The sequence below is a fragment of the Sunxiuqinia indica genome (assembly GCF_009847015.1).
Lineage (GTDB): Bacteria > Bacteroidota > Bacteroidia > Bacteroidales > Prolixibacteraceae > Sunxiuqinia > Sunxiuqinia indica.
In genome coordinates this window covers 230,687-288,357 of the sequence record NZ_WVEM01000006.1, presented here as the reverse complement: position 1 = coordinate 288,357, position 57,671 = coordinate 230,687, and the positions used below count along the sequence as shown (strand labels likewise).

Sequence of the window (57,671 nt, the reverse complement as noted above, 5' to 3'; positions counted from 1 at the left end):
AAAACAGAAACAATCAAGTTGAAAAAGTATTGTTAAGAAGTGCAGCAGTAATTATTAGTTTTGTATTAATTAGTTTTACAGTCAGTGCACAAGGATTTTGGAAACAGTTGTTGACCAATAACAGTTTTGGACAAGTCGCCTTGTTGATGGTTGAAGAATCGGCAGCCGATGTAAACGCGGGTGAAAGTACTTTGCCAACAGAAGCATCAAGCTCAACTTTTTATTTCGAGCAAGCAGTTGATCCGGAGTTGAACGTAGAAACATGGATGACCGATGACGTTTACTTTGGTTCTTTTATCAACATGGCAACACCGGAAGCTGAGAAAAATCTTGAGATTGAAGATTGGATGGAAGATGATAGTCACTTCAATAGTCCACTGGCAACAGATCAAGACAAAGAGTTGAAATTGGAAGCATGGATGACTAATGATAAATACTGGAGAATGTAGTTTATCGGGCGGCGGACAGATCCAATTTTAAACAGACATGAAAGGGAAGAATTATGAAGATCGAGAATACAAAAGCACAAATGCGAAAAGGGGTTTTGGAGTACTGTATCTTATTAGTACTCGATGGGAAACCTCTTTACGCCAGCGATATTATTGACGAGTTGAAAAATTCGAAAATGATCGTTGTTGAAGGAACCCTTTACCCCTTGCTCACCCGTTTGAAAAACGCCGGATTGCTGGCTTACAAATGGGAAGAATCGACCCAGGGACCACCACGGAAGTACTATGAATTGACAGAAGTAGGAAATGAGTTCGTTGTAGAACTGGGAAAATCGTGGAGCGAATTGGTTGAAGCTGTTGGTACCATTAAGAAAAGCAAATCGTAACAATCAATACGGAAAACAAAAGCACAAACGCACAAAAACACACAGAGATGAAAAAGACATTTACAATTAATATTAGCGGCAGCGTTTTTCACATTGACGAAGATGCTTACCAAAAACTGCAGAACTATTTGCAAATGCTCAATCAGCATTTTGGTCCAAACGAAGAAGGTCGTGAGATATTACAGGACATTGAAACCCGAATCGCTGAACTTTTCAACGAAAAGATGGAAAAGGGTGACAAAAATGTGATCCAGGAGTCATGGGTTGATGAAGTGATGGCAAGAATGGGCAAGCCAGAAGACTTCATGGAAGGTGAAATTGACGAAGATGAAACAGAAGAGACAGGTACGAAGGCTGAAAGTAAAACCCATACCACAACCGGAAAAACCAAACGACGTATGTATCGTGACCCGGACAGCCGTGTTTTTGGAGGTGTTTGTGGTGGAATGGGTGCATACTTTGGGATTGATCCAGTCATACTTCGAATTATCACTTTTATATTAATATTTGTGACAAGTGGGGTCATTATTCCAGTATACTTATTGCTGTGGATTGCAGTACCAAAGGCTCGCACAACGGCTCAAAAGTTAGAAATGAGGGGACAGGAAGCTACTGTTTCAAACATTGAAAAATCGATCAAAGAAGAAGTAGATGAAGTAAAAGCCAGCTACAAAAAATTTAAAAGCTCTGATTCTTATAATAAAGGAAGAGAGAATGCCGGCCGTTTTGGCGATGTTCTTTACAGCATTCTTCGGGTAAGCTTGAAAGTACTCATCATCATTTTTGGAGTATTGATGATTTTATTCGGTTTTATCTCTTTAATCACTTTTCTGACTTCTATGATTGTCGGTCATTCCTTTATGGAGGCTGCTCCATGGATTGCCGGAATAGGACCAGAATTTTATGTTCCCGGAATCGCTAATTACTTTATTAGCCCCGGTTCGTTAACCATTTTGCTGATTGCCATTGGCTTTTTAGTTGGTATTCCATTACTCGGGATATTATTTATTGGAACTAAAATGGTGTTTCGCTATAACACAAATAATAAGGTAATCTTTTTAGGAACACTGGGTGTTTGGTTGGTTGCGCTGGTTACCGTGATTGTTGTTTCGCTTGCTCAGGTCGATAACTACAGTAAGCAAACAACCGTAACCGAAAGCAATAAGGTAGAGTGTGATAGTTGCCAAACTTTGTATTTGAACTTGGCTGATGATAACTACAGTGGACGTCATAATTACTATATGGATCTTGATCGGATGAAAGTGATTACTGAAAATGGAGAAACGACATTACTTGGCAGACCTCGCTTGGATGTGGAACGAAGCAATACCGATGATTTCGTGATTCTGGTGCGTAAAAAGTCGCGTGGAGCGAGTTCTGAAGAGGCAAAAGATAATGTTCAGGAAATCGTTTATCAGTATCAGTTAAACGATTCAACCATCTATTTTGACCCTTATTACCGGTTGGCTGACGGTAGCCGATGGTTACAGCAAGAAGTAGATATTACGGTGAAAGTTCCTGAAAATAAGAGAGTATATCTGGGAGATGAACTGGTTAAAATAATCTACGATATTGAAAATACTTCGAATACCTGGGATGGCGACATGGCGGGTAAATACTGGAAAATGACTGAGCTCGGGTTACAGGAAGATTCAGGCGAACTGCAAGAATATTCAACAAACAATTAGCACATGGTGTGTCCTTGTGTTTTTATTTTCGGAGATTGACTTTCGGGGCGATCTCCGGAAGGGACACCAGCAAAATATAAAATGATGAAACAAGCATGTTTAGTCAAAACACAACTGGTAATGATTAAAGTGCGAGTTCCATATGATACTTTATAAATAAACAATTTCAATCATATGAAACAATTTAAAATCATATTAGGACTACTTTTTCTTGTATCGACAGCTGCGGTATTCGGACAAAGTAAGTCAGACAAGATATTCGACTCATTCAGAAATAAACCGGGTGTTACCTACTTTGCTTTTACCAAAAGCATGACCGACGCTTTCAATATCGATTTGGACGACGAAGGAAAGACCATCAAAGGTGATTTGAATGAGATTCGCTTTTTGTCGTACAATCCGGAAAAAGGAAGTTTGACAGGAACCGATTTTATGAAAAAGGCCTCGAAACTACTGTCCTCAGCTTACAATCGGATTGTTGAGGTTGACGACGATAATAATGCTGAAATCTGGATGCTGGGCAATAAAAGAAAAGCAAAAGAGTTTCACGTATTTATTAAGAACGAAGCCGATGATGATATGCAATTTCTGATTTCGTTTTTTGGCAAATTTGATATTGATGATGTTGAAGGAATTCAGGAAATTGGTTTGAATATGACGATTGGAGATTAAAAAAAGAATACCATGAAACGATTAACAAAATCATACGACAAAAGAATAGCCGGAGTTTGTGGCGGATTTTCAGAGTATATTAATCCGGAGTTAGATCCGGTTATTGTTCGAATAATATTTGCCGTATTGGCATTTATGAATCCACTTTTGATTGTGGCTTACCTGGTGTTGGCTATTGCCTTACCGGACCCGGACGTAGCTCGATAAACACATCCATATAGGACAAATAAAATCCGACCTTTTCTGAAAAGACCGGATTTTTTATGTTTTCATTTTATTGAACCGATGACTAAGGTCACGGACCTATTTGATATTTTCGGTTTCGCTTCTATCACAAATTGTTAAAGACTCGAAACATGACACAAAATTATTTGCACTATTTACTATATCAAGCCACGTTTCTTTAATAGTGGTTTGATGTCAGGGTCACTTCCACGAAAGTCGCGGAACATTTTTCCAAGGTCTTCAGTATTTCCTCTGGAAAGGATCATATCACGAAAACGTTGGCCATTTTCACGAGTCAGACCGCCGTTCTCCTGAAACCAGGCAAAAGCATCATTGTCCAGCACTTCGGCCCAGCAGTATGCGTAGTAGCCTGCAGAATAGCCGCCGCCCCAAATGTGGTTAAAATAGCTCGAACGGTAACGTGGAGGAACTTGCTTGAGGTACATACCGGTTTTTTTCAAAGCAGCCAGTTCAAAAGCATCGGCGTCTTCCACCTTGTCGCCTGCATTAAGAGTGTGCCATTGTAAATCGAGCACGGCAGCTGCTAAAAACTCGGAAAAAGCATAACCTTGGTTGAAGGTAGCCGACTTTTTAATTTTTTCAACCAGTTCTTTTGGCATTGGTTCGCCGGTTTCGTAGTGCTTAGCGTAATTGGCAAATACGGTTGGGTACAAAGCCCAATGTTCGTTAAATTGCGAAGGTAGCTCAACAAAGTCGCGCGATACGTTTGTTCCCGACAAGCTTGGGTATTGTTGGTCGGCAAACAGGCCATGCAAACCATGACCAAACTCGTGGAACAGGGTTGTTACATCATCGTAGCTGATTAAGGCTGGTTCGCCCGGAGCTGGTTTTGCAAAGTTGCACACATTATAAATAACCGGTTTGTTGCCCAGCAATTTTGACTGTTCAATCAGGTTGCCCATCCAGGCTCCACCCGATTTGTTGTCGCGTTTATAGTAGTCGGTGTAAAACAAAGCGATTGATGAACCATCTTCGTTGAAGACTTCAAATACACGCACATCATCCTGATAAACCGGAATGTCGTTGCGTTCTTTAAACGTAATACCGTACAATTGAGTTGCTGCGTAAAACGCACCGTTTTCCACCACGTTATTCAGCTCAAAATAAGGTTTAATCTGACTTTGATTCAGATCGTATTTTTCTTTTCGAACTTGTTCCGAATAGAAGTTCCAATCCCACGCTTCTAGCTTGAAACCACCGTTTTGTTTGTCAATCAGCTTTTGAATATCTGCAGCTTCCTTTCTGGCTTTGGCGATTGCATCACTTGTTAGTTTGCCTAGAAGTTCTTCAGCAGCTTCAGGGGTTTTAGCCATTTGGTTTTGCAATTTCCATTCGGCGTAATTTTTGAATCCCATCAGTTGCGCTTTTTCTATACGGAGTTCGGCCAGTCGCTCAATCAGTTCGCGGGTGTCGTTTTCGTCACCTTTTTCAGCACGTTTCCACGATGCTTCGAACAATTTTTGGCGAGTGTCGCGGTTTTTTAGCGATTGCAATGCCGGTTGTTGCGTGGTATTCAGAATCGGAATCATGTATTTCCCAGCCAGGCCTGCGGCTTCAGCTTTTTGGGCAGCTGCCGTAATTTCGCCTTCCGAAAGTCCGTCTAGCTCCTCTTTGGAGTCAACCACCAGTGCACTGGCTTTGGCTGCCGCAACCATGATGTTGCTGAATTTTGTGCTCAAGGTTGCTTCCTCGGCGTTTAGCGCTTTCATCTTTTCTTTCGCTTCGTCTGAAAGATTGGCTCCGGCTATTTCAAATCGTTGATAATAGTATTCAATCAATTTAACTGACTCAGCATCTAAATCAAGACTTTCACGCTGTTCGTAAATTGTTTTTACCCGTTGAAATAGTTTGTCGTTCATGAAAATTGCGTCCGAGTGAGCAGCTAATTTTGGAGCTTCTTCTTCCTCGATGCGCTGAATTTCAGGACTGGTATTAGCACCTGCGAGTAGTCCAAAAACGCTATAGGCGCGGCTCAATGTTTGGCCGCTTTTTTCCATGGCAACCAAGGTGTTTTCAAAAGTAGGTGCTTCCGGATTGTTGGCGATTCCTTCGATTTCTTCTAACTGTTCCTCCATTCCGGCCTCGATGGCTGGTTGAAAATGTTCGGTCTTAATTGCTGCAAAATCTGGAGCTCCGTATGGCAAGCTGCTTTCAGATAGTAATGGATTATTTCCCATTGATTCGTTGTTTTGTTTTTGTTGTCCGGTTCCGCATGCCGTTGTTATTAAAACAAGCAGCACAGCCGGTAAATAAATTCTCTTTTTCATTGTCATGTATTAAAGTTGTAAAGTTTCAGTAAATCGACATAAGTAGGTTGACTTCAATGCTCTCTGAAAAGTAACCCCCATTACTTTTCGGAGAGGTGGATGTTGAGCCGGATATTAGGTTAATAGTCAGGCGAAAACAAAGATAGTGTTTATTCTAAAATTACAACAATGAGTATAATCAGCTAAACTGCAAAATAAAGCAAGTTTCTTTTTGGGGTATGGAGTTTACTTTTAAGCTTCCGCCGTGCATGCGCATGATTTGGCGTGATAGGCTGAGTCCAATGCCCGAACCACTTTCACGCGTGGTAAAGAACGGCACGAAAATTTCGTCGATTAACTCCGGTGAAATTCCCGGGCCATTATCACGAACCCAAATTTCAACCTCTCCGTTTTGATTTTCTCTGCCCGACAGTTCGATGACACCCTTTTCTTGTCCTTCAAGAGCTTCAACCGCATTCTTCACCAAATTGATCAGTACTTGTGAAATCAGCTTTTCGTCAGCTAATAGTAAAAGTCTGTCGTTCGGGATGGTAACGTTGATGCGGATCTTGTTGCCGGTCAAATTTGAGCGGCGCAGCAAAGCCGTTTTTTCCAGCAAATCGCCAATTGAAATGAGCTTCTTCTCCGGTTTGGGCAAACGCGTTAGTTTTCGGTACGATTCAACAAACGTAATCAAGCCGTTGCCTTGCTCTTTGATCACTTCCAGTCCACGAATCGTTGTGTTAATCATTTTCTGATTGATTTCGGCAGGCGAAATTGGCTGACCCTCTTTGGTGAAAAAATTGCTCAAGCTTTCAGAGAGGGAAGTAACCGGGGCGATAGAGTTCATAATTTCGTGAGTGAGCACCCGAATCAGTCGCATCCAGGAATCCAGCTCTTTTTCATCCAGCTCTTTGTTAATGTCCTGCACCGAAAGCAAGGTCATGGTCTTATTTTTATTCTGAAAAGTGCTGGCTTTAATCGATACATTGACCTTTCCCTGCTTGTTGTTGAACGAGATCAGTCGTTGTCCGTTTTGCAGAATCTGCGGTAATAATTGTGCGAGCTTGTTGTCCACTTTTTCCAGCTGTTTGAGATGGGTGAACTGTTCTAACCCCAGCAATTTTTTCAAGGCACTGTTGGCGTGGACTACGAAGCCGTTTTCGTCATACGATAAAATGCCGATTCCTACATGTTCAATCAAGGCCCGGAAATATTGCTCCTGTTGGTGATTCTTCATTTGAATCAGCTGGATTTGCTTATTTACATCGGCCAGGTGCGTATTCAGCTCCCGAATGATTTTGTCGTTTTTGTGGGCAGGAAATGCCAGACTGAAATCTTCATTTTTAACGGCCTCAAAGAAATAATTGATTCGCTCGTTTACCCGATTCTGATAGTGAAGAACGTTGAAGAGAAGTATAACCAAAAATAGCGACAGCACACTTCCGACTATTAGCTGATTGGCGCCAAAAAAGGCCCAGCCAATTCCTATGGCTACGGCAATAATTAGTAGCAGTCGACTCAGAATATTAATTAAAAATGAGTGTTTCATCCGATACGGAATTTTTTCATTTTATTGTAGAGCGTTTGTCGGGTAATGCCAAGTTGTTCAGCGGCGGCAGTCACATTGCCGGGGGTTTTCTCCAGTGCAAGGATAATCATGCGCTTCTCCATTTCTTCGAGCCTCAGCGTGTCGGTTTCGCTTTTTACTCCGGTTACCGGACGAAGGAAAAAGTCGTCGGCTTTCAGGATGTTGTTTTCACTCAGAATGACGGCTTTTTCAATGCTGTGCTCCAGCTCCCGAATGTTTCCGGGCCAGTGGTATTTCAGTAATTTATCCTGCGCTTGGTTGTTCAGTTTTAATGATGCCTTGTCGTATTTATAAGCGTATTTTTTCAGAAAGAAATCGGCTAAAATCAGAATGTCGTTTCCGCGATCTCGCAAGGGAGGAACTTCAATCTGAATGGTGTTAATGCGGTAAAGCAGGTCTTCGCGAAAGAGCCCTTTTTCAACCAGTTCCGGGAGGTTTTTATTGGTGGCACAAATCAGCCTGATATCAATCGCGATCGTTTGGTTGGATCCAATTCGGGTGATCTCGCGATTTTGGATGGCTGCCAGCAGTTTGGCCTGCAAATGAAAGGAGAGGTTCCCAATTTCATCCAGAAAAAGTGACCCTTTGTTGGCGACCTCAAATTTCCCTGATCGGTTCTCGCGAGCATCGGTAAAGGCTCCTTTTACGTGGCCAAACAGTTCGCTTTCAAACAGCGATTCGCTTACAGCCCCCATGTCCACATCAACCAGCATCTCATTTTTTCGGTTCGACAGGCGATGAATCTCCCGGGCAATTAATTCTTTTCCGGTTCCATTTTCACCGGTAATCAGCACGTTGGTGTCAGTTTTGGCTACTTTTCGTACAATCTTCAAAACATGCATCAATTCGGGGGACGAACCAATAATGAACTTTTCTTCGCGGTTGATGACTTTCTTTAGTTCTTTTTCTTTTAATTTCAGGTGTTTGACTTCCTCGCGCGACATGCTCAACTGAATGGCCGAGCGGATGGTTGCCAACAGTTTGGTATTGTCCCAGGGTTTCAGGATGAAATCAGTAGCTCCCGATTTCAACGCTTTAACGGCCAGTTCTACATCACCATAAGCGGTAATCAGAACAACTGAAATTTCCGGGTGATTTCCCTTGATTTGGTTCAGCCAGAAAATACCTTCGTTTCCAGTGTTAACGCCAGCTTTGAAATTCATATCGAGCAAGACCAAGTGATACTGATTTTTTCGTAATTCTGTGGTAATCAGATTAGGATTTGATAGACAATTAACCAGATCAAATTCATTCGAAAGTAAAATTTCGAGTGCGCTCAATACACTTTTGTTATCGTCAACAATGAGGATGTTTCCCGTGGACATTTTTATTTCAAAATTAGATGACCTGTAAATGAATCGCAATAGCCTGTCAAATAATTTTACAATCTCTTGTCAATATATTTTACAATTTTAAAGTCCTTGTTGTTTCAGCATGTTGATTGTTAGCTATTTAGTACTTTGGCATTGTAATCGCTATGATGACTGTGTTGAAAACAGAAAATATGAGATTGATTAGAATATATTTACTGATGTTCGGACTTGTTTCCCTGTTTGGTAATTTAAAAGCCCAGGACAAATGGAGTTTGAATGAGTGCATCAATTATGCGCTGGAGCATAATTTAACGCATCAGGGGCTTGAATTAGTTGAACAATCGGCCCGAATTGATGCCCAGCAGTCTAAGTTTAATTTATTGCCTTCAATTTCGGCATCCTCTTCAGCCGGAGTTAACTTTGGGCGTACCGTGGATGATTATTCGAGCACAGTAACCAATACCCAAAATTTCAGTAATTCAAACAGTCTGAGTGCTTCCTTTACCCTGTTTAGAGGTTTTATCCTAAAAAACCAGATCGCCTATGCAAAATACAGGCGCGAGGTTGCAGAATGGAAGAAAGTTAATCATGAAGATGATCTTGCCTTCAATATATTGATGGCTTATTTCAACATGATTTATTATCAGGGGGTGGTTGAAATTTCGAGGGAGCAACTGAATTTGTCCGAATACAATCTGGAGAAAACACAAATGTTGGTAAAAACAGGTCTGAAAGCCAAATCGGATTTGGCTGAGATGCAAGCCAATTACGAGAAAGAAAAGCTTAACCTGATACAATCAGAAAACAAACAGGAAGAAACAAGGTTGGTACTCGGGCAGGCGATGAATTTGCCGGCCAACAGATTAGATCGGTTTGAAGTCGATACGGGAGAGTCTGTTATTGCCGGTGATTTATCGGTTGATTCTGACTCTCTTTTTTCTTTTTATGTTGAGAATTCTCCTTATGTAAAAATTGCGGAGGCCGAACTACAGGCTGCGGCTAAAGAGGTGGCTATTGCCAGAGGACAATTCTTGCCATCAATCTATTTGAATGGCTCCGTAAGTACCGGTTACTATGAAACGTACAAGAATGATCAGGGAGTGGTTATTCCGTTTGCTGATCAGATTGAGAACAACATGGGACAATATCTCGGGGCCTCACTTTCCATTCCTGTTTTTCAGAAAAACCAACGACGCAATCAGTTTCGGCAGGCTAAGCTGGCCAAGGAACAAGCACAGGTAGAATTGGATAGCTACATACAAAAAGTTTATTACGAACTGCATAACAACGTGCGCGAACTGAGAGCGTTGTTTCGTGAGTATATTCAAACCGAAAAGCAAGTGGATGCCGAGCGTTTGGCTTTTAAAGTAGCGCAACGAAAATATGATGAAGGACTGATTAATGTGATCGAACTGTTGACCGTAAAAAACCGGATGGCTGAAGCAAAGGGGCAATTGTTATTTGCGAAACTTCAATGGGAGATCAAAAATAAAACACTTGATTTCTACAAAGGTATTCGGTTTTGGGAGTAGTGGGGCAGAGAGCAAAGAGGATGGAGCAAAGAACAATCTCAAATGAAGAAGCCATCCTGAATTTATTTCAGGGTCGGTCTGCGCTTCAGCCTTCCGAAACAAGTTCGGGATGATGGTTAACAGATTTAAAACAGGAATTTAAAATTACTAGTTATGTCGATGGACAAGGTTATAGAAAAGAAAAAAGGGCTCAAAATGAAGCACTTTTACATAGCAGCAGGAGTTCTGTTGTTGGTATTTCTAATCTATCAGATTGGATTTGGTGATCATCAGTCGGTATTTCGGGCAGAAAAGGATAAGCTTACGGTTAGCACTGTTGAGGATGGTCAGTTTAACGATTACATTACCATTATAGGCCAGGTAGAACCGATTACAACCATTTATCTTGATGTTGAAGAAGGAGGAAAAGTAGAGGAAATTTTGATTGAAGAAGGGGAGATGGTGAAAAAAGGAGATGTTATTCTTCGGTTGAAAAATAGCGATTTGAATACAACAATAATGAACAGCGAATCGCAACTGGCTTACCAGGCAAACGAATTACGTAATACGCAGATTAGCATTGAGCAGCAGCAAATTGAAAATCAGCGTTCGAAAATGCAGGTCGATCTTAAGATTATTCAGGCTGAACGGAAATATAAGCAGTACGATGCTTTGTACAAAGAGGATTTAATTGCGAAAGAAGAATACTTGCAGGTAAAGGAAGATTTCGAACTCTCTTTAAAAGAGAAGGCATTGACCTATCAGAAATTTACGCAGGATTCAATTTTTCGTACCAATCAAAAGAAGAACATGGATGAGAGCTTGGAGAATATGCGACTAAATCTGTCAATGGCTCGCCATCGACTAGAAAATCTAAATGTAAAAGCACCTGCTGATGGTCAGTTAGGGCTGTTAGATGCCGAAATTGGAGAGTCCATTTCGAGGGGGCAACGGCTGGGAATGCTCCATATTCTAACTAATTTCAAAATCAATGCACTGATAGACGAACATTACATCGACCGGGTGCGTCGTGGACTGAGTTCTTCTTTCGATCGGGGAGGTGTAGAGTATCAGCTAGTGGTAAAAAAAGTATACCCTGAAGTTCGCGAAGGACAGTTTGAAATTGATCTGATTTTTGAAGGCGAGAAGCCGGACAACATTCGCACCGGACAAACTTATCATACCAAGTTAGAACTGGGGCAGCCCGAGAAAGCAGTGCTGTTACCACGTGGCGGATTTTTCCAAAGCACCGGGGGGCAATGGGTATTTGTGTTAAATGACGATGGCACCGAAGCTGTAAAACGTTCCATTCGTATTGGTAAGCAAAATCCGCAATATTACGAGGTAATAGAAGGACTTCAGCCGGGTGAACAGGTCATCACCTCCAGCTACGATTTATTTGGAGATAATGATAAGATTGCATTTAAGTAGGGTGACAGGGTAGAATGGTAAAAGGTAAAACGGTGAAAACTTTGTATCTTTTATTTCTTCATCCTAATACTATGTAATAATGGAAAATAGAATAGAGAAATTCGAAGATTTAAAGATTTGGAAAGAAGGAGTGAACATGGCAGTTGAGGTTTATTCTTTGCTTAAGTCATGTAATGATTTTGGACTTAGAGATCAAATTCAAAGATCTGCGGTCTCTATTCCTTCAAATATCTCTGAGGGGTCTGATTGTCAGTCGAATAACGAGTTCATTCGATTTTTGAAAATGGCAAAAGGATCATGTGTTGAGCTAAGAACTCAATTAATTATTGCCAACAAGATTTATTTGATAGAGAATAATGAATCGCTTATTGATAGGACTATAATTCTTTCAGCGATGATTCAAAAAATGATAACATATAGAGAGCGTATCAGGGAAAAAGGTGGTAAGGTGAAAGGGTAGATTTTAAGACAAGGAAATGCCCGGCAAACCTCATACCATTTAACCTGTGACCTTGTAACCATTCAACCAGTAAAGAGAAAATATGATACGAACAGTAAACTTAACCAAAGTATTTCGCACGGAAGATATTGAAACCAGTGCGTTGAATCAAGTCAGTCTGCATGTGCAGAAAGGCGAGTTTGTTGCCATTATGGGACCATCGGGTTGTGGTAAGTCAACGTTGCTCAATATCATTGGTCTGCTCGATAATCCCTCTGGGGGCGAGTATTTCTTCGATCAGAAAGAAGTGGGCCAGTTGAAAGAGCGAAACCGCACCCAGCTCCGAAAAGGGAACATTGGGTTTGTGTTCCAAAGCTTCAACCTGATTGATGAACTAAATGTGTATGAAAATGTGGAGCTGCCACTCATCTATCTGAAACTAAAAGCCAGCGAGCGAAAAGCCATGGTCGAAAAAGTGCTGGAACGGATGAAAATTAGTCATCGCCGGAAACACTTTCCGCAGCAACTTTCAGGTGGTCAGCAGCAACGTGTAGCCATTGCTCGTGCTGTAGTTGCCAATCCGAAGTTAATTCTTGCCGATGAGCCAACTGGTAACCTCGACTCGAAAAACGGACTGGAAGTCATGAACCTGCTTACCGAGCTAAACCAGGAAGGCACCACCATTGTAATGGTAACGCACTCTTTGCACGATTCTGAATTTGCACACCGGGTTGTGAATTTATTTGATGGACAGATTTTAACCGAAGAAGTGAAAAAGGAAATTGGGGAGATGCTGCTGTAACAATGAGCGGTGCGCAAAGTGCAATGGGCAGAGAGAAGTTAACGCCATGCTCTCTGTTCCGTACCCTTCATTAAATCGAAAGCCATGAAAAATTTACGATTTATATTCAGAATGTTTAGGCGAAATCCCTTGCTGGTTTTTGTAAACCTGCCCGGATTGGCCATTGGATTAAGTGCCGTATTGTTATTGTCGGTTTACCTGAAACACGAGTTAAGTTACGACCAGCATTTTCAAACAAAAAACAATGTTCTTCGTCTTTACAATGCAGTTACCGAAAATGGAAACACCACCAATTACGCCATTTGTTTGCGCAAAGCTTATACCGAAATCACATCGCGGGTTCCGGGAATAAGATCGGCCACTCAGATTTATAACGGCTGGAATACTACAGCAGAATTTGAGAAGCAAAAATTCTCCAATTTGCAGCTGTTGTATGCCGATAAAGAGTTTTTTGATGTTTTCGGACTGGAGCTCATTCAGGGAAACAGCAACGATGCTTTGCAGGGTGAAAACAATGCGGTAATTACCCGGTCAACGGCATTAAAAGTATTCAACACCGTAGATTGTGTTGGTAAGGTGCTGAATGTTTCGGAGCAGCAGGCTACCGTAACCGGTGTAATAAATGATTTACCCAATAACACACACTTTAATTTCGATTTGCTGGTGTCGATGCAAACGGTTCATCCCGAGAACTGGGGAGGACTGGAGCTTTACACTTATTTCAGAATTGATGAAAATGCCGATTTAGCTTCGGTAGGCGAAAAAATAGCCGCTGCAAACAACGAGCTGATGAAACCGTGGGGAGAACCATTCAATCTTACGGTGGAAACTGGGACTGAGCTGCTGGCAGATCTACATTTACATACCGTTGTTGATTTCGATCTTTCGCCAAAAGCCAATTTGACACACGTGTTTATTATTGCAGGCATTGCCTTTTTGATGCTGCTTATTGCCATGGTAAATTACATCAACTTGTATGTTTTGCATGGCGAAAAACGGATTGCAGAAATTGCTTCACGAAAATCGTTGGGAGCAACGCAAAGCACGTTGTCGCGGTTGTTCTTCACCGAAACATCGGTAATCAGTCTTTTGTCGTTTGTGTTAGCATTGGGACTAACAGCGCTTGTTCAACCCGCGTTTGCGAGGCTAATGAAAAGCCAGATCGAACTTTCAGACATGTTTTCCTTCTCCGGTATTTTACTGGTTATGGCAATCCTTACCGTTTTAATACTGGTTTCGGGGGCTTATCCAAGTTATTATCTGTCGAAATTAAACCTGGTAAATGCGCTTAAAGGAAAGTCGTCTAAAGTAAAGCGCAAAAGCACTTTGTCGCGCATTGCCGTTATTTCGCAGTTTTCCATTTCTGTTTTTCTCATTAGTGCGCTGGTAATTGTTTTTGCCCAGGTGAACTATTTAAAGGAAGTGCCACTTGGTTTTAATCCCGAGAATGTAATCGGAATTACCAACCTGAATAACGAGGTGCGAAGAAGTGCGTCGTCTATTGCTGATGAATTGTCGCAACTGGCATTTGTTGAAGATGTGGCTGTTTCCGATCATGCGATGGGACAAGGCTCAAGCGGACAGGGAATAAAAAAATACGGCGATCCCGGTAATTTAAAAGGTATCGACGAATATCGTGTACATCCCGGATTTGCAAAAACCATGCAACTTGAATTGGTTGACGGCCGGTATTTTAATAAGTCTGAATCAGATAAAAAGGCAGTAATTCTTAACCAGGCAGCGGCAAAAATGCTGGGGCCTGATGTGAAAGTTGGCAGCCTTGTTGATATGTTTGATGAACCTTTAACAGTGATTGCGATTGCAAAGGATTTTTACTACATCGATCATCCCGGAGCACCAATTGCGCCACTTGTTATTACAAATTACCGCAACAATGTAAATAACCTTTATGTGCGTACAAAAGCAGGAACTACGTCTGCGCAGCTGGCCCAAATTGATGAAGTAATTAAAAGTTATTCGCCGGAACTCATTATCAGCAAGTTTCAGTTGACCGATGTTTACGCCAATAAGTACACCAACGAAGAGCGTATGATAAAACTGGTGACTACCGGTGCCGGACTGGCGATCATAATCAGTTTTATTGGATTAATGGCACTTTCGGTGATGAATGTAAACCGACGCAGAAAAGAGATCGGAATACGGAGGGTAATTGGCAGTACTGAAACACAGGTTGTGCGAGAGCTGTTAAAAGAAACGTTTATCCTGGTTCTTATTGCCATTGTTATCGCTTTTGTTGGCAGTTATTTTACCATGCATCAATGGTTACAACATTTTGTAAACCGGGTATCTATTACTCCTTTATATTTTCTGATCAGTGCGGCTTTTGCATTGTTTATAGCCTTTATGGCAGTGAGCTGGCAAAGCTGGAAAGCGGCAACGCGGAATCCGGTGGAAGCATTGCGGTATGAATAGTCTGCTTTTGCACCCTCTAGCTCCCTGAAGGGAGAACCAGCAAAAGCTAATGACAATTACTAAAACGAACAGAATGAAATTGAAATACAGACTAAAGAATAAATCAATCTATAACTAACGTTTAAATATTATGATACAACTATCCAACATTGACAAGTATTACGATTCAAAGTTTCAGCGGACTTTTGTTCTTAAGTCTGTTAGCATGGAAGTACAGGAAGGCGAATTTCTAAGTATAATGGGGCCTAGCGGTTCGGGCAAGTCAACTTTGCTGAATATTATAGGATTGCTCGATGCTCCATCAGCCGGAGGTTATTTGCTATACGATAAATCAGTACTCGACCTGAAGGAAAAGGCCAAAGTGGAATACCACCGTAATTTTATGGGATTTATTTTTCAGGCCTATCATCTCATTGAAGAAATGACAGTGTATGAAAATATTGAAACACCGCTTATTTACAAAGGTGTAAAAAGCAAAGAGCGTAAAGCGATGGTTGCCGATCTGCTCGACCGGTTTAATATGGTGGCCAAAAAAGACCTTTTCCCGCCACAACTTTCGGGCGGTCAACAGCAGCTGGTTGGAATAGCCCGTGCCATTGTGGGCAAACCAAAACTTCTGCTGGCCGACGAACCTACGGGAAATCTTCATTCAACACAGGGCGAAATGATTATGGAGGTGCTTCGTGAATTGAACAACGAGGGAATGACCATCATTCAGGTTACCCACAACGAAAAATTTGCAGGATACGGAAAACGCATCATTCGATTGGAAGATGGACTTATTAGGGCAGACAAAATAAACAAGGCCGAATTGTTAACAGAATAGAACTATAAGGCGCAAAATTGGCGGAGATCTGAGACGAGGAACCCGGTAGAGGCGCTGCGGTAGAATTAAACTAAAAATCAAAACCTAATAAACGATGCTAAAACTATTTTTGAAATTTGCGAGCAGGGGCTTTTTGAAGAACAAATTCATTTCGGGTATCAATCTACTCGGATTGACCATTGCTTTTGTTTGTTCTCTGTTGGTTTATGCCTACGTGGTCAACGAAACAAGCTACGATCGTTGGTATCCGTCGCATGAGCGTTTGTACCGGGTGGCAGCAAAAATTGAAATGAGTGGCATTGATTTTAGTTCGGCAATGGCTGCTCCGCCATTAGCAAAAACACTCGTTCGCGAAATCCCCGAAGTGGAAAAGGCCACCCGACTTTGGAAGTGGCCCAATATTTCAGTTAAAAATGATTCGGATCCAGATCATATTCTGGCCTTTAATGAAAGACAGGTCGTGGAGGCTGACTCTAATTTTTTTGAAGTCTTTCAGTTGGAGTTAATTCAGGGGGATGCCGAAACAGTTTTAAAGAACCCAAAGACGATTGTGTTGACCAAAGAAACAGCCATCAAGTACTTTGGGAAGGAAGCTTATGATCAGGGCATAATTCCCGGTAAATCGCTCAGTCTAAAAATTTGGGGGCGATATCGTCCCTATCAGGTTACAGGAATCTGTCAAAAACCGAAGCAACAGACCCATTTTGACTTTGATATTCTGTTTGCCAGTAGTGGCGATCCTGATAGCAACACCGATCATTGGCTTAACAGCACTTACTATACTTATGCGATGCTCTCATCAGGAGCCAACCCGAAACAGGTTGAAAAGAAACTGGGGCAATTGGTTGAAACGTATATCAACGGCGGATTCAATAAGGAGTTTTCCACGACCGAGACCCCGGGACATGATTACTGGCATTTTCTGCTCCAACCCGTGACTGATATCCATTTGCATTCCGATTTTGAAAGCGAGCTGAAACCAAACAGTCGGGTTAACAATGTTTATATTGCTATTGGAACAGCTCTACTTGTATTGGTTGTTGCGTTTTTGAATTACGTGAATTTGCTCACCGTCAATAATATGGGACGGGCTAAAGAAATCGCCTTGAGAAAAATATCCGGTGCCGGACGAAAAGACATCTTTTCAGGTTTCATGCTGGAATCGCTCGGAATTGCATCGGTTGCTATGGTATTGGCGGTTATTCTTAGCTGGATAAGTTATAAGAATCTTGAACCGCTTTCTCCCGGAATTGGTAATCTTGCTCTTTTTTCTACACCACTTACATACCTCTTGATTGTAGGATTGATTGTCCTGATAGGTAGTGGAGGTGGAATGTTTTCGGCCATTAGGTTGGCAGCAGATAACAGTGTTTTTCTTATTAAAAACCAAACAGCTTATAGCAGTAAGAGTACAGCTCGCCAGTTGATGGTAACCGGCCAATTTGTTATAGCCATCATCCTGATTTCTGTTTCAATATTGGTAAGCCGCCAATTGAGTTTTTTTATGCATAAAAATCCTGGTTACGATCAGGAACATGTGGTGGTTTTAGATGCTCCGGTTTGGGGATTGCGCCAGAACTTTGACAATTTTAAATCGGAATTGCTGGATGATCCTTCCATTGTTTCAATTACTACTTCAAGCACTGTTCCCGGTGATGGCGATTATAACACACCACTTTACATGAAAAAGCAAGGTGATCCGGCCAATCACATGGTGATCCCATATCGGGGAAATTACGATTTTATCCAGACGATAGGACTACATTTAATTGAAGGCCGTGACTTTGCAAAAAATTACGATGATAGCCACAGTATTATTCTAAGTGAATCGGCCGTCAAAAGTCTTGGCTTGAAAGACCCAGTGGGTTCATTTATTTACGACAGCGAGATTCGTGCGAATCAGGAACAACTAACGAGACTGAATATCATAGGTGTTGTACAGGATATTCATTTCGAGAGCTACTATAAAAACATTCGTCCGTTTGCCATTTTATTTGATCGTTTTCATAATTATGTGTCGGTCCGCGTAAAACCTGGAAACATGGGCACAACCATCGATTTTATTAAAAATAAATGGAATAGTGCATATCCTGATGCACCATTTAGCTATTCCTTTTTAGATAAGAAATTTGAGGTTCAATACAATCGGGAAGCCAGTTTAAAAACGTTCATTTTGCTGTTCACCGGAATTGCTATCTTCATTGCTATGATGGGGCTGTTTGCCATTACTCTGCACATTTCCCGGCGGCGGGCAAAAGAAATCGGCATCCGTAAGGTAAATGGCGCCAAAATATCTGAAGTTATGGCTATGCTCAATAAAGACTTTGTAAAGTGGGTGGCGATTGCTTTTGTGATCGCGACCCCCATTGCTTGGTATGCGATGAATAAATGGCTCGAAAACTTTGCTTATAAAACCAGTTTGAGCTGGTGGATTTTTGCACTTGCAGGTTTGCTGGCTTTGGGAATTGCTTTATTAACGGTTAGTTGGCAAAGCTGGAGAGCCGCTACGCGGAACCCGGTTGAGGCGTTGAGGTATGAGTAATTAAACGCCTAAATCTATTAATGATAAAGAACTACTATATGAACACCAATTTTAAAATCACTATCCGTGGAATCTTGAAAAACAAAATTCAATCTGCTATCAGCATTTTGGGGCTCGGGATTGGGCTTGGCTGTATTATGTTACTGGCGCTGCTATATATTCATGAAAATTCGTTCGACCTTTTTATTCCCAATCATCAAAACTTATATCGAGTGGTTCAGGGTGATGATTGCCGGACTTCCTATCCGCTGGGGGAAGCTATAAAATCGGACTTGTCATTTGTCGATGACTTTTTTAGATATTACCAAACATCTGATGTCGAGGTAAAAAACCAAAACAATGAAATTCTCCAGGACGAGCTATTTGCTTTTGCAGACGCTTCTATCTTTCAATGTTTAGGAATTAATTTGAAACTTGGTGTTCCTGCTCAATCACGGGGTGAGGTAACCATCTCAGATAAGATGGCACAGAAATATTTCAAAAACGAAAGTGCGCTCGGGAAAACACTTGAGGTTCGTCTTAACCAGCAGTTTATTTCGTTGGTAATCACTGGTGTTTATGCCGATTTCCCTTCCACTTCAACACTTAATCCTAAATTCATTGCAAGCCTCAATTTGAGCGGGGAAATATTTGGGTTTGAAAAGAAAATGTTCGGACAATATAACAGTGGTTATGTAGAATTTAAAAATTGGGATCGTAATGCTTTTTACACATATCTTCAGTTGTCTCCTTCAATCAATCCTGATAAGGTTGCCGAAAGAATGCAAAAATATAAGAAATTTTCAGACGATGAAAAACGGCAAAAAATAGATTTTCGTCTCCAATCGGTTACTGATATTTATTTGCAGTCGAATACACTTACTGCCAATCACTTTGTTCGTGAGGGCAATGCTGTAGAGTTGATCTATTATATCGCCATTGCCTTGTTAATTCTGCTTATTGCCATGGTTAACTATGTGTTTCTGACAAAAGCAAAGATCAATTCCAGATTAAAAGAACTTGGGGCTAAAAAGGCGTTGGGAGCGTCGCAAAATTCCATCAGAAAGCAAATCCTTTTTGAATCTAATTTCAGCACATTGTTAAGCCTTCTACCCGCGATTGCCGTTATTGTGGCTGGCATTCCATTTATTAACAACACACTAAGCCTAACACTTGATCTGGATGTGTTTTTGATGTGGCGAACCTGGCTGGTTTTAATTGCAATTATTCTTGTCACAGGGTCTTTATCGGGTATTCTTATTGGATCAACAGTTTCAGGAGTCTCTGCAGTTTTGCTTCTTTCCGGGAAGTCAACAAACAGTCCAGGTTCAAAACAGTGGCGGAATTCATTTTTGAGTCTTCATTTTATAATTTTTATCGTTTTGATTACTGGCGTGCTCACGCTCAAAAAACAAATCAATTATGCCCTTACAAATTTCACTGCGATCAATCCCGAGCATGTATTGGTTTGCGAACTTAATTCTGAAGAATTAACCAGCCAGTTTCACGTTATTAAAAATGAGGTGGAAAAACTACCAGGGGTTATCACTAGTGCGGGTTCTTCATTTATTCCACCGTTCAATAATTTTCTTCCTGTAAAATTGCAGTATGAAGGTGAAAAGGTCGCTTTCGATGGCTTAATCATGGGCAAGGGAATGGTTGATCTTTTGCAAATGCAGTTGATAGATGGCGAAGGATTCAATGATTTTAACGAAGAGCGGCGCGATGTCATTTTTAACGAATCGGCAGCATTAAAATATAATCTGAAAGCTGGCGATATCTTTAATGGCTTTCATGTTCGGGGAATTGTCAAAGATTTTAGCGCTCATTCATTGCGCGATTTGATTCAACCCATGGTAATCATTCAGCAACATCCGGACCACATGCGTCTGTTTGCCATTAAAACTTCGGGGATCAACGATGGTGAAGTTCGGGAAAGTATTCATCAGCTTTTTAAAGAGATATCACCTGATAAAATTGTCAATACGTATTACCTGACAGATCAAATCAATCAGTTCTATGAACATGAGAAGAACCAGTCTAAGCTGGTGAGTGCATTTTCAATATTAGCTGTTATTCTATCAGTTATGGGACTTCTAGGGATGACATATAATACCATTTTAATGAAAACAAAAGAAATCGGCATCCGCAAAGTAAACGGCGCAAAAATCTCCGAAGTATTAATAATGCTCAACAAAGACTTTATAAAATGGGTAGCCATAGCCTTTGTAATAGCTACACCCATTGCTTACTACGCCATGAATAAGTGGCTCGAAAACTTTGCCTACAAAACAACCTTAAGCTGGTGGATCTTTGCCTTGGCCGGATTGCTGGCGCTTGGTATTGCACTATTAACGGTGAGTTGGCAGAGTTGGCGGGCGGCTACGCGAAATCCGGTTGAAGCGCTGAGGTATGAGTAATGAAATCCCGATTGTTTGGGATGGAGGCTTTAATGCATGAGTAAGATGGAGGTTTCAACTGAAGCGTTGAGATAGCTACATTAATGTTTGATTTGTATATTTATTCGTATAAAATTTTAACACAGTGTGTCTATAATTTTAACATTTAATAGTTTGTTCAAAATGTAATTGTTTGATATTTAGTGTTTTGAAATTTAGGTATCCTATTTGATTTTAGATGGTTGGTTGATCAAAATAATTGAAGTATGGGTTAGGATAAGCTAAAATTATCCTAACTGTAAGTATCAACTATATAGTCATCAAAAAAAAGACCATTGCCGAAATACATGTAAATATGCTTCAACACTATTTGAAACAAATCTTTAGAAACTTCTTAAGACACCGGCGTTTTTTTGTAATAAACGTAATTGGCCTATCCATCGGAATAGCAGCCTCAGCCATGCTCTGGATGCAGATTCAGTATGAAAAAAGTTATGACAGCTTTTATCCGCAAACGGAAAATTTGTATCGCGTTAGTTACCACGCTTCAAAAGATGGGAAACAATTGACCAACAGTTGCCGAACGCAATCGGCGCTAAGTCAGGCCCTGAAGGGTGAATCAGAATTGATTGCAGCAAGTTGCAGGGCGTTTTATGAATCGTGTTATATGTATACCGATAATGTTCAGATGTATAATCAGGATGTAGTGTGGGCAGACAGTGCTTTCTTTAACGTTTTTCAAAATAAAATGGTATTGGGAGACATTTCAACAGCGTTGTCAAATAAATACACGGTTGCAATTTCTGATAAGATGGCGCGTATTTATTTTGGCAATGACGAGCCGATCGGAAAAATTATAAAACTCAATGAAGGTATCGTTTTTACTGTAACCGCTGTGTTCAAAACCTTGCCTCCCAATACACATTTGCACTACGACTTTGTGGTGAGTTTTAATACCCTCGCCGATTACGGTATGAATGTTCGGGGAAGTTGGAGAGGGATTTTTGTTTCAAGTTATTTCAGAAAAACGCCTTCCTCCACCGAAAAGGAGATAACAAATTTGCTAACAAACATATCTGAAAAATACCTCACAAATAATGGAAAAGATGGTTTGGAAGTGGGGTATTCTATTATACCGGTAAAAGATATTTATTTAAAATCGGATTTGGAAGGTGAATTCGTTCCTCAGGGAAATTTTACAAAAGTGAAGTTGTTATTTATTATCGCCATTTTTATCATATTCATCGCCTGGACCAACAATATCAATATATCAACTGCTTTGTCATTTGAGCGTGTTAAGGCATCGGCCATCAGAAAAATAAACGGCGCTAATAACCGGTCTTTAGTTAAATATCATTTCGTCGAATTGTTCGTTATCAATTTTGTCGCCGTACTTTTTTCATTGCTGCTTATTTTTATGGCTTTACCACTGTTCAGGTCCTTTGTTAACAGTAACATTTCAGCTACTACTTTTTTGCAATTGTGGTTTTGGCTCATGTTGGGAGGTTTACTTCTGTCAGGTATAATTTTTACCGGGTCCATTTCAGCCTTGCTCCAATCTTCATTTGCACCTTTGCAGGTTATAAACAACAAAGTCAATAATTCCAGTGGTTTAGGTTCCATTCGTTATGGTCTGACTGTTTTTCAATTTATGCTGGCGATTGTTCTTATCGTTTCGACGACTTTAATATTCAAACAAATCAATTTTCTGGAAAAAAGTAACCTGGGAATGAATCCGACCCAGGTTTTGGTTATGCGGGCACCGGCTACCAATAATACGACCGGAGAAAGACGATACCATGAGTACCGTGCTTTCCGGGAGGAACTCTTGCAATCTCCATATGTTAAAAAAGTTACTGCAACGATGAATATTCCCGGGCAAACAAACAGATATAGTAATGTAACGGTTGGCCGGAGAGGAAAACAGTTAAATACAACATTTAATATTTCATTTTCTGATGAAAGTTATTTTGAGACCTACCAGGTTCCAATTATTGCGGGTCGAAATTTCTATCCCATAATAACCAGCGAAAATAAAAATGTAATTATCAACGAAAAAGCTGCTGAGGTTATGGGGTTTGAATCATCAGGTGAGGCAATTGGCGAAGAAATAAATATCGGAAAACGGGAAGTTGAAATTGTTGGTGTTGTTAAAAACTTTCATCATGAATCGTTACAAAAGGAGTTGGAACCTTATATTTATCAGTTCAAACACCCGCATGAATTTGGCTATTACCCGGCGCTGGTTAGTACGGCAAATATTCCGGAATTAATGAAAACAGCAAAGCAGGTTTGGGAAAAACACTACCCGCAGGCTCAGGCCGATTTCTTTTTTCTTGACAGTTTTTTTGACAAACAATATGTTTCATATAAACAACTTGGGCAACTTGCCGGAGTAAGTTCTCTGTTGGCAATTATGATTGCCTGTTTGGGACTTTATGCGTTGGTGTCGCATACCGTAAATAAAAGGGTAAAAGAAATTGGCATCCGGAAAGTAAATGGAGCCAAAATCTCAGAAATACTTACCCTGCTCAATAAAGACTTTGTGAAATGGGTGATCGTCGCTTTTGTAATTGCCACCCCCATTGCATACTACGCCATGAGTAAGTGGCTCGAAAACTTTGCGTACAAAACCAACTTAAGCTGGTGGATCTTTGCCCTTGCTGGGGTGTTGGCTTTGGGAATTGCATTGCTTACCGTTAGTTGGCAGACCTGGCGGGCTGCAACGAGAAATCCGGTGGAAGCGTTGAGGTATGAATAAAATGTCGGAATCAGGATTTGCAGGATGAAAGGATGAACAGGATTAGAAGATTGACAAGAATTTAAAATGATGGATAAGAAAATAGATGATGAATTGACGTACCGAATTATTGGTTGTGCCATGAAAGTGCACAATACGTTGGGGAATGGATTTCAAGAGCTAATCTATCAACGATGTTTAGCGATTGAGATGGACAAAGCAGGTCTCAAATTCTTGAGAGAACAAGAAATGCCAATCTATTACGAAAACATTCAGGTGGGAACCCGCAGCGGATTTTATCGTTGAAGGGACAGTGATGGTTGAATTAAAGACTTTGGTCAAATTGGAAGATGTCCATCTTGCTCAAGCTTTAAATTATTTGACGGCCTATCAAATAGAGAAAGGCCGGCTCATCAATTTTGGATCAACGAGTTTAGAAGTAAAGCGATTATTCAGGAAACATTAATCCTGAAAATCCTAAAATCCTGATTCAGATAATTGTATTGGCAAAGTTGGAGGGCAGCCACAAGAAATCCGGATGAGGCACTGAGGTATGAATAGCTATATAAATCGACAGTTTAATAATTATCAAATGCATTTAAAAACGACGCTTTTAAGTATTCTTCTGACAACAATGTTGCAGGCAAACAGTCAGAACCTTTCCCTGGTTTGGGAAACCGACATCGTAATGGCAAAACCTGAATCGGCTATTTTCGACCGCGAGAACCAACTGATTTACGTTTCGAACGTCAATGGCAACTACTGCACTAAAGACGGGAACGGCTTTATCTCAAAGGTGGGGTTGGATGGGAAAATTGTAGAACTGAAGTGGATTGGCGGGTTGAACAGCCCGCAAGGGTTGGCTCTTGATGGCAATAAGCTTTTCGTGGCCGATGTTGACGAAGTGGTGGAAATAAACATTACAACAGGAGAAATCCTCAAGCAGTTAAAAATTGATAATGCTATTTTTCTCAACGATGCAGTTGCCGATAAATCAGGCAATGTTTTCATTTCCGACTGCAAAGGAAACAAGATTTATAGGCTGGCAAACGACAGCGTTTCGGTTTGGTGCGATGATCCGTTGCTTAAAGGAGCGAACGGGCTGTTATGCGTTGAGCCAAGCTTATTGGTATTGAATATGGGGAACGCAACTATTTATTCAGTAAATAAAACGACAAGGTCGTTGACCGAGTTTTGTTCTGGAATAGAGAATTGCGACGGAATAGTTTCTGATGGCCGGAATGGCTTTTTTGTTTCGGGAGCCTGGCAAGGTGAAATCTGGCATCTTGATAGCTCGGGAGTGAAATCGCTGGCTCTCGACCTTGGACCTGAAAAGGTTATTGCTGCCGATATTGAGTTTATACCTGAAGAAAACCTGCTATTAGTACCAACCTTGAATAAGACCTTGAGAGCGTATCGATGGGGAGAACAATAAACCAAAATACAACAACGAATATTAACCAACCGATGAAGATACTGATCAACTCATTACTAAGAAGAATACTGAATAGTAAAACCAATCTGCTCATTAATTTGCTGGGATTAACCATTGGCATGACTGCCTTTCTGTTTATTACAGCTTGGATCATTTCGGAGAAAAGCTACGACCGTTTTTGGCAAGAGGCCAGTCAAATGTACCGGGTAGAACTAAAACGTAGTGATCAAAGTAACGAGCTGGTCAATACGGCAAAAAATTACAATGGGGTGGGGGCTGTTTTGCAAAATGAGCTCCCCGAAATTGAAGCAGCCACGCACTTAGACAAAGATATTATTACCGTTTTTACACCCGATGCCAGCGTGCAGGACGTGAATATGTTTTTTACCGATTCTTCGTTTTTTAAGGTATTCCCGCGGAAAATTGCCAGTGAAAACAAAAATCAGTTGTTTGATGATATCCACAATGCCATTATTAGCCGGTCGTTGGCTCAAAAGCTTTTTGGGAAAGCATTTCCTGTTAACCAATCGTTTAAGTTAAATGAGGGCTGGGAGTTTAATGTAGTTGGTGTGTTTGATGATGTGCCGGCAAACAGCCATATCCGCTTCGACTTGATCCTTCAGCGAAAAGCGCTTTTGTATTACATGCGCAACTTTGACTATGCAACAGGAGAGTTGGATAACAGTCAGCTTTCTTCGTGGGTCGATCGCGACCCCTACTCGCAGGGACAGTGGAAAGGAACCCGCGGCTACACCTATATTCGTTTAAAGCCAGGAGCTCATATCCAAGATGTAGAAGCCAAATATACGGCGGCTATTGAACCTTGTATTCAACATATCAGGCAAAATAATGAAAGCGTTCAGTTTGAATTCATGCCTGTGAGTCGGATTCACCTGTTTTCAAAGAAGGATGGCGAAATGTTTGCAAACGGAAGTAACGTAAAAGTGTGGGCTTTTGCCTTGATTGGCTTATTGTTGATTGTTACCTCGTTGTTGAATTTCATTAACATTTCGGTGGCGTCATCCATCAGTCAAACAACGAACCGGGGAGTTCATCGGATTTTAGGGGCAAATCGTGGTCATTTGCTGTTTGAGTTTTTTGGAGAAGCTTTCCTATTCAATTTGATTGCCGGTCTAATCAGCTTTTTGCTGGGGGCTGCTTTCCTGAAAAGTGCTATCACGATTGGTGGATTTGAAATCTTCTCGTTGAGCTGGGGGATGTTAATCTTGGTTTGCTGCCTACTGGTTTTGGTTGGAACGTTCGTAAGTTCGGTTTATCCATTTCTGTATGTGGTGAGTAAAATGCTGAAATCTGCCCGCAGTTTCAGGTCTCAATTAAACAGGGGATCTTTGGCTTCGGTAAAAGCATTGGTCGTATTTCAGTTTGGCATTGCCATCTTTCTTATTATTGGAACAATGACAGTTTTTAGGCAGTTACAATTTATGCAAAACACCGATACCGGGATAGAAATGGATCATACGATGGTTTCTTTCAGCCCGATGACGATGATTAAAAAACCGGATCAGCTATCGAAGCTGGAAACATTTCGAAGCGAAGTTCAGAAAATTCCCGGCGTAAAAGGGTTCACAACAGCTGAAATTGTTGCCGGTGAAGATTATCACCGATCAAGCGATCAGGTTTGGATACACGGACAGGAGGAAAATAAAAAGCCATTCTCTATTGCTCGGGTAGACTATGATTATTTCGATCTCTTTTCCATCGATTTGCTGGCCGGTTCATTGTTTAGTCCAACATCAAGAAAAGATGCCAATGAAGTTTTAATCAATCAATCGGCCTGCAAACAATTGGGTATCGATCCCGCTAAGGCAGTCAATAGCCTGCTGGTTGTTGGCGACAATACCTGTCGAATTTTGGGAGTAATAAAGGATTACCACCACCTTTCGCTGAAAGACGAAATAAAGCCCGTAATTTATTATAACAGTTTGTGGTGGTACCGAACAGTTGGCTATTACTTTGTGAAAATTTCGCCGCAAGATATGCAGGCAACCATTGCCTCTGTTACAAAACTCTGGAATCAACTTTATCCTCAGGAAGAGTATCATTTCCGCTTTTTAGACGACTGTTTCAATGAAGCTTATCAGGCTGATAATAATTTTGGGCGGGTTTACCTGGCCTTGGCGTTGCTAACTATTTTTATTGCAGCAATGGGACTGTTTGCCCTTGCAAAATTCGCTTCAAAAGCACGTGTAAAAGAAATTGGCATCCGGAAAGTAAATGGAGCCAAAATCTCAGAAATACTTGCCCTGCTCAATAAAGACTTTGTGAAATGGGTGATCGTCGCTTTTGTAATTGCCACGCCCATCGCTTACTACGCCATGAGTAAGTGGCTCGAAAACTTTGCGTACAAAACCAACTTAAGCTGGTGGATCTTTGCCTTGGCCGGATTGTTGGCGCTTGGTATTGCACTATTAACGGTGAGTTGGCAAAGCTGGAGGGCGGCAACCTGGAATCCGGTGGAAGCGTTGAGGTATGAGTGATAAATTCATTCTTTTTTATTGAAAGCAATTGTGGTAATAAATAAAGAAGAGACCAGCTAACACGCTTAGCTGGTCTCTTCTTTATTAACTATCTTTTTTCCTGAGTTTTTATTCTTGATGGTCATCCTGATCCCGAACTATTGCATCAGATTTATAATAAGAAAACTTAACCATATTTGTGCTTCCTTTTTTATTCAATGGCAATGTTCCAACGCTCACAACTAATTCACCAGCTTCAATCTTTTTCTGGTAAAATAAGGTCGTAAGGGTGTATTCTACGGCATCGTTGGTAAACATAAAGTCCTGACAGGGATAGGATTGCACTCCCCAGTACAAAGACATTTGACGCAACAGGAGTTTATTGGGTGTAAATCCATAGATGTCGGCTTTGGGGCGGTAGCTCGCTATTTTTCTTACACTGTCACCCGAATAAGTCAATACGATAATGTTATTTACATTTGACTGAATAGCCATAAAAGATGCTGTGTGGCAGGTCGAATCCAGAATAAATGATTCTTGTTCAATCTTTGGCTCCTGGGTTCGGTAATATTTATAACCATATTCCTCCGAGTCGTGAATAATGGTGACCATTGCCTTTATGACCTCAATGGGGAATTTACCAATACTGGTTTCACCACTTAGCATTACAGCCGAAGCTCCATCAATAACAGCATTTGCAACATCGTTGGCCTCGGCGCGCGTGGGGCTAAAGTTGTTGATCATGCTTTCCATCATTTGCGTTGCAATAATAACTGGTTTTGCATGCTTAACACATTTATCAACAATCATTTTTTGCTTGATCGGAACTTCCGAAAAATGCAATTCAACACCCAGATCTCCACGTGCTACCATTATTCCATCACTAACGCTAATAATATCGTCAATAACTTCAAGAGCTTCTGGTTTTTCAATTTTTGCAATAATGCCCGTATGTTTCTCTTTGGCTTCAACAAGCTTGCGTAAATCAAGAATATCCTGAGCTTTTCGAACAAACGATAATGCAATCCAATCCACGTTGTGTTCTAATGCGAACTCTGCATCGGCAATATCTTTTTCGGTTAAACTCGGGAGTGATATTTTTGTTTTGGGCAGGTTAACGCCTTTTTTCGATGACAAAATTCCACCGTATATCACTTTGGCGCTTACCGAGTCGTTTCCGTTTGTCGCTGTTACTTCAAGCTTAAGTTTTCCGTCGTCAATCAAAATGGTATCACCAATTTGAACGTCTTTCGCAAATCGGGAGTAACTCATGTACACACGCTCGAGATTTCCCACGCACGGTGTATTTACAAATTTAATTTCGGCTCCTTCAACTAATTCAACGCCATTGTTTTCAACTTCCCCGATCCGTAGTTTTGGTCCTTGTAAGTCGGCCAGCAATGCAACATGCGTGCGTAATTCGTCATTGAGTTCCAGTATGCGATCAATAACTTCCAGATGATCGGCATGTGAACCATGACTAAAGTTCAGACGGCATACATTCACTCCGGCTTCGAATAGCTTCTTTAGCTGTTCTTTCGATGAGCTTGCAGGCCCTATGGTTGCAATAATTTTTGTCTTTGTGTTGTAATTTATCATATGTGTGTTTTGTTGATTGCTTCGCGTAAATTTTACCTCCTCTCAATTCTTTGGGATCTACAATTTCCAGATCGGTAAAATCTGTTGATTTAAAGACAACCGTTATTAACGTATCATGTCTCAGTATCTAATTGTCCGTTTTTTCTGTGATTATGAAGAGATGTGTTTTAAGAAATACATCAACGTAGAAATTAGATATAAATCGGCTACAAATGTAGGAATATCGTGTTACAAATATTGCTGTTGCCTATTTACCGGACACGCTTGTTAACAATTATGAAACGACCATACCTGTTTGTTACACAAACAAGCATGATTAAATTCCATAGAGAGCTCCATGTGTTTCGATTTTAAAGTATAAATGCATCGAATAAAAGATGAACGTATAAAAGTTACTGCTTTTCAACAAAGGTTGACGGGAAGCTTAATAATTGATATTGAATTGTTTTTGCCAATCGATAATTACCAAGTGACCCCGGGTGCAAACGATCGGTTTTTTCATTCATAAAATACTTTACCTGCGAATCTTCCATCGGGTAAAGTCCACTTATCGAGTGCAAGTCGATTAAAGGCACAGCCCAAACTGAGGCGGCTTGTTTTAGTGTATTTACATAGTCGTCAATGTATAAGCCAAGCGCGTTGGCAAAGCTTTCTTCGGGCTGAACATTCGTAGCATTAAATGTAGCAAAACCGCGATGAATGGGAGTCATGATAATAATTTGCTGGTTGGGATAATTGCTCTTCAAAAAAGCCATTACTTTATTGATTCTTCCGCAAAAGGTGATGTCGCTCGCTTCCATGACCCGGTATTTTCGAACAACATTTGTTCCGTTGAAGTTGGTTTCTTTGGCGGTTTCATGATAAAAGCTGCCCATTGGCGTATTATGCATATAATCATTTGTTCCGGCAAAAATCAAAATCGCATCAACATCTGTTCCGTGCTCTTCTTTCAATTTCAATGCCTGTCCGTAAATACCGGTCCATTGATGTCCGCTAATGCCATAAACATAAGGTTTAATTCCCATCATTTCTGCCAGGTACTCCCAGTAAACAATTCGGGTCGAATCCTTTTTCCATTTCTGCGTCATCGAATCTCCTAAAAAGGCAACTTTTTTTCCATTCCACTGAGACAGCTGGACATCTTTGGCTTTTGTTGCTTTGTTTAAAACCTGACCATATCCGGGCACGATTAATACAAGAATTAAAATAGAAATCCCTATCAGTTTTTTCATAATTATTTGTTTACGTTAGTTCAAATTAAACGATACCAATTTATTTACATAGTGGTTTGTTTTCAACCCATTTTCAGGCTTGATCGAATTCAAGACCGTATAGTAGAATCACAAATTTAAACATCTTTTTAATGAATCGCTGAACCGTAGCAGATAAATTGAAAAGGTTACTTTGTTTTCGATACGAATGATTATGTTCCTAAGATTAATTTTCTACCTTTAAAAGAAAAATCAATCATGAAATCTTTTCTGATTTTACTGTCAATTTTTGCTTTCCATTTGAGCGCTTTGGCTCAAGATGCTTGGTTTCCGGAGCTTACACTTGGGTTTACTTCAGCACAAATTGATGAAAGCTATAAGGCGAGAGGGCTAAGCCCGAGTTCGTTTTTTGTTGATTTTAGCGAATGTTGGAATCGAAAACATGAGCAGTCTTTTTCTGTTGTAAAAGCATTTGGGATCGGGCTGAATTATCATTCTTTATCCACTAATTTGGCATCACCGGGGGGCGAGAGTTACTATTCCGGAGGCTATGTGTATTCAACTTTTAATTTGTCATTGATGGCTCAACAGCGATTTGGGAAATCCTATTTTCTTCAATTTGGGCCACGTTTTGAGACAATACTTTTAGGGTACGAAAATTTAAAGTATCATGGAGGAAGCCGACAGTGGGACGGATTAAATGAATCGTGGGTTTCTAAGGAAGCTAAAATAGCTGAATTCAACCGAAATTACTTCAATAATCCCTATTATGGATTAAGCTTGCGTTTGATTAATGAACCGGAGGAGGAAAGCCTTTCGGCAGGTATTGGTGTGAGCTATTTGCGGACTGAACCGGATCAATCAAATTTTAATTCAGAGCATATGGTTCGTGTTTCATTTATTCTAAAACTTTAGCGTTTGTGCCGAGGCTTTTTTACCAATTCACAATCTTCATTTTTCCGATGATTTCCAATGCAATAATCTCCTTTTGCCTTTCCTGTTGAAAGGCCTGCCCGAACCCAAAAAATTTCTATATTTGTACCTCTTAAAAAAAGAACGACAAAATAGGAATCCAATGAGCGATAAATTCCCTGTATACAAGCAATTAGACCTTTCTCAGGTGAACAAGGATGTTCTGAAAAAATGGGAAGACGATGATACATTTCATAAAAGTATAAGCACCCGCGAGGGGAATGAAACCTTTGTTTTTTATGAAGGCCCACCCTCTGCGAACGGGATGCCGGGAATTCACCACGTCATGGCACGCGCCATAAAAGATACCTTTTGCCGCTACAAAACCATGAAAGGTTTTCGGGTTCATCGTAAGGCCGGTTGGGATACCCATGGGTTACCGGTGGAGCTGAGTGTGGAAAAATCATTGGGAATTACAAAAGAAGATATTGGTGGCAAAATCTCGGTTAAAGAGTATAATGCAGCCTGTCGCCGCGAGGTGATGAAATACACCAAAGAGTGGGAAGAGTTAACCCGCCAAATGGGCTATTGGGTGAATATGGATGATCCGTACATCACTTACGACAACCGTTACATTGAGTCGGTTTGGTGGCTGCTGAAAAAGCTGTACGACAAAGACCTGATTTATAAAGGATACACCATTCAGCCCTATTCGCCGGCAGCAGGAACCGGGTTGAGTTCTCACGAACTCAATCAACCGGGAACTTATCGTGATGTAAAAGACACGACAGCGGTTGCTCAGTTTGCGGTCATTCGAGATGATAAATCAGAATTTTTATACGAAGAAGTCGATACTCCGCTATACTTCATGGCATGGACAACTACGCCATGGACTTTGCCTTCGAATACGGCATTGTGTGTTGGTCCGAAGATTAAGTATGTGAAAGTGCGGTCGTTCAATCCATACACTGGAGAGCCGATGACGGTTATTTTGGCTAAGGATTTGTTGAGTTCACATTTCAATCCGAAGCATGCTGAACTTTCGCTTGACGAGTACAAGCCGGGAGATAAAAAAATACCTTTTGAAGTAATTACAGAATATACCGGAGAGGAAATTGCCGGGGTGAACTACCAGCAACTGATCAACTGGGTAAGACCAAATGGAGATGCTTTCCGGGTGATAACCGGCGATTTTGTAACAACCGAAGATGGTACTGGAATCGTGCACATAGCACCTACTTTTGGTGCTGACGATGATCGTGTGGCTAAGCAAAATGGCATTGTTCCTTTATTCGTTCTGGATAAAGAAGGTAAAAATCAGCCAATGGTTGATCGTAAAGGTCGTTTCTTCCGCATCGAAGATATGGCATCGGAATTTGTGCAGTCGAATGTGAATACTGAAACCTATGGCGAATTTAATGGCCGCTATGTGAAAAATGAGTACGACGAACTGTTGGATGAGTCATATTCAACAGTGGATGTCGATATTTCGGTTATGTTGAAGAAGGAAAACAAAGCCTTCAAAATAGAAAAACACGAGCACAGTTATCCGCATTGCTGGCGAACTGATAAGCCAATACTGTATTATCCGCTGGATAGTTGGTTCATTAAAACCACTGCCGTAAAAGACAAGCTGATTGAGTTGAATAACACGATCAACTGGAAGCCGGCATCGACCGGAACCGGACGCTTTGGCAACTGGTTAGAAAACCTGGTAGACTGGAATCTGAGCCGTTCTCGTTTTTGGGGAACACCCCTTCCAATTTGGCGTACTGAAGATGGCTTGCAGGCCAAGTGTATCGGTTCGGTTAAAGATTTGATGACAGAAATTGAAAAGGCCGTGGCTGCCGGAGTGATGGATAAAAATCCGTACGAGGGATTTACTTCAGGTGAATACAGCCAGGAAAATTACGATAAAATTGATTTGCACCGTCCATTTGTGGATGACATCTTTTTGGTAAGTGATGATGGACAGAAGATGTTTCGCGAGCCTGATTTGATTGATGTTTGGTTTGATTCTGGCGCCATGCCGTATGCGCAACGTCACTTCCCTTTCGAGAATGATGACATCTTTAAGGATGTGTTTCCTGCTGATTTTATTGCTGAGGGAGTTGACCAAACACGTGGATGGTTTTTTACGCTACATGCTATTGCAACCATGATTGATGAGTCGGTTGCATTTAAAAATATTATTTCCAACGGATTGGTGCTGGATAAGGCTGGAAACAAAATGTCGAAACGCCTGGGGAATGCCGTTGATCCTTTCGAAACAATTGAAATGTACGGTTCCGATCCGCTACGGTGGTACATGCTAACGAACTCACAACCTTGGGACAACCTCAAGTTTGATGTTGGAGGTGTGGATGAAGTACGCCGTAAATTCTTCGGAACACTTTATAATACGTACGGATTTTTTGCTTTGTATGCCAATGTGGATGGTTTTCGGTTCAAAGAGGAAGAGATCCCGGTAAGTGACCGCCCTGAGATTGATCAGTGGGTTATTTCCTTGCTGAATTCGTTGGTGAAAGAAGTTGGTGAAAGCCTTGAAAACTATGAGCCAACACGTGCCGGACGAGCCATTTCTGAATTTGTGAGCGAGAACCTGAGTAACTGGTTTGTGCGTTTAAGCCGCAAACGCTACTGGGGTGGTGAGTACGATCAGGATAAAATTTCGGCTTACCAAACCTTGTACACGTGCTTGGTAACTGTAGCTAAATTAGCGGCACCTATTGCGCCTTTTTATGCCGATCAGTTGTACTCTGATTTGAATAAGATGACGGGAATGGAACCTGATCAAAGTGTTCACTTGGCGGAATTTCCAACCGCGAATGAAAGTTTAATCGATCGGGATTTGGAAGAAAAAATGGCCATTGCTCAAAAAGCGTCATCCATGATCCTGGGATTGCGCCGGAAAGAAAAACTGAAAGTACGTCAGCCACTGGCAAAAATTATGGTTCCTATTTTGAATGATCGTTTCAAGACGCAGTTCGAAGCTGTGGAAAACATCATTTTGTCGGAAGTGAATGTGAAAGAGGTTGAGTACCTGACCGATACTGCCGGAGTCATTAAAAAGAAAATAAAGGCGAATTTTAAAGCTTTAGGGCCAAAGTATGGTAAAATGATGAAGCAAATTGCAGGAGCAATTGCACAGTTTGGGCAGGATGAAATTTCAAGCCTTGAGAAAATTGGTACTTATGAATTGGCGGTTGGCGACCAACAAATAACTATTAGCATCGACGATGTTGAAATCACGACGGAAGATATTCCCGGATGGTTGGTTTCAACCGAAGGCGACATGACGATTGCCTTGGACATCAATTTAACGGAAGAACTGAAGCAGGAAGGTATTGCGCGTGAGTTCATCAACAAAATTCAGAACCTGAGGAAAGAAAGCAACTTTGAGGTGACTGATCGTATTAATATACGAATTGAGAAAAATGATTCGTTTAATGAAGCGATTGAGAACTTCAAAGAATATATTAGTAATCAAACGCTTGCAGAAAGCCTTGAATTGACCGATAAGCTTGATGAAAAGGGCGTTGCAAAAGTTGAAATTGATCAGGATACAGAAGCTCTTATTCATTTAAATAAAATAAGTTAAACTTACGATCGTTTAGTATGTTTTATGACCTTAAACAATTCAAAATATTTTTATAATTTAGGGTCCGATATAAAAAATAACGATATACCCACAGGGATAACTAAATTTTACGGTTATGACAGAGAAAACGAGATATACAGATGCTGAGTTAGCTGAATTTAAAGAGCTGATTCTTGGTAAGCTTGAAAAAGCGCAGGAAGATTACGAACTCTATCGGAATTCGATCACGCTAAGTGATGGGAATGATACGCAGGACACTTCACCGACTTTTAAAGTTTTAGAAGAAGGTGCTGCTACTCTTTCAAAGGAAGAGGCCGGAAAACTGGCTCAGCGACAGCTAAAGTTCATTCAACACTTGCAGGCAGCCTTGGTACGTATCGAAAACAAAACATTCGGTATTTGCCGCGAAACAGGTAAACTAATCGCGAAGGAGCGTTTGCGTGCTGTTCCTCATGCTACTTTGAGTATTGAAGCTAAAAACAGCCAAAAATAAGATTGATGGTCGGCAAACATAGTTTGATGATTGAAAGTGTAGATTCTCTTTCAATCATTTTTTTTGTGTTGAAATGAGTCGTTAGAGTTAGCGCTTCGACATGTGGTATCTTTTGAAGACAAACAATTATAGAGAGAACGAACAAGAAATTTATTAGCGATATCTCATAAATAAGCCTGATTAAATTTGTTGAGAGTTCCACACGTTGCATTTGAAAAATATATATTATAAACGGATGAAATTACAATCATGTCTAGATTAGCAAAATCCCTACTCATTATTTTTTCTGTTCTTTTTGTCGATCAATTTGTGAAAATATTGGTGAAGACCAACATGTTTTTGGGACAGGAGTTTTCTGTTTTGGGCGATTGGTTTTTAATTCATTTTGTTGAAAACAATGGAATGGCTTTTGGGATTGAATTTGCCGGAGAGTATGGTAAAATTGCATTAAGCTTATTCCGGGTTGTTGCGGTAACTGGCATCGGATGGTATTTGCTTAAGCTTGTTAAAAATAAAGAAGTGCCCATGGGTTTCATCGCCTGTGTTGCTCTCATTTTTGCGGGAGCCATTGGCAACATCATCGACAGTGCTTTTTACGGTCTTATTTTTACAGAAAGCTATGGGAAGGTTGCCAGCCTGTTTCCCGCAGAAGGAGGCTATTCCTCTTTTTTACACGGGAGAGTGGTCGATATGCTTTACTTCCCGATCTTTTCAGGACGATACCCCACATGGTTGCCGCTGAAAGGAGGCGACAGTTTCTTGTTTTTCAGGCCGGTTTTTAATATTGCTGATTCTGCTATTACGATTGGAATATTTAGCATACTATTATTTTATCGTCAGGCATTTAACAAGCTTGAGAACGAAAATGACGATACCAAAGAAGCGGCTGAACCGAGTTCTTATTGAGAATGACTGATGGTAGAAAATATCGGATTTTGCTTGTGTATTTTAAGCTAATGTTGTAAACTTGCAAACCGAAAAATAAGAATATTTATTCAAAATATTTAGGGCCTATAGCTCAGTTGGTTAGAGCACCTGACTCATAATCAGGTGGTCCCTGGTTCAAGCCCAGGTGGGCCCACATCAATAAACAAGGCACTTTCAGAAATGGGGGTGCTTTTCGTTTTTTAGCCGGGTACAACATGGGTACAACAAAATGAATACGAAACAGATGAGTTATATGGTAACTCTTCATTCTTCTATAATGACAATGTTTACTCATGGCAGCGAATGGGAAAATACATTGCTAGGTATTTTTGATTGAGAAAAGTATTGGATCAAAAGGTTGATTTAGAGATTTATTCGAGAGAAGTGTTCGTTATGTTTTAAAACCTTTTATTGGAGAAATGAAAAAAAAAACATTCATTTGGAGGTTATTTACATCGATATAAATGATGAAAAAGGGACAAGCATCAAGTGAAGAAATTTTTATCATTCACCGACTAATAGAAGGTGATGAAGAAGCATTCAAATTTTTCTTTGACACTTATTATGATGATTTATGCAATTTCGTGAATGCCTATGTACGTGATGAAAGTTTATCGGAAGATATTGTCCAAAATACCTTCATATATCTGTGGGAGAACAGAAAGAATTTAAATCAGGACAGTTCGATTAAATCTTATCTATATGCTGCTTCAAAAAATAAAAGTTTAAACCATATTCGAAATTTTAAAACTCAAAACCGCTTAAAATTCGCGATTAACGATTCTTTGCAGGTCAACCAGATAACGAATGATTATCTGGAATACAAGGATTTGAAAAATCTGATAAGAAGCGCGATCGATCAATTGCCCGGAAAGTGCAAAGAAATATACCAGTTGAGCAGGGACCAGGGATTAACGAACAAGGAAATAGCCGCCAAGCTGGATTTGTCAACGAAGACAGTAGAAAACCAAATTACAATTGCAATTCATAAAATCAAAGCTTTTTTAAAGCCATATTATAATCAAATTTTGTTTTTTTTCCTTCTTGCTCATTTTTTTTAATTTTTTTTTTGGGGGATGACGGTAACTTAAGTGCTATAGTGATAAAACGCATTATTAGCAATTATGGGAAACACCATTTCTCAAATGAAAATCGTCCGGCATATTGTTTCTAACGGACGCGAATATTCGAAAGAGATAGATGCTTGGTTTAATGAATGTAAGGAGAATAGAAATATCTATCAGGATCTCCTGGCGGTTTGGCAATTAACAGGAGAATTACCGCCCTCGTTTTCTCCGAATAGGGCTAAGGCATGGGAAAGAGTTCGTTCAACTATAAAAGTATCCCAACGACGGATGAACATTTATCGTTTAGCTTCCCAGGTTGCAGCTGCCGTGATTATCATATTTGTGAGCATTTGGATTGGAGCGAAAGTCGATAGTTGGAGGCCTCTGGAATTCACTGAAATTACTTCTCCCCCGGGACAAAAAACCCAAATACTATTACCTGACAGTTCTACAGTATGGTTGAATGGTGGCTCTAAAATAAAGTACGCTCAAAATTTCAATCAGGCTAACCGAAATGTTGAGCTTGTTGGGGAAGGCTATTTTGACGTCAGAAAAAATTTTTCCAGCCAGTTTGTCGTGAAAGTAAATGCAATTGATGTTAAGGTGTTTGGAACGCAATTCAATGTCAAAGCATACGACGACGGAAAGAAGGTGGAGGTTGGTTTGAAAACTGGGAGCATAGGAATTGAGAGTGATGGCCGGACATTGATCAAGCTTAATCCAGGCGATTTTTTGACTTATGACAAAGAATCTAAAGAAATCGAGCTTGAAAAAAAAGCCGTTGACTTGGTTTTGGCTTGGACGAAAAACGAATTGGTATTTGAGGAGCAGACGATCAAAGAAGTATTTGATTATTTCGAGCATTGGTATGGGGTTCACTTTTCGGTTGATCAGGAAGTATTGGATGGGGAACTTTTGACTTTTAAAATTAAGACGGAATCCCTGAATGAAGCTTTATCTCTGCTGAAGCTTTTGAAACCGATGGAATACCAAATAAATGGAGAAAGAGTAACAGTAATAAAACCTAATTAAAAACTTAAATGAATAAAACTGTAAAACCTTAAAATTAAACAAAAAAGGCTTGCCAGAGGCAAACCTTTTAATTCGAGAAATTTATTAACTCAGTAAATAAGAAACAGGTTACAGCCATAACCAGGTTCTTTATGAGCTGAATAAACATTACAAAACTATGAAAAAAAAATGTAGTCCAGGAGTTTTATTGTCTATTCAATTCTCTTGGAGAAAATTATTGATGAAAATGAAATTGTTGATATTCCTTATCTGTGCAACTGGCCTGTTAGGAGCCTATGCAAATGTTTATAGTCAGCATTCGAAAATAAGTATGAATGTTAAGAATAAGACAATCAAGGATGTGTTGAAACAAATTGAGGATCAGTCGGAGTTTTCGTTTATGTATAATGCCAGTAGGGTGAATGTATACAAAGAAATTGATCTAACCATAGAGAACAGTTCGGTTCAACAAATTTTGGAAAAAGTTTTCGAAGGAGAAAATATTGATTATAAGATCATTGATCGCAATATCATTATATCATCGAAACAAGAATACCAGGGGCTAAATGAACAACGATTAACCGTAAGTGGGAATGTCACAGACTCATCAGGGGCACCTTTGCCCGGAGTGACAGTGATCGTTAAAGGAACCACAAAAGGAACAATAACGGACATGGATGGAGACTATCGATTGCCAGATGTTCCTTCGGATGCATATTTGGTTTTTTCTTTTGTTGGTATGTCCATGCAAGAAATTCCTGTTCAGGGGCAAGAAGTTGTTGATGTTACCATGGAAGAGGATGCTATTGGCTTGGAAGAGGTTGTGGCAGTAGGCTATGGTGTGCAGAAAAAAGTCAATTTGACTGGATCAGTGGGAGCTATAGAGGCAACCGAGCTTGCCAATAAGCCTGTTGCTACAACGTCGCAAGCAATTGCCGGACTGGTTCCCGGCTTAAGCGTCGTGCAGTCTTCGGGGCGGCCAGGCGCGGGAGCTACTGTTAAGATAAGGGGAACAGGTACCTTCTCAAGTGCAGGAAATAACCCATTGGTTTTAATCGATGGAATGGCAGGTAGTATTGATGATGTAAATCCCGATGATATTGAAAGTATCTCCTTTTTGAAGGATGCAGCATCTGCCTCAATCTATGGTAACCGAGCAGCAAATGGTGTTATATTAATTCAGACGAAAAAGGGAAAAGAGGGTAAATTTTCCGTCTCGTACAATAATTCTTTTGGATGGCAAAAACCAACTGAGCTTCCCGAATTCTTACCATCGTGGGAATACGCGACCTATTACAATGAAGCAATGCTAAATATGGGCAATGCAGAAGCTTACAGTGCTGAAGAAATTCAGAAGTACAAAAACGGTTCTGATCCTGATAACTATCCCAATGTAAATCATTTAGAGTGGTTGTTGAATTCAGGTTCTGGATTTCAGCATCGGCATAATGTAAGCATTAAAGGAGGAAATGAAAGGATAACGCAAAATTTTTCTGTTGGTTACTGGAAGCAGGATGGAATGACTGCTGAAACATTTAATGAGCGATATAATGTTCTGTGGAATGCTCAAAGCAATCTTTTGGAGTCGCTGACTTTAAGTACCCATTTGAACGCCTATACCAATGCTTATCAGTCGCCAAACGGCGAACCACAAAGTATAGAAGGAATGATTGGGTATGCTGTAAGAGAAGGTCCTATTTATGCAGGTAAAAAAACAGATGGATCATTTGGTTACCAGGATAATTACAGTCCTGAGGCATGGTTGGCAAGCGAATCATTCAACGAGAGTAACAACGTAAAAGTTACAGGAACAATGCAACTGGAGTGGGAAACACCTGTAAATGGTTTATCGCTAAGCGGTAAGTCAGGGATAACATATCATTCAGATTACAATAAGTCTTATCGTGCTGAGACCTACTTTGATTCTTCAAAAACAGTTGGGCCCGCTTCATTGAGTGTCTCATCCTATAATGGAACCTATAAAAATTTTGAAGGTTTGGCGACCTACAATAAGGCGCTGGATTTGCACTCATTCAGAATATTGGGAGGAGCATCTTTTGAAGAATTTAAGGACAATTATCTGACGGCTGCGAGAAATACTTTCCCCAATAATAATTTGTATGAGCTTGACTCAGGTTCGGGATCAACCATGACCAATGGCGGATCTTCAAGTGAATGGGCTCTAATGTCTTTCTTTGGACGTATGAATTATTCATTTTCAGACCGCTATTTATTAGAGGTTAATGCTCGTTACGATGGTTCTTCTCGGTTTTCATCCGATACAAGGTGGGGGTTTTTCCCTTCATTCTCTGCGGGCTGGCGTCTGTCAGAAGAAAACTTCTGGAAAGACTCAAAGATTGGTGAATCTGTTGAACTTTTGAAATTACGTGGCTCTTATGGAGTTCTTGGTAATCAAAATATCGGCACATATCCTTATCAGCAAACATATTCATTGGGCCAAAATGCCGTATTGGGTAGTCCGGGAACCTTACAATCAGGAGCACGAATTACGACATTTAATAACCCTGAAGTATCATGGGAAACGACCCGAATTATTGATATTGGTTTAGATTTTAGCCTTTTGAAAGGAAAAGTGAATGGTACAGTTGATTATTTTGATAAATACACAGATGATATTTTATCATCTGTTCAGGTTACCCAAATTATGGGACGATCTGTGGGTCAGTCGAATATTGGAGCAGTTTCAAACAAAGGTCTTGAGATTCGTTTAGAATACAATACAAAAATTGGAAATGATCTCAATTTATCTTTCGCACCAAATTTTACATACATAAAAAATGCTGTTGAAGAGCTGGCAGATGGCGCGACAGAAGATTTGAACAATAACCGTATTGTAGGAGAACCGCTGGGCATTATTTATGGCTACAAAACCAATGGATTATTCGTAGATCAGGCAGAAATAGATGCTGCACCGGATCAGCTTATTGGTAAGGATGGTTTGAAACCGGGATACGTTCGTTATGAAGATATCAGTGGCCCTGACGGAGTACCTGATGGAGTTGTAAATTCAACTTATGACAGAACAGTACTCGGTAGTACAACGCCCAAATACTACTATGGATTAAATATGAATGCTTCTTTTAAAGGGTTTGACTTTTCTGCGCTTTTGCAAGGGCTTGGTGGCCATAAGCGCCTCATAGGTTCCTATATGGCTTATGCATTTTACAATGGGGGTCAGATTCAGCAATGGCAAGTAAATAATCGCTGGACTATAGAAAATCCCGATAAATGGGCCGAATATCCCCGATTAGAAACACTTAATATGAGTAACACTAATATACAAAATTCTGATTATTGGGTGAGAGATGCAAGTTTCCTACGGGTCAAAAATGTTCAGGTTGGTTACACATTCTCAAAAAGAATTGTAGAGCGCATTGGTTTACAGAATCTAAGGGTTTTCTTTAGCGGACAGAACCTGTACAATTTCACATCGTTCTACAAAGGATGGGATCCGGAAAATGAGATTTCAACTGGAGATAGTCCTTCTTATTATCCGATTAATAGCATCTACTCGTTTGGTATAAATGCTAAATTCTAATTCAATGTTAATCAAAATAGATAAGATAGTTATGAAAAAATATATTAAAAAGTCAATATTTGTCTATATGCAAGCGGTCATTCTAGTGCTCGCTGCCCTTAGCTGCGATGAAATATTAGATAAGCAACCTTTAACGTCAATATCTGATGCCAGTTTTTGGTCAAGCGAGGAAGATGCTATGTTAGCTCTCGTTGGTTGCTACAAGTTTCCTTCTGGTTGGAGTTCTGATGATTTTGCTCACCCTCAAGGATTGATGTATCTTGATCTTGCTGGAGGTAATGGTGTAGAAAAGGAAAATTTTACTACGCAGGGAATGGCTAGTAGCAATACGATTGCTACTAGCGGAAATATTCACAGGTATTGGTCAAATGCCTATTCTCAAATTGCTCATTATAATACTTTTCTTGACAAAATAGTTGACGCTCCGATGGATGAAAGTAAAAAGGAAATGTGGATAGGTGAAGTAAAATCATTAAGAGCGTATTATTTGTTTTACCTAGCCTTTCATTTTAAAGACATTCCAATGCCACTGACTACACTTGGTATAGAAGACGCGAATACCATTGTCCAAACTCCACAGTCTGATGTATACAAACAATTGGAAGAGGATTTAACAGCAGCGATTTCTGTTTTGCCATTAGAAAGAAGTTCATCTGAATATGGAAGGTTCACAAAAGGAGCAGCACAAGTGCTTTTAAGCAGACTTTACCTTGCTCAAAACAAATGGACAGAGGCAGCTGCTGCCTTAAAGCCTATTATTGAGTCGGGAGTGTACCAGCTTGATAGAAGCAATGGGGAAGATAGTTATGAGAGACTTTTCCAGGTTGGTGGTGAATATAGTTCAGAAATGATATTTATTATTCAATATATGCAAGATAACTTTACTACTGCTAGGTATATCTATCAAACACCTGAATCTAATGGTGGGTGGCATCAGTTTGCTCCTTACAATGAACTGGTTAAGGCGTTTTTCTGCACCGATGGAAAAGGCATTGAGAACTCTTCAGTATATGACGATGAAGACCCTTATGCCAATCGCGATCCTCGCTTATATGCATCTATATTCCTGCCTCCCTTGGGAAGTTATGAAGGTACCGTCTACAAAGATGTAACCTATAATTGTTTTCAGGGACCGAATAAAGCAGATACCTACAATAAATTTACCTTGTTTAATGGCTATTGTCCTAAAAAAGGATTGGACCCATCTATTTCAAATCTATATGAGTCCTATGTTCATACACCTTTAATGCGCTATGCCGAGGTCCTACTTAGTTATCTGGAAGCGGTAAATGAATCTTCACCAGGTAGTGTAGGTCAGGAATTGTTAGATTTAACAATCAATGATATTAGAGATCGAGTAAATCTACCTCCTATTCAAATCGCAAACGTATCAAGCCAGGAACTGGTGAGAGAGGCGGTAAGAAAAGAAAGAAGGGTAGAGTTAGTTTTCGAAGGATTCCGTTATTTTGATGTTTTGCGTTGGGGCATCGCAGCACAAGAGTTGAACCACACTTTCACAGGTGTGAAACTGTCAGATGACCCCAATGCACCAAATTTTCGGGGATCAGGAGCTTCTGCTTCACCAGTTGATGAAGATATGTACTATCAGTTTGAAACACGTAGATGGAGTGACCACAATCGATATTTCCCAATACCTCAGAACGACCTGAACATTAATGAAAATCTCGTTCAAAATGAGGGATATAATTAAAAAATTATGATATAAAAATAGAGCAGGATAACAATCCAATATTCTGTTCTATTTTTTTTTAATGTCGATATGCAGTTAACAGAGATATTATTTAACGATGCTTAAATCAACTAGTTTTTTTACTCGTATTGTCATTGATGCTGGGGCTATTAACAGCTAATTCACAAGACGTTTCTATCTACAATCCTATTTGGAATACTCCGAATTAAAACTCACTTGAATCCATGCCTTTTGAAGGTTGCGATGTTGGGATGAATGTACGGGAAGAAAATGGTGATTTGCTAATTTATTTAAGCAGAAGTGGAACCTTCGACGAACTTAACTCATAGATGATGTTGAGGCAAATGGATTAAAAGTAACGAATAAATAAGAATCGTATTAAGTGAAAGAAATGAAACGAATTACTGTATTCCATTTCCTTGTGTATAGCTTCTTTATATTTCTGGTCGCATACGCAAATGTCTGCAATTCGCAAACAACAAAAACTGCACAGTCAGATAAATTTGATGGATACCTAATGGCTTACTTCACAGGAGAAAGTTCAACCGGAGAACAAATTTATTTTGCAACCAGTACTGACGGCCTGCATTGGATAGATGTAAACAATTCCATGCCGGTATTAATTTCCAATGTTGGCGAACAAGGGGTGCGTGATCCTGCTTTAACCCGCTCTGCCGATGGCGAAAAATTCTATATTCTTGCAACCGATTTAAGAATTGCTAACGACAAAGGCTGGCAAGTTGCTATGCATGACGGAAGTACTTCGCTGGTTGTTTGGGAATCAGACGATTTAACCAATTGGTCTGAACCCTGGTTGGTTGATGTTGCTGGTAGTATTCCCGGTGCTGGTTGCGCCTGGGCACCAGAAGCTATTTTTGACGAAAAGAACAATAACTACGTTGTATATTGGGCCACTATTTCGCCATTGGATGGAATTTATAAACCACGAGTTTATTATGTCACAACAACAGATTTTAAAGAATTTTCAGCTCCAAAAATATACATTAATCGTCCGGGAGAAAAAGGGATTATTGATACGCAAATAATAAAAGCTGAAAAAAGCACTTATAAATATTTCAGGGTCTCAGCTGATCATCAAATCACGATTGAAAAAGGAAACTCAATTTTGGGCGATTGGATCAATATTGGTAACATCACACATTTAGGGCTTGCCGACAATGTAGAGGGACCGATTCTATTTCAATTCAATAATAAAACTAAATGGGGACTGATGGTAGATCAATATTCCACAGGTGGAGGATATTTGCCATTGGTAACAGAGGATTTATCAAAGACATCTAATTTTAAGAAACTCAAAACTTCGGAGTATTCATTGGGGATTACTCTGAAACGTCATGGCAGTATTTTAAATATTACAGCTGAAGAATTAGATGCTATTCAGAAAAAATGGCCTACTAAAAAGGGAAACTAAGAAGGAATGTTTAGTATTCTTATTGGTTAATAGTTTATGTGTATGTGGAGTGATGTGTCAAAAAATATTACTATGAGGCAAAATATTAGAAAAAATATCATTCAATTATTAGTATTATTATGAATAAATCAACTTTACTTTTATTGTTTATTTTTAGTCTACTTTCCTGCGGGCAGAATAAAAAAGAAAAAATGCAGACAGGGCAGTTCGAACCAACCTGGGAATCGTTAAAGCAGTACGAAATTCCTGAGTGGTTTAACGATGCCAAATTTGGAATCTGGGCACATTGGGGGCCCCAATGCCAACCCGAAGCCGGCGATTGGTATGCTCGGCACATGTATCACCAGGGACATTGGCAGTACAACTATCACTTGGAAAAATATGGGCATCCATCTGAGTTCGGCTTTAAAGATGTTATTAACGATTGGAAAGCTGAAAAGTGGAATCCTGAAAAATTAGTAGCGCTGTACAAACGCGCGGGAGCTAGATATTTCTTTGCGATGGGCAACCATCACGATAACCTGGATATGTGGGACAGCAAATACCAGGAATGGAACTCCGTGGATGTGGGCCCCAAAAAAGATATTCTGGCAGGTTGGGCAAAAGCTGCACGAAACAATGGTTTGCCATTTGGTGTTAGTATTCACTCGGCCCACGCTTGGCGTTGGTATGAAACAGCACAAATGGCCGATAAAGAAGGAAAAATGGCAGGGATTCCGTATGACGGAAAGCTGACAAAAGCAGATGGTAAAGGGAAATGGTGGGAAGGTCTGGATCCTCAAAACTTATACGCACAAAATCATCCGCTAAGTAAAGATAGTGAAACGCCAAGTTCAATTCACGATCAATGGGGATGGGAAAATGGAGCAGTCCCCCCGTCTGGAGAATACTGTTTGAATTTTTACAACCGTACGATTGACATGATCAACCAATTTAATCCAGATTTGATTTATTTCGATGATACAGCTTTGCCATTGTGGCCGGTGAGTCATGTTGGATTGGAAATTGCAGCCCACTATTACAACAGCAACATGCAACAGCACGATGGGCAATTGGAGGCTGTACTATTTGGAAAAATTCTAACTGATGAGCAAAAGGAGTGCCTGGTTTGGGACGTTGAGCGTGGCGCGCCTGATAAGATACAGAAGAAACCCTGGCAGTCGTGCACCTGTATTGGAGGATGGCACTATGACCGTGGCGTTTACAACCGTAGCGACTATAAATCAGCTAAAACTGTCATGCAGATGTTGGTTGATATTGTGAGCAAAAACGGCAACCTGTTACTGAATATTCCAGTTCGGGGTGATGGATCTATCGATGAAAAAGAGCTTGAGGTAGTTGAAGGTATTACTGATTGGATGGACATTAATAGTGAATGTATATACGATACCCGGCCCTGGTATATTTACGGAGAGGGACCCAAAGCTGAAAATGCCAATCCTATCAATGCCCAAGGGTTCAATGAAGGTAAGGGAGGGCCCTATACCTCCAAGGATATCCGTTTTACAAAAAAGAAGGAGATTCTTTATGCCGTGATAATGGAATTGCCCGAAAATAATCAGGAAATAGTCATTAAATCACTAGGAACCGATAGTCAGTATTTCGAAGCATCAATGGATAGTGTTGAATTACTGGGAGGAGAACTTGCATCTTTTGATTTTACAAAAGATGGGCTGAAAGTTCTAGTTGCAACAGATTTGGAAGCTCCAGTTGTTTTGAAAATAAATTAATCGTTTTTGTCTAAAATAATATAGATACAATTATTTTTCTTTCAGTTGTTGAGTCAATATAGATTAAAAAAATACTAATAAAGAACATAGCCTGACCCTTATGGTTGCATTTAGTTGCGATCGGGGGTGAGCTGTTGCACGTTCAAAACGACAAAACAAACAAGCAGCTATCCGGATAGCTGCTTGTTTGTTTTTGTCTCATAGTTCAGGACTAGAAGTCTCAATGAATTTGATTAATAGGAGGGGCCGCATATGCACCGTTTAAGTAAAGGGTATCATTAATACATGGAATTCTAGATGTCTTTATGTACTAAAAGGTCAGTGTTCTCATGAACAGTTAAAATTTGAACATTGGCAGAAAGTCCAGCTTGACAGATAAGTACTTTTATTTCGTGGTAATACAAAAAATAGTTTCATTTAAATTCATCGATTATCAACGGCTAGCATTGTTTAATATTAAATTTTCAGTCATATCAAGCCAAAGAAGTCCAAAATAAATGAAGGGCTTAGTTTTCATTTGATTGCATTTGTTTTGTTGGTTAAATTTAATCTCAGGTTAATCGCAATTATCACTAATGCAATAGAAAATGGATGCAATCATATACAAAGCTGCACGTATCGTTTATTTTCTAAATATCAGGATAAAAAGATTCTTTCACCGGAGGATCTTTCATTCTCAAACTTCTATGTTCGTGTTTATTCTGGCATTTACTTTTTCCGTTGGCCTGATCGGTTTATCTGGAGCCGGTTTTTCTATCCAAAAAGCTACGGTTTCTTCAGCTGTTTTAACGCTGGCCTTATTTTTTATCTTGTTTTCGATAGGCGTATTCAAGGAGTCGAAACGCATGCAGGAAAACGAACTATGTTCATTTTTTCATTTCTCCCGCTCGAACATGAACGGAATAAAATTACAGCAATTAGGTTTTTTGGAATCTGACCGGGACAAGCTTAATTTACTGCTGAACAACCAACAGCCCAACAGTAAAATTGATTTTCTGCTGATATCGGATAACCGAATGGCGGCGGACTATAAAAAGCTATTTCGAATTCTTCACCTGCTTATTGAGGGTGGCATCGTGCATTTTAAAAAGGCGCAAAAGGAAAAGTTGTTCCGGTTGATTGAATCAACATTCACTTTAAACGGCTCAGAGGTTAACCGGGCCAGTTTAAACTCCCGTTTTTCAGAGTGGGTGAATGAAAAGGAAACGGAATTTTCCGAAAACCTGGAACCTTTCCGTAAAATTCTTAAGCGCTAGACGGTATTTTTCCCGTAATCAGCCCGTAATCCCGATTACCTTCTTGATATACCGATAGATACAGCCACATATTTGCTGATGAAAATTTTATGCCTTTGGCGTCATTAATCATCAAATATTGGCTCTATGGAAAATCAAACATTTCTTTCAAAGCAAGTTCTTAGTGAACTGAAGCAAATCAAAAGCCTGCTTTTTGAGAACAAGACCGTGTTGAACGTTGAAGAGTTGGCTCAGTATACGGGCCTGTCAAAAAGCAAGATCTATAAGCTACTGAGCAAAAAGCTCATTCCTACAGGTTCAAATACCAACATCCGGCAAAAGTTCTTTTACAAAAAGGATATTGACCGATGGTTGATGGGCATCTCAGAAGAAGATTTTGAGGCAGAGGAAACGTTTAACCAGCTGCTGTCCCGGAATAGAAAATCATAACAGCTAATGGCAGTCATGATGAAAGATAATCTTTATATCCGGGTCGGAACTTCTTATTTCAAAAAAGTAAAAGCACCCACCATTTCCGGTGACTTTAACGAGATCCTTGTCCCCTGGAATATCGATACCATTAAACAGGATCACGGGAAGAGCTTTGTCAGCCGGATTCCCAAATACGATGGTTTTACCTGTATTCCCAGCCATACGGATTTCAAACAGGTTTACTCGGGATTTTACAACAGGTATTCACCTCTGGGTAATCACCCCAAAGAAGGGACAATTGATGTTACCCGGCTGTTTGTCAAACATATTTTTGGCAACCAGTTTGAACTTGGACTGGATTATTTGCAACTGCTTTATCAAAAGCCGGTGCAAATACTGCCCATCCTTTGCCTGGTATCAAAAGAGCGATCAACAGGGAAAAGTACCTTCCTGAAATGGTTGAAAGCCCTTTTTGAAAATAACCTGACCTACCTGACAAACGACAGTTTCGGTAGCCAGTTTAATTCGGACTGGACCAACAAGCTATTGATTTGCATTGATGAAGTCCTCTTTAATAAAGAGGAACTGACCGAACGCATCAAGTACCTCAGCACAACCAACTACAATAAGCTGGAGGCAAAGGGAAAGGATAAGATTGAAGTTGAGTTTTTCGGGAAATTCATCCTCTGCAGCAACAATGAAGACAACTTTATCAAAATTGATGCGGCGGAAGAACGGTTTTGGGTGCGTAAAATTCCCAGGCTTAAACGTGAGGACACCCAGCTTCTTCAAAAGCTGATGGGTGAAATTCCGGCTTTCCAGTATTTCTTAAACAATAGAAAACTAATTACAAAAGAAAGTAGTCGGATGTGGTTCCCTCCATCCCGGATTTGGACACCGGCGTTGCAGAACCTGGTCAAACATAACCGGAGCCGGGTGGAGAAGGAGCTGGCCAGCATCCTGTTGATGGTCATGGAAAAATATGATCTGGATGAAATTGATTTTTGTCCATTGGATGCCATGTATGCCGTCAACCAGGCCAGGGTGAAAACGGATCTGACCCAAATCAGGCGTATACTAAAGAAGGAGTGGCGGCTGACTCCCAAAGAAAACTCTTTGTCTTATGAGAAATTTATCATCTGGGGCAAAGGGGAAATTAGCCGGGAAACTACTACCGGACGCTTTTATAGGGTGAAAAAGGATTTTTTACTGGAAAATTTTGATGAAACGATGAAAGAATAATCTATGCTATTGAAAATCAAAAATATAAATACTCATCAATTATTCATCACAAGCTCATCAAAATCAAAAATGATGAGCGATGCTTAAAGATCAACAATCAAAATGATGAGACGATGAGAAAACGATGAGTTCTAAGTGGCAGGTAGCGAGTGGTATATGGCATGTCTCATCAGTTCATCAAAAAAATCTAAGACATATTGCTGATGAAAACACAAAAACTACAATGTGACCAGGCACGTGATATGCTGATTACCGGGTTTCTGAGAAATGCCGGTTACCTGGCTTATCGCGAAACCCCTAAAGAAGCCTGGTACCTGAGTCCTCTCAGGGACGAACGTGTGCCTTCATTCAAGGTTTCCAAGATACTGAATCGGTGGTACGATCATGGCCTGGGGCGGGGCGGAAATGTCATTGACTTGGTCATCGAAATGAACAACCATTGCACCGTGCAACAGGCCTTGTCCATTCTGAGCAGGGATATTCCATCTTTCTCTTTTCAACAGCAAAATTCTTTTGCCGTGTTGAAACCGAAAGATGAAATCAAAATCGAAAAAGTACTTCCACTGAAACATCCGAAGCTGATAAACTACCTCAGCTCAAGGAATGTAAATCCACACCAGGCAGCCAGGTATGCCCGGCAGGTGTATTATTCGTTAAAAGGTTCAACTTATTTTGCCATCGGCCTTAAAAATGTTTCCGGTGGCTGGGAACTCAGGAATCCGTATTTTAAGAATTCCAGCTCACCCAAAAACTATTCATTGATTTCAAGAGCAAAGCAGATGTTATCAGTTACTGAAGGGATGTTCGACTTTTTTAGTTTGCTTACCTTGTATCCCGGCTTACCGCTGAAATCTGATTTTTTGATTTTGAATTCCCTCTCTTTCACAGAACGGGCCATGCCGGTTATTGAGAACTATTCCAAAACCTGCCTCTACCTGGACAATGACCCTGCAGGCAGGAAAGCCACTCAAAAGCTTCTGGAAAAGGTAAATGGCAGTGTGGATCTCTCCGGAGTTTACACATCAAAAAACGACCTGAATGAATTTTTGGTCAGCCATAGTAGACGGTTTCGCAGGCCCCGGCGGTAAGCTATTTCAAGATGTGTCTTTGTTGCACAAAACCATCTTGCTTTGCTCCTAAACTCGCAAAGGGAGAAAAATCTTTGATTTTTCACAGGGACATTAATTTTTAATAAGATGAGAACACAATACATTTCTTTTCGGGTAAGTTACATCGAGAAAAAGGCGATTGCTCTGGCGGCCAAAGAGACTGGTTTAAGCACCAGCGAATTTGCCCGGCGAGCTGCCCTGAATCAAAAAGTTGCCCTACGTTTCTCGCAGGAGGAACTGGAGGTTTATAAAAATCTGCATACGTATCACCGGAACTTTAAAACGATCTCTAACCTGATTAAAAGCCAGCACTTTTACAAAAACGACATGATCCTCCGGGAACTGGAAGAAGTCATTTCCCTTGTCAAACAACATCTTCAGAAATTTCAGCAATGATCGGGAAAGGCAAAAGCATATCGCATATCTCCAATGCGGTCAATTACGCAAGGAACAAGATCAAGGCAGAGGAGCTCAGCCGCAACCGGCTCGTTGGTGAAACGGGGACGGAGATCGCCAAAGAATTCTGGGTGTTCCAAAGCCTGAATGCACGGTGTCAGCGAAATTCGTTTTCGTTTGTCCTCAGCCCCTCTATAGAAGATGGGAACAGGCTTACAAAGTCGGACTTTATTACAATCGCAGACCAGTTTTTAAGCCAAATGAACCTTTCGGAAAACCAGAGTATTTCATTCCTGCATAAAGACAGGAAGCATGCGCATCTTCACATTTATGTGAATCGGATCAACACGGAAGGGAAGGCCCGAAAGGATAACTACATTGGTAAAAAAGCCCAACGTGTTGCTGAGCGAATTGCCCAAGAATGGAATCTGACAACGGCCAGGAAAGTGCAACAGGAGAAAGAATGCAGGTTGAGACGAACCATCGGCTTAGCTCACGATAAAATCTGGCAGTTGAAGCCGGATGATATCTTTGAATATGCCCGGCTTATGGAGCAAGAAGGCGTAACCACTCATCTGAAACAAGCCTCAAACGGTAAAGTCGTAGGACTTAAGTTTCAGGTTGGGAAAGATTCCATCAAAGCCAGCTCGGTTCACCGCGCATTGAGCGCCTCCAACCTTCAAAAAGCCATCAAGCAAAACAGGAGAACAAACCGTTACCAACTTAAAATCTGACAACATGAGAGATAATTTATCGCAACGCAAATTACTGGAAATCCTCACCAGTGAAATCGAACAACTTAAAGAAACTACTGAAAATGTCAAAGAGGTGGCTCCGGAAATAGCCAAACAGCTTGAGGAACTAAAAACAACCAAATTAAAGGTTGATTTGAATACTGGCAAATTAGAGCAAATACTAAAAGATCATGAAAACGTCTTGCAAAGGAAATTGGTTATTCCGAGATGGTTTTTAGTGCTGATTGGAGTGGTGGTTTTATTTTTGTTGATGGAGGTGATGTGGCTGCTTGTCAGGTGATTTTTTGGTTGCTTGAGCTATTTCACGTCATTCGAATATTCTGTTCAAATAAGGAAATGGACCAAAGAATAAAAAGTGTATGTCGCAAATATTTACTAGAGGTGCGACAGGGATCAATGTTTTTTTATGATGTAATATGCATATTGTAAGCAAATAATGTAGGTGGCGTATAGCACTAGGGGGCTCGCTGATTTTGCGTTTTGATGCAGCAACTGTGGTGCTCGTTGTGTAACTGGACAACTTATTTATCCAAAGGATTTGGAGTTAATGTATAAAAGGTGCTCCGCCCTCTACCGTTTCTTTGAATCAATTGCCTGGAGAGCAAGGATCCAAATATTTCTTTGACCTTAGTCTCTCCAAGTTCTAAAAGGCTAACAGCTTGCTTACGAGATATTTTTTCATTATCAAGCAGATACTCCAATATTTTCTTTTCTTCCAAACTTAATCGGTCGTAATCGGTCGTAATCGGTCGTAATCGGTCGTAATCGGTCGTAATCGGTCGTAATTGGTCACCGTCAGTTGGGTGCTATTTGTGTTTGATGATTCAGCTTTCGGACGCATGATTTCCACATTAAAGAAATCATTTTGCTCTTCGATTTTTGGAACTTCGAGACCATATTGTTTACATGCATTTATGATTCGGTTTATTCCACTTCCCCATTGTTCGATCAGACCAAGTTCTTTGAACGTGTTTGCAAGTACTCTGTTTCGCGTTTCGCTACGTCCATTGAATATATCCTCTATTGTGATGTTGTGGGGTAAACTCCCCGGAGAAACGACGTTTACGATATCATCATAAACACCGACTTTAATATCCCTGCCCTGTTTCACATAGTCACGATGAATAACGGCATTGACTAATACTTCACGTAAGGCGACCTCCGGAATTTCATAGGTTTCTTTTCGATATAATCCCTCTATTTCAGCTTTTAAATTGACGTGATTTAGTACAAAGTTTTGGGTATTTTCCAAAATTGAAAATAGATCTCCGCTATATTCTTTTTTGTCAATAAAAACATCCATAGTCGTGCCTTTAAATCTGGCACATTTCACAGTACAATGAGGGAACTCTCCAAGCAAGATCATTAGTGCATTGGTTGGATAATCGGTCCCATTGTCTGATTTTACAAGTCGCAGGTTTTTTAACTTTTCTTTATTCAGAGATTTACCAATACCTTCAAATCTTTTAATTAAAGGATTAATGTTGAGCTGATCGAATGTCACGTCGTAACAAATTTCTTCATCATAACTAAAATGGCGTCTTTGTCGTTCAAGTTCAGCAATGACATCCGTATCGGCAAGTCGATTTGTGGCTCCAATACGAATGTAGGTGCCTTGGGCTTTTCCCTGACTTTTTAAAAAGTAAGGCTTAAGATTACCACGTCCTATTTCAATAACAAGCAGAAGCTTATTTTCAATATTCACGCTGTATATCTCAGGCAGAATTCCAGGAGAGCAGCTATCAGAAATTATCGACGCGATTTTGTCCTGCATTTCAAATAATTCATTGTCGTCAATCCCAGTGATCTCCCGATTATCGTTCACTCCGACAACTAATTTTCCACCACTTGTATTGGAGAAAGCAATAACGGTTTTGGCAATGCTTTCATTTTTTGGCAAAAACTCTTTTAGTTCAAGAGTTTTACTTTCACCTTTTTGTATCTCTTTAGATAGCGTCATGGCAAATATAATTATAACCCATTAGCAAAAGTATCAACATTTCGGTAAGTCATTCAAAAATATATAAAAGAAGTTTTACCAACCTTATCACAAAGGTGTCTCCATTTGTCGAAAAACAAGCCCTCCGGGTTTTCAAAAGCTTCCGACATAAAGCCATTCATTCCAAAACCGGAAGAGTTAATTGCCGCCTACACGCAAAGCCAATTTCAAAAAGACTTAACCTCGTATACTTCGGTTAAAACTTTTTGAAATCTCACATCAACACTTCCACTTTTTCCATTCATTATTTATTTCTTTTCCTTTTGAAAATTTTCCGAAAATGTTGCTGGAGGTGTTTACGGGGTTGAATGAGATTTGGTGTTTTTAATCTAAAGAAAAGATAATTTTTATTTGTTGGAACACTGCTTCTACATCGATAGCCCCCACGCCCATTTGTTTAAAAATTGCATTGTCAGGCAATTCTTTGGAAATTGAGTCAACGAATGCCTTAAGATCGCTTTTTATTCCGGCCGGTAATTCAACCTTGTGCTCTGCTGGCAGAAGTACAGCCAATCGAAATATATCTGTTTTGTGTTTTCTGATATTCCGACCGTCAATTTTTTCACCCTCCAGTTTCCGTTGCGATAAATCCAGAAATGCTTTTGCTTTTAAGCAAATTAAAGCTTCTGTTCCCGCAAAGTGAGCACCTTCCTCCTTCTTGCTATTATCGATGGTGAACTTATAATATTCGTTATCCATCAAAATTGCCGAAAGACTTGACAAATCATCATCAACAGGAATAGGAGTCAACTGAGGCTCGCCTTCCAGATCCATTAAATCGGGAATCTTCGAAAAGAGTTCAATTTGAAGAGGGAAACCATTGGTTTTTGGCTTAATAAAACGATAGTATTTTCTTTCATCTTCACTTTTTTCTCTCCGCTCATAGTCGCCATCATTGATGAATTTCCAAAACTTTTGAACGAAATCTTTAGATAAAGCTTCGACGATTAATATTATATCGATGTCTTTAGTAGCTCTGGCTTCAAATCCGGCATTGTCAATAATTACATCGCATGCTGTACCTCCGATAATTATATAATTTTCAGAATAGTCTTTAAAATACTCTTTGAATATTTCCAGCCCTCTAACCATAAATATATTTCTCTTTTATTTGTTCCAATGCCAGTTCAATCCTTTCATCCGGCGTACTTTTCAAAGTCAAATACAAAGACAAGGGATCAACTGTCTGCTCAGTAAAAATTGCTGCATCCACTAAAGCCCCTGGATTATATTTCCAGACTTCTACACAATAGTTTCCTTCTGTAGGATTGGCATTTAGAAGCAAGTTTTGTTTGTTCAATCTATTGTATTCTGTTCTTCCTATAGCCACATAATTTTGTCGACTCGGATTCATATCTGAGTATTCAGGTAAGGCAGATGTGTTGCAGTCCCATGTTTTTATACCTGGAGGTAATGAATCGATATAAACACGTTTAAACACCGGATAATTCCAGAAGTCATTTTCATCAATTTTTTCCCAAAGCTTTACCTTATCGTAATTGAATTGAACGAATTTTTCTTTTTCACCAGCAACTGTAACTAAATCAAGTACCTGAAGATTCTCAACTGCTTTGCTAATTGCCATTGGTGAATAATTCAATTTAAAAGCTATTTCTTTAAAAGGCTTCTGCTCAATATCCCACAACTCGCTTAATCCTAAAATCTGGTACAGTACAATAACTTGTGCCGATGGTATTAATTTCTGATTTTCTTTAAATGAGCTTTTTGTGGTGTCACCGTCTTTTAAGTCAACCAACATTTCTGGCAAAAAAACTTGTTTCCCTGGCACAATAAAATTCACTTTCTTTCTTATTAGCCTGATACGGTTATATGACACCACATGGTCGAGTAAAAGAACTACGGTTTTATTGAATAGATTTCTTAGATTTCTTATCTGCTTTTCTGTTTGGGCAACTGATATATTTTCATCATCAATAAGTTGTGCCAATACCAACTCTACTCCTAAAAGTCTGGTTGTATAAATCCTATACAATTGGTTTACATACATTGGAAGCTTTGCTACCTCGTGTTCAGGTAACCGGTTCACAACTATTGTTTCACCTAGTACTTCCTTTATATATTCCTGAAGAGTTTTCATGATAAACTTGATTTTGCACAATAAATCCACTAAGTATATTGTGCAAATGTAGGTTTATTCTATTAATAATCAAACAACAATGCATTTGCTGGCTGAAAAACCTATATGCTCACTAAACTCAACATAACCAAGCTGGCAGGTAAGTAGTTTTGTTTTTCCAACCATAAAATCAGAACCATTCTGATGATGGTGCCCAAATATCCAGAAATCAATATCTGAATCCGTTATTAAATCATGTAGCTCAACAGCGAAAGCCGCATTTAAGATACTGCCATTATATTTTTCGTGATAATTCTGCATTGTTGGAACATGATGAGTTACCACTACGGTTTGCTCGCAATTATTTTTAGATAATTCTTGCTTTAGGTAACCCAAACAGGAGTTGTGTATTTGATTATAATCATCAGGGGCAAATACACGACCGTTGTTTTTTATTACCCTGAAATCGGATAATTGTTGCTGTATTGCAAATTGATTAAAATCTGACAAAGCAGTCCACAGAGTTGTGAAAATTAATCTCACACCATCATGTACAAATGAAGTATTGTTAACCAAAAGAACATTGCTGCGTATTTTTTCAACGAATTTTCCCGAACGTTCTCCTATCTCGGAATAATAATATTCATGATTTCCTGGCACCCAATATGTGTAGCGAAAATTAGATGATACATAATCCCAGAAATCATTGTGCTTATCCATAATCTTAAAAGGTACAATGTCACCAGCCAATACAAGAATATCTCCCCCTGGCGTTATTGGGTTTTTCAATAAATACTTCTTATTCTCTGGAAATTCCAAGTGTAAATCTGAGCAATATTGTATTTTCACGTGATTAAAATTGTTTATTTTCAGTGGTACCACTATGGAACTCGCATTTTAACTACTTTCTTATATGCGAAGTACTTCCATGCTCGTTTCATCAGTGTAAAAGTATTCTTATTTTTACAATAATACCTCCATAGCTTCATCCACCAGTGTATTATCCAATTCTTTAAGATAAGCTTGTGTGATGGCAATATTTTGGTGTCCCATGGATTCACTGATAATGTCTGTGGAGATGCCCTTCTGTTTTAAGCTGTTTGCATAACTGTGGCGGGCAACATAGCTCGATAATGGTTTGTCAATACCACATAAGGATGCAATTTCCTTTAATCCTTTATTATATCTTTTTAGGATTTTTCTTTTCCGGTTCTCTAAGTGAGAGAAAGTCATGTCCTTTTCGAGTAGTATTGGAAAGACGTAATCCGTTTGATTTCGTTTTCCTCTATAGTAGTTAAGGATTTCTTGAACTGGAGGTAGAATCTTTATTTGAAAGTTCCTTTTTGTTTTGGAACGGGTATAATAAATTCGATCATCCGAGACATCTTTCCATTTAAGGATAGCCATATCTGCAAAATTCATTCCCCTTGTGTAAAAGCTGAATATGAAATAATTCCTGGTATCAACCAAAATAGGATGTTTGCTTAAGTCTAGTTTTGCAATTTTCTGAATGTCATCCAATTTTAGAGCCTTTTTGGCTCCCTTACCTTTGAGTTTTGATACTTTAT

Annotated in this window: 46 protein-coding genes, 1 tRNA gene and 1 pseudogene (2 of these 48 running past the window's edge); 37 read left to right on the top strand and 11 right to left on the bottom strand. The window is 40.0% G+C overall.

Annotated elements, in window-relative coordinates:
- The 5 genes from GR929_RS11335 to GR929_RS11315 all read left to right on the top strand — a co-directional run.
- On the top strand, positions 1-449 hold the 3' portion of the coding sequence (locus GR929_RS11335; protein WP_159519844.1) for a hypothetical protein. It extends 25 nt beyond the left edge of the window; the window shows 449 of its 474 coding nt (coding positions 26-474); its start codon lies beyond the left edge, outside the window; its stop codon occupies positions 447-449.
- Positions 450-502: 53 nt separating this feature from the next.
- Complete coding sequence (locus GR929_RS11330) at positions 503-835, top strand: PadR family transcriptional regulator (RefSeq protein ID WP_159519842.1); 333 nt, start codon at positions 503-505, stop codon at positions 833-835.
- Between the two features lie 47 nt (positions 836-882).
- On the top strand, positions 883-2,523 hold the full coding sequence (locus tag GR929_RS11325; RefSeq protein ID WP_159519840.1) for a PspC domain-containing protein: 1,641 nt from the start codon (positions 883-885) through the stop codon (positions 2,521-2,523).
- 174 nt (positions 2,524-2,697) lie between these two features.
- Entirely contained in the window at positions 2,698-3,195 is a 498-nt protein-coding gene (locus GR929_RS11320) for a DUF4252 domain-containing protein (RefSeq protein ID WP_159519838.1), read from the top strand.
- Between the two features lie 12 nt (positions 3,196-3,207).
- Positions 3,208-3,402 (top strand): PspC domain-containing protein, encoded by a 195-nt coding sequence (locus GR929_RS11315; protein WP_159519836.1) that lies wholly within the window; start codon positions 3,208-3,210, stop codon positions 3,400-3,402.
- Positions 3,403-3,578: 176 nt separating this feature from the next.
- Here GR929_RS11315 and dcp read toward each other — a convergent pair whose 3' ends face one another.
- The 3 genes from dcp to GR929_RS11300 all read right to left on the bottom strand — a co-directional run bounded on the left by dcp (position 3,579) and on the right by GR929_RS11300 (position 8,603).
- Positions 3,579-5,708 (bottom strand): peptidyl-dipeptidase Dcp, encoded by a 2,130-nt coding sequence (gene dcp, locus GR929_RS11310; protein ID WP_159519834.1) that lies wholly within the window; start codon positions 5,706-5,708, stop codon positions 3,579-3,581.
- Positions 5,709-5,886: 178 nt separating this feature from the next.
- A complete protein-coding gene (locus GR929_RS11305) occupies positions 5,887-7,239 on the bottom strand; it encodes a sensor histidine kinase (protein ID WP_235934283.1) in 1,353 nt (450 codons plus the stop codon).
- Positions 7,236-8,603, bottom strand: coding sequence for a sigma-54-dependent transcriptional regulator (locus GR929_RS11300; RefSeq protein ID WP_159519832.1), 1,368 nt, complete (start codon positions 8,601-8,603; stop codon positions 7,236-7,238). Before GR929_RS11300 ends, GR929_RS11305 begins: the two co-directional genes overlap by 4 nt.
- A 179-nt stretch (positions 8,604-8,782) precedes the next feature.
- Here GR929_RS11300 and GR929_RS11295 point away from each other — a divergent pair, with 179 nt between their 5' ends.
- The 13 genes from GR929_RS11295 to GR929_RS11240 all read left to right on the top strand — a co-directional run bounded on the left by GR929_RS11295 (position 8,783) and on the right by GR929_RS11240 (position 27,626).
- Positions 8,783-10,123 carry a TolC family protein gene (locus tag GR929_RS11295; protein ID WP_159519830.1) on the top strand — a complete coding sequence of 447 codons (1,341 nt, stop codon included), beginning with the start codon at positions 8,783-8,785 and terminating at the stop codon, positions 10,121-10,123.
- Positions 10,124-10,318: 195 nt separating this feature from the next.
- Positions 10,319-11,533, top strand: a complete 1,215-nt coding sequence (locus GR929_RS11290; protein ID WP_235934281.1) for an efflux RND transporter periplasmic adaptor subunit — start codon at positions 10,319-10,321, stop codon at positions 11,531-11,533.
- Positions 11,534-11,612: 79 nt separating this feature from the next.
- A complete protein-coding gene (locus GR929_RS11285; protein WP_159519828.1) occupies positions 11,613-11,993 on the top strand; it encodes a four helix bundle protein in 381 nt (126 codons plus the stop codon).
- Positions 11,994-12,075: 82 nt separating this feature from the next.
- Positions 12,076-12,774: an ABC transporter ATP-binding protein gene (locus GR929_RS11280; RefSeq protein ID WP_159519826.1), complete on the top strand. Its 699-nt coding sequence runs from the start codon at positions 12,076-12,078 to the stop codon at positions 12,772-12,774.
- Positions 12,775-12,858: 84 nt separating this feature from the next.
- Positions 12,859-15,207 carry an ABC transporter permease gene (locus GR929_RS11275; protein ID WP_159519825.1) on the top strand — a complete coding sequence of 783 codons (2,349 nt, stop codon included), beginning with the start codon at positions 12,859-12,861 and terminating at the stop codon, positions 15,205-15,207.
- Between the two features lie 130 nt (positions 15,208-15,337).
- Positions 15,338-16,033 carry an ABC transporter ATP-binding protein gene (locus GR929_RS11270; protein ID WP_159519823.1) on the top strand — a complete coding sequence of 232 codons (696 nt, stop codon included), beginning with the start codon at positions 15,338-15,340 and terminating at the stop codon, positions 16,031-16,033.
- Between the two features lie 94 nt (positions 16,034-16,127).
- Positions 16,128-18,575, top strand: a complete 2,448-nt coding sequence (locus GR929_RS11265) for an ABC transporter permease (RefSeq protein WP_159519821.1) — start codon at positions 16,128-16,130, stop codon at positions 18,573-18,575.
- A gap of 38 nt (positions 18,576-18,613) precedes the next feature.
- Positions 18,614-20,974, top strand: a complete 2,361-nt coding sequence (locus GR929_RS11260; RefSeq protein WP_159519819.1) for an ABC transporter permease — start codon at positions 18,614-18,616, stop codon at positions 20,972-20,974.
- Positions 20,975-21,308: 334 nt separating this feature from the next.
- The gene (locus GR929_RS11255) at positions 21,309-23,714 is read left to right on the top strand and encodes an ABC transporter permease (RefSeq protein ID WP_159519817.1); all 2,406 of its coding nucleotides are present in this window, start codon (positions 21,309-21,311) and stop codon (positions 23,712-23,714) included.
- A 66-nt stretch (positions 23,715-23,780) separates the two neighbouring features.
- The gene (locus GR929_RS22010; RefSeq protein ID WP_262886045.1) at positions 23,781-23,999 is read left to right on the top strand and encodes a GxxExxY protein; all 219 of its coding nucleotides are present in this window, start codon (positions 23,781-23,783) and stop codon (positions 23,997-23,999) included.
- 10 nt (positions 24,000-24,009) lie between these two features.
- Complete coding sequence (locus GR929_RS22005; RefSeq protein ID WP_262886044.1) at positions 24,010-24,159, top strand: GxxExxY protein; 150 nt, start codon at positions 24,010-24,012, stop codon at positions 24,157-24,159.
- Positions 24,160-24,285: 126 nt separating this feature from the next.
- On the top strand, positions 24,286-25,128 hold the full coding sequence (locus tag GR929_RS11245; protein ID WP_159519815.1) for an NHL repeat-containing protein: 843 nt from the start codon (positions 24,286-24,288) through the stop codon (positions 25,126-25,128).
- A 32-nt stretch (positions 25,129-25,160) separates the two neighbouring features.
- Positions 25,161-27,626 (top strand): ABC transporter permease, encoded by a 2,466-nt coding sequence (locus GR929_RS11240; protein WP_159519813.1) that lies wholly within the window; start codon positions 25,161-25,163, stop codon positions 27,624-27,626.
- A gap of 108 nt (positions 27,627-27,734) precedes the next feature.
- Here the strand turns inward: GR929_RS11240 and pyk are convergent, their stop codons facing one another.
- Complete coding sequence (pyk, locus tag GR929_RS11235) at positions 27,735-29,204, bottom strand: pyruvate kinase (protein WP_159519811.1); 1,470 nt, start codon at positions 29,202-29,204, stop codon at positions 27,735-27,737.
- A gap of 392 nt (positions 29,205-29,596) precedes the next feature.
- Positions 29,597-30,436 (bottom strand): SGNH/GDSL hydrolase family protein, encoded by an 840-nt coding sequence (locus GR929_RS11230; RefSeq protein WP_159519809.1) that lies wholly within the window; start codon positions 30,434-30,436, stop codon positions 29,597-29,599.
- 237 nt (positions 30,437-30,673) lie between these two features.
- Between GR929_RS11230 and GR929_RS11225 the strand changes: the two genes are divergently transcribed.
- The 19 genes and pseudogenes from GR929_RS11225 to GR929_RS11140 all read left to right on the top strand — a co-directional run bounded on the left by GR929_RS11225 (position 30,674) and on the right by GR929_RS11140 (position 52,307).
- Positions 30,674-31,330 carry a hypothetical protein gene (locus GR929_RS11225; RefSeq protein WP_159519807.1) on the top strand — a complete coding sequence of 219 codons (657 nt, stop codon included), beginning with the start codon at positions 30,674-30,676 and terminating at the stop codon, positions 31,328-31,330.
- 160 nt (positions 31,331-31,490) lie between these two features.
- Positions 31,491-34,928, top strand: a complete 3,438-nt coding sequence (ileS, locus tag GR929_RS11220) for an isoleucine--tRNA ligase (protein ID WP_159519805.1) — start codon at positions 31,491-31,493, stop codon at positions 34,926-34,928.
- A gap of 115 nt (positions 34,929-35,043) precedes the next feature.
- On the top strand, positions 35,044-35,421 hold the full coding sequence (locus GR929_RS11215; RefSeq protein ID WP_159519803.1) for a TraR/DksA family transcriptional regulator: 378 nt from the start codon (positions 35,044-35,046) through the stop codon (positions 35,419-35,421).
- A gap of 249 nt (positions 35,422-35,670) precedes the next feature.
- The gene (locus tag GR929_RS11210) at positions 35,671-36,327 is read left to right on the top strand and encodes a lipoprotein signal peptidase (protein WP_159519801.1); all 657 of its coding nucleotides are present in this window, start codon (positions 35,671-35,673) and stop codon (positions 36,325-36,327) included.
- A 101-nt stretch (positions 36,328-36,428) separates the two neighbouring features.
- Positions 36,429-36,502 (top strand) — tRNA-Ile (locus tag GR929_RS11205).
- 310 nt (positions 36,503-36,812) lie between these two features.
- Positions 36,813-37,409, top strand: coding sequence for an RNA polymerase sigma-70 factor (locus GR929_RS11200; protein ID WP_159519799.1), 597 nt, complete (start codon positions 36,813-36,815; stop codon positions 37,407-37,409).
- Positions 37,410-37,472: 63 nt separating this feature from the next.
- A complete protein-coding gene (locus GR929_RS11195; protein WP_235934278.1) occupies positions 37,473-38,447 on the top strand; it encodes a FecR family protein in 975 nt (324 codons plus the stop codon).
- A gap of 226 nt (positions 38,448-38,673) precedes the next feature.
- Positions 38,674-41,985, top strand: coding sequence for a TonB-dependent receptor (locus GR929_RS11190; protein ID WP_201300976.1), 3,312 nt, complete (start codon positions 38,674-38,676; stop codon positions 41,983-41,985).
- A gap of 31 nt (positions 41,986-42,016) precedes the next feature.
- Positions 42,017-43,696, top strand: coding sequence for a RagB/SusD family nutrient uptake outer membrane protein (locus tag GR929_RS11185; RefSeq protein WP_159519795.1), 1,680 nt, complete (start codon positions 42,017-42,019; stop codon positions 43,694-43,696).
- Positions 43,697-43,917: 221 nt separating this feature from the next.
- A pseudogene (locus GR929_RS22155) lies at positions 43,918-44,025 on the top strand (DUF5703 domain-containing protein); the annotation flags it as partial.
- Between the two features lie 62 nt (positions 44,026-44,087).
- Positions 44,088-45,128, top strand: a complete 1,041-nt coding sequence (locus GR929_RS11180; protein WP_159519777.1) for a glycoside hydrolase family 43 protein — start codon at positions 44,088-44,090, stop codon at positions 45,126-45,128.
- A 119-nt stretch (positions 45,129-45,247) separates the two neighbouring features.
- On the top strand, positions 45,248-46,858 hold the full coding sequence (locus tag GR929_RS11175; RefSeq protein WP_159519775.1) for an alpha-L-fucosidase: 1,611 nt from the start codon (positions 45,248-45,250) through the stop codon (positions 46,856-46,858).
- A gap of 587 nt (positions 46,859-47,445) precedes the next feature.
- Positions 47,446-48,114 (top strand): hypothetical protein, encoded by a 669-nt coding sequence (locus GR929_RS11170; protein ID WP_159519773.1) that lies wholly within the window; start codon positions 47,446-47,448, stop codon positions 48,112-48,114.
- A 126-nt stretch (positions 48,115-48,240) separates the two neighbouring features.
- Positions 48,241-48,543 carry a helix-turn-helix transcriptional regulator gene (locus tag GR929_RS11165; protein WP_159519771.1) on the top strand — a complete coding sequence of 101 codons (303 nt, stop codon included), beginning with the start codon at positions 48,241-48,243 and terminating at the stop codon, positions 48,541-48,543.
- 6 nt (positions 48,544-48,549) lie between these two features.
- Positions 48,550-49,767, top strand: a complete 1,218-nt coding sequence (locus GR929_RS11160) for a primase-helicase family protein (protein ID WP_201300974.1) — start codon at positions 48,550-48,552, stop codon at positions 49,765-49,767.
- A 203-nt stretch (positions 49,768-49,970) separates the two neighbouring features.
- Positions 49,971-50,855 carry a toprim domain-containing protein gene (locus GR929_RS11155; RefSeq protein WP_159519769.1) on the top strand — a complete coding sequence of 295 codons (885 nt, stop codon included), beginning with the start codon at positions 49,971-49,973 and terminating at the stop codon, positions 50,853-50,855.
- A 108-nt stretch (positions 50,856-50,963) separates the two neighbouring features.
- A complete protein-coding gene (locus GR929_RS11150) occupies positions 50,964-51,272 on the top strand; it encodes a plasmid mobilization protein (protein WP_159519767.1) in 309 nt (102 codons plus the stop codon).
- Positions 51,269-52,006: a relaxase/mobilization nuclease domain-containing protein gene (locus tag GR929_RS11145; protein WP_159519765.1), complete on the top strand. Its 738-nt coding sequence runs from the start codon at positions 51,269-51,271 to the stop codon at positions 52,004-52,006. Before GR929_RS11150 ends, GR929_RS11145 begins: the two co-directional genes overlap by 4 nt.
- Before the next feature lie 4 nt (positions 52,007-52,010).
- Positions 52,011-52,307, top strand: a complete 297-nt coding sequence (locus tag GR929_RS11140; RefSeq protein WP_159519764.1) for a hypothetical protein — start codon at positions 52,011-52,013, stop codon at positions 52,305-52,307.
- Between the two features lie 241 nt (positions 52,308-52,548).
- On the opposite strand, the gene GR929_RS11135 is transcribed toward GR929_RS11140, so the two are convergent.
- From GR929_RS11135 to GR929_RS11110, 6 genes are all read right to left on the bottom strand, one after another.
- Positions 52,549-52,746 (bottom strand): hypothetical protein, encoded by a 198-nt coding sequence (locus GR929_RS11135; RefSeq protein ID WP_159519762.1) that lies wholly within the window; start codon positions 52,744-52,746, stop codon positions 52,549-52,551.
- A gap of 2 nt (positions 52,747-52,748) precedes the next feature.
- On the bottom strand, positions 52,749-53,987 hold the full coding sequence (locus tag GR929_RS11130) for an RNA-binding domain-containing protein (protein WP_159519760.1): 1,239 nt from the start codon (positions 53,985-53,987) through the stop codon (positions 52,749-52,751).
- Between the two features lie 363 nt (positions 53,988-54,350).
- Positions 54,351-55,118, bottom strand: a complete 768-nt coding sequence (locus tag GR929_RS11125) for a hypothetical protein (RefSeq protein WP_159519758.1) — start codon at positions 55,116-55,118, stop codon at positions 54,351-54,353.
- Complete coding sequence (locus tag GR929_RS11120; protein ID WP_159519756.1) at positions 55,111-56,124, bottom strand: MarR family transcriptional regulator; 1,014 nt, start codon at positions 56,122-56,124, stop codon at positions 55,111-55,113. The genes GR929_RS11125 and GR929_RS11120 overlap by 8 nt, the downstream gene beginning before the upstream one ends.
- A 69-nt stretch (positions 56,125-56,193) precedes the next feature.
- Entirely contained in the window at positions 56,194-56,952 is a 759-nt protein-coding gene (locus GR929_RS11115) for a metallophosphoesterase (protein ID WP_159519754.1), read from the bottom strand.
- A 114-nt stretch (positions 56,953-57,066) separates the two neighbouring features.
- Positions 57,067-57,671, bottom strand: partial view of a site-specific integrase gene (locus tag GR929_RS11110; RefSeq protein ID WP_159519752.1) — the 3' portion only. The gene runs 604 nt beyond the window's last position; only the last 605 of its 1,209 coding nucleotides appear in the window; its start codon lies off the right edge, out of view; its stop codon occupies positions 57,067-57,069.

Coding starts and splice junctions, on each gene's coding strand:
- GR929_RS11330 (WP_159519842.1), top strand. CDS start 503: ATGAAGATCGAGAATACAAAAGCACAAATGCGAAAAGGGGTTTTGGAG.
- GR929_RS11325 (WP_159519840.1), top strand. CDS start 883: ATGAAAAAGACATTTACAATTAATATTAGCGGCAGCGTTTTTCACATT.
- GR929_RS11320 (WP_159519838.1), top strand. CDS start 2,698: ATGAAACAATTTAAAATCATATTAGGACTACTTTTTCTTGTATCGACA.
- GR929_RS11315 (WP_159519836.1), top strand. CDS start 3,208: ATGAAACGATTAACAAAATCATACGACAAAAGAATAGCCGGAGTTTGT.
- dcp (WP_159519834.1), bottom strand. CDS start 5,708: ATGAAAAAGAGAATTTATTTACCGGCTGTGCTGCTTGTTTTAATAACA.
- GR929_RS11305 (WP_235934283.1), bottom strand. CDS start 7,239: ATGAAACACTCATTTTTAATTAATATTCTGAGTCGACTGCTACTAATT.
- GR929_RS11300 (WP_159519832.1), bottom strand. CDS start 8,603: ATGTCCACGGGAAACATCCTCATTGTTGACGATAACAAAAGTGTATTG.
- GR929_RS11295 (WP_159519830.1), top strand. CDS start 8,783: ATGAGATTGATTAGAATATATTTACTGATGTTCGGACTTGTTTCCCTG.
- GR929_RS11290 (WP_235934281.1), top strand. CDS start 10,319: ATGAAGCACTTTTACATAGCAGCAGGAGTTCTGTTGTTGGTATTTCTA.
- GR929_RS11285 (WP_159519828.1), top strand. CDS start 11,613: ATGGAAAATAGAATAGAGAAATTCGAAGATTTAAAGATTTGGAAAGAA.
- GR929_RS11280 (WP_159519826.1), top strand. CDS start 12,076: ATGATACGAACAGTAAACTTAACCAAAGTATTTCGCACGGAAGATATT.
- GR929_RS11275 (WP_159519825.1), top strand. CDS start 12,859: ATGAAAAATTTACGATTTATATTCAGAATGTTTAGGCGAAATCCCTTG.
- GR929_RS11270 (WP_159519823.1), top strand. CDS start 15,338: ATGATACAACTATCCAACATTGACAAGTATTACGATTCAAAGTTTCAG.
- GR929_RS11265 (WP_159519821.1), top strand. CDS start 16,128: ATGCTAAAACTATTTTTGAAATTTGCGAGCAGGGGCTTTTTGAAGAAC.
- GR929_RS11260 (WP_159519819.1), top strand. CDS start 18,614: ATGAACACCAATTTTAAAATCACTATCCGTGGAATCTTGAAAAACAAA.
- GR929_RS11255 (WP_159519817.1), top strand. CDS start 21,309: ATGCTTCAACACTATTTGAAACAAATCTTTAGAAACTTCTTAAGACAC.
- GR929_RS22010 (WP_262886045.1), top strand. CDS start 23,781: ATGATGGATAAGAAAATAGATGATGAATTGACGTACCGAATTATTGGT.
- GR929_RS22005 (WP_262886044.1), top strand. CDS start 24,010: ATGGTTGAATTAAAGACTTTGGTCAAATTGGAAGATGTCCATCTTGCT.
- GR929_RS11245 (WP_159519815.1), top strand. CDS start 24,286: ATGCATTTAAAAACGACGCTTTTAAGTATTCTTCTGACAACAATGTTG.
- GR929_RS11240 (WP_159519813.1), top strand. CDS start 25,161: ATGAAGATACTGATCAACTCATTACTAAGAAGAATACTGAATAGTAAA.
- pyk (WP_159519811.1), bottom strand. CDS start 29,204: ATGATAAATTACAACACAAAGACAAAAATTATTGCAACCATAGGGCCT.
- GR929_RS11230 (WP_159519809.1), bottom strand. CDS start 30,436: ATGAAAAAACTGATAGGGATTTCTATTTTAATTCTTGTATTAATCGTG.
- GR929_RS11225 (WP_159519807.1), top strand. CDS start 30,674: ATGAAATCTTTTCTGATTTTACTGTCAATTTTTGCTTTCCATTTGAGC.
- ileS (WP_159519805.1), top strand. CDS start 31,491: ATGAGCGATAAATTCCCTGTATACAAGCAATTAGACCTTTCTCAGGTG.
- GR929_RS11215 (WP_159519803.1), top strand. CDS start 35,044: ATGACAGAGAAAACGAGATATACAGATGCTGAGTTAGCTGAATTTAAA.
- GR929_RS11210 (WP_159519801.1), top strand. CDS start 35,671: ATGTCTAGATTAGCAAAATCCCTACTCATTATTTTTTCTGTTCTTTTT.
- GR929_RS11200 (WP_159519799.1), top strand. CDS start 36,813: ATGATGAAAAAGGGACAAGCATCAAGTGAAGAAATTTTTATCATTCAC.
- GR929_RS11195 (WP_235934278.1), top strand. CDS start 37,473: ATGGGAAACACCATTTCTCAAATGAAAATCGTCCGGCATATTGTTTCT.
- GR929_RS11190 (WP_201300976.1), top strand. CDS start 38,674: ATGAAATTGTTGATATTCCTTATCTGTGCAACTGGCCTGTTAGGAGCC.
- GR929_RS11185 (WP_159519795.1), top strand. CDS start 42,017: ATGAAAAAATATATTAAAAAGTCAATATTTGTCTATATGCAAGCGGTC.
- GR929_RS11180 (WP_159519777.1), top strand. CDS start 44,088: ATGAAACGAATTACTGTATTCCATTTCCTTGTGTATAGCTTCTTTATA.
- GR929_RS11175 (WP_159519775.1), top strand. CDS start 45,248: ATGAATAAATCAACTTTACTTTTATTGTTTATTTTTAGTCTACTTTCC.
- GR929_RS11170 (WP_159519773.1), top strand. CDS start 47,446: ATGGATGCAATCATATACAAAGCTGCACGTATCGTTTATTTTCTAAAT.
- GR929_RS11165 (WP_159519771.1), top strand. CDS start 48,241: ATGGAAAATCAAACATTTCTTTCAAAGCAAGTTCTTAGTGAACTGAAG.
- GR929_RS11160 (WP_201300974.1), top strand. CDS start 48,550: ATGGCAGTCATGATGAAAGATAATCTTTATATCCGGGTCGGAACTTCT.
- GR929_RS11155 (WP_159519769.1), top strand. CDS start 49,971: ATGAAAACACAAAAACTACAATGTGACCAGGCACGTGATATGCTGATT.
- GR929_RS11150 (WP_159519767.1), top strand. CDS start 50,964: ATGAGAACACAATACATTTCTTTTCGGGTAAGTTACATCGAGAAAAAG.
- GR929_RS11145 (WP_159519765.1), top strand. CDS start 51,269: ATGATCGGGAAAGGCAAAAGCATATCGCATATCTCCAATGCGGTCAAT.
- GR929_RS11140 (WP_159519764.1), top strand. CDS start 52,011: ATGAGAGATAATTTATCGCAACGCAAATTACTGGAAATCCTCACCAGT.
- GR929_RS11130 (WP_159519760.1), bottom strand. CDS start 53,987: ATGACGCTATCTAAAGAGATACAAAAAGGTGAAAGTAAAACTCTTGAA.
- GR929_RS11125 (WP_159519758.1), bottom strand. CDS start 55,118: ATGGTTAGAGGGCTGGAAATATTCAAAGAGTATTTTAAAGACTATTCT.
- GR929_RS11120 (WP_159519756.1), bottom strand. CDS start 56,124: ATGAAAACTCTTCAGGAATATATAAAGGAAGTACTAGGTGAAACAATA.